43 protein-coding genes and 1 pseudogene are annotated in these 53187 nt (G+C 40.0%); 24 read left to right on the top strand and 20 right to left on the bottom strand.

Annotated elements, in window-relative coordinates; genetic code table 11:
* Positions 1 to 435 precede the first annotated feature (435 nt).
* Entirely contained in the window at positions 436 to 1953 is a 1518-nt protein-coding gene (locus tag OA91_RS23100; protein ID WP_046018961.1) for a fumarate hydratase, read from the bottom strand.
* 244 nt (positions 1954 to 2197) lie between these two features.
* Between OA91_RS23100 and OA91_RS23095 the strand changes: the two genes are divergently transcribed.
* Positions 2198 to 3205: an adenosine kinase gene (locus tag OA91_RS23095; RefSeq protein WP_063340052.1), complete on the top strand. Its 1008-nt coding sequence runs from the start codon at positions 2198 to 2200 to the stop codon at positions 3203 to 3205.
* A gap of 139 nt (positions 3206 to 3344) precedes the next feature.
* Here OA91_RS23095 and OA91_RS23090 read toward each other — a convergent pair whose 3' ends face one another.
* Positions 3345 to 5249 carry a DUF2786 domain-containing protein gene (locus tag OA91_RS23090; RefSeq protein ID WP_063340051.1) on the bottom strand — a complete coding sequence of 635 codons (1905 nt, stop codon included), beginning with the start codon at positions 5247 to 5249 and terminating at the stop codon, positions 3345 to 3347.
* A 32-nt stretch (positions 5250 to 5281) separates the two neighbouring features.
* Positions 5282 to 5728, bottom strand: coding sequence for an HIT domain-containing protein (locus OA91_RS23085; RefSeq protein ID WP_063340050.1), 447 nt, complete (start codon positions 5726 to 5728; stop codon positions 5282 to 5284).
* A gap of 80 nt (positions 5729 to 5808) precedes the next feature.
* On the opposite strand from OA91_RS23085, the gene OA91_RS23080 reads away from it, so the two are divergent.
* From OA91_RS23080 to OA91_RS23060, 5 genes are all read left to right on the top strand, one after another.
* Positions 5809 to 6678, top strand: a complete 870-nt coding sequence (locus OA91_RS23080; protein ID WP_063340049.1) for an SMP-30/gluconolactonase/LRE family protein — start codon at positions 5809 to 5811, stop codon at positions 6676 to 6678.
* 33 nt (positions 6679 to 6711) lie between these two features.
* Positions 6712 to 8439, top strand: coding sequence for a proline--tRNA ligase (locus OA91_RS23075; protein WP_063340048.1), 1728 nt, complete (start codon positions 6712 to 6714; stop codon positions 8437 to 8439).
* A 68-nt stretch (positions 8440 to 8507) separates the two neighbouring features.
* Complete coding sequence (gene arsC, locus OA91_RS23070; RefSeq protein WP_157196993.1) at positions 8508 to 8855, top strand: arsenate reductase (glutaredoxin); 348 nt, start codon at positions 8508 to 8510, stop codon at positions 8853 to 8855.
* Between the two features lie 47 nt (positions 8856 to 8902).
* The gene (gene wrbA / locus OA91_RS23065) at positions 8903 to 9505 is read left to right on the top strand and encodes an NAD(P)H:quinone oxidoreductase (protein WP_046018954.1); all 603 of its coding nucleotides are present in this window, start codon (positions 8903 to 8905) and stop codon (positions 9503 to 9505) included.
* Positions 9506 to 9536: 31 nt separating this feature from the next.
* Positions 9537 to 9944: a DUF2069 domain-containing protein gene (locus OA91_RS23060; RefSeq protein WP_052702330.1), complete on the top strand. Its 408-nt coding sequence runs from the start codon at positions 9537 to 9539 to the stop codon at positions 9942 to 9944.
* Between the two features lie 104 nt (positions 9945 to 10048).
* Here OA91_RS23060 and cysB read toward each other — a convergent pair whose 3' ends face one another.
* Entirely contained in the window at positions 10049 to 11023 is a 975-nt protein-coding gene (gene cysB, locus OA91_RS23055; protein WP_046018953.1) for an HTH-type transcriptional regulator CysB, read from the bottom strand.
* Positions 11024 to 11132: 109 nt separating this feature from the next.
* Here cysB and OA91_RS23050 point away from each other — a divergent pair, with 109 nt between their 5' ends.
* Both OA91_RS23050 and OA91_RS23045 read left to right on the top strand, forming a co-directional pair.
* Complete coding sequence (locus OA91_RS23050; RefSeq protein WP_063340047.1) at positions 11133 to 11897, top strand: sulfite exporter TauE/SafE family protein; 765 nt, start codon at positions 11133 to 11135, stop codon at positions 11895 to 11897.
* A 110-nt stretch (positions 11898 to 12007) separates the two neighbouring features.
* Entirely contained in the window at positions 12008 to 13084 is a 1077-nt protein-coding gene (locus tag OA91_RS23045) for a 3-deoxy-7-phosphoheptulonate synthase (RefSeq protein WP_063340046.1), read from the top strand.
* A 61-nt stretch (positions 13085 to 13145) separates the two neighbouring features.
* On the opposite strand, the gene nfuA is transcribed toward OA91_RS23045, so the two are convergent.
* Positions 13146 to 13727, bottom strand: a complete 582-nt coding sequence (gene nfuA / locus OA91_RS23040) for a Fe-S biogenesis protein NfuA (protein ID WP_063340045.1) — start codon at positions 13725 to 13727, stop codon at positions 13146 to 13148.
* Between the two features lie 274 nt (positions 13728 to 14001).
* On the opposite strand from nfuA, the gene OA91_RS23035 reads away from it, so the two are divergent.
* The 5 genes from OA91_RS23035 (at position 14002) to OA91_RS23015 (ending at position 19119) form a co-directional block, all read left to right on the top strand.
* Entirely contained in the window at positions 14002 to 15663 is a 1662-nt protein-coding gene (locus OA91_RS23035; RefSeq protein WP_063340044.1) for a nitrite/sulfite reductase, read from the top strand.
* Positions 15647 to 16144 carry a DUF934 domain-containing protein gene (locus OA91_RS23030; RefSeq protein ID WP_063340043.1) on the top strand — a complete coding sequence of 166 codons (498 nt, stop codon included), beginning with the start codon at positions 15647 to 15649 and terminating at the stop codon, positions 16142 to 16144. The genes OA91_RS23035 and OA91_RS23030 overlap by 17 nt, the downstream gene beginning before the upstream one ends.
* A gap of 142 nt (positions 16145 to 16286) precedes the next feature.
* Complete coding sequence (locus tag OA91_RS23025) at positions 16287 to 16955, top strand: TIGR04211 family SH3 domain-containing protein (protein WP_063340042.1); 669 nt, start codon at positions 16287 to 16289, stop codon at positions 16953 to 16955.
* Positions 16956 to 16959: 4 nt separating this feature from the next.
* The gene (locus OA91_RS23020; protein WP_046018946.1) at positions 16960 to 18129 is read left to right on the top strand and encodes a cation:proton antiporter; all 1170 of its coding nucleotides are present in this window, start codon (positions 16960 to 16962) and stop codon (positions 18127 to 18129) included.
* Positions 18130 to 18402: 273 nt separating this feature from the next.
* Positions 18403 to 19119: a hypothetical protein gene (locus tag OA91_RS23015; RefSeq protein ID WP_063340041.1), complete on the top strand. Its 717-nt coding sequence runs from the start codon at positions 18403 to 18405 to the stop codon at positions 19117 to 19119.
* A gap of 45 nt (positions 19120 to 19164) precedes the next feature.
* Here the strand turns inward: OA91_RS23015 and OA91_RS23010 are convergent, their stop codons facing one another.
* The 9 genes from OA91_RS23010 to OA91_RS22970 all read right to left on the bottom strand — a co-directional run bounded on the left by OA91_RS23010 (position 19165) and on the right by OA91_RS22970 (position 32344).
* A complete protein-coding gene (locus OA91_RS23010) occupies positions 19165 to 20340 on the bottom strand; it encodes a cytochrome-c peroxidase (protein ID WP_231870448.1) in 1176 nt (391 codons plus the stop codon).
* Between the two features lie 140 nt (positions 20341 to 20480).
* The gene (gene minE, locus OA91_RS23005; protein ID WP_009833334.1) at positions 20481 to 20738 is read right to left on the bottom strand and encodes a cell division topological specificity factor MinE; all 258 of its coding nucleotides are present in this window, start codon (positions 20736 to 20738) and stop codon (positions 20481 to 20483) included.
* Positions 20739 to 20742: 4 nt separating this feature from the next.
* Positions 20743 to 21552: a septum site-determining protein MinD gene (gene minD, locus OA91_RS23000; RefSeq protein ID WP_046018944.1), complete on the bottom strand. Its 810-nt coding sequence runs from the start codon at positions 21550 to 21552 to the stop codon at positions 20743 to 20745.
* A 106-nt stretch (positions 21553 to 21658) separates the two neighbouring features.
* A complete protein-coding gene (minC, locus tag OA91_RS22995) occupies positions 21659 to 22387 on the bottom strand; it encodes a septum site-determining protein MinC (protein WP_046018943.1) in 729 nt (242 codons plus the stop codon).
* 698 nt (positions 22388 to 23085) lie between these two features.
* The gene (locus OA91_RS22990) at positions 23086 to 26805 is read right to left on the bottom strand and encodes an AAA family ATPase (protein WP_063340040.1); all 3720 of its coding nucleotides are present in this window, start codon (positions 26803 to 26805) and stop codon (positions 23086 to 23088) included.
* The gene (sbcD, locus tag OA91_RS22985) at positions 26792 to 28048 is read right to left on the bottom strand and encodes an exonuclease subunit SbcD (protein ID WP_063340039.1); all 1257 of its coding nucleotides are present in this window, start codon (positions 28046 to 28048) and stop codon (positions 26792 to 26794) included. The genes OA91_RS22990 and sbcD overlap by 14 nt, the downstream gene beginning before the upstream one ends.
* Before the next feature lie 243 nt (positions 28049 to 28291).
* Positions 28292 to 29038: a PAS domain-containing protein gene (locus OA91_RS22980; protein ID WP_046018940.1), complete on the bottom strand. Its 747-nt coding sequence runs from the start codon at positions 29036 to 29038 to the stop codon at positions 28292 to 28294.
* A gap of 278 nt (positions 29039 to 29316) precedes the next feature.
* Positions 29317 to 30789 (bottom strand): aminoacyl-histidine dipeptidase, encoded by a 1473-nt coding sequence (locus tag OA91_RS22975; protein ID WP_063340038.1) that lies wholly within the window; start codon positions 30787 to 30789, stop codon positions 29317 to 29319.
* Positions 30790 to 30862: 73 nt separating this feature from the next.
* Positions 30863 to 32344 carry a carboxypeptidase M32 gene (locus OA91_RS22970; protein WP_063340037.1) on the bottom strand — a complete coding sequence of 494 codons (1482 nt, stop codon included), beginning with the start codon at positions 32342 to 32344 and terminating at the stop codon, positions 30863 to 30865.
* A gap of 279 nt (positions 32345 to 32623) precedes the next feature.
* On the opposite strand from OA91_RS22970, the gene OA91_RS22965 reads away from it, so the two are divergent.
* From OA91_RS22965 to OA91_RS22945, 5 genes are all read left to right on the top strand, one after another.
* Positions 32624 to 33388, top strand: a complete 765-nt coding sequence (locus OA91_RS22965) for an NUDIX domain-containing protein (protein WP_197477864.1) — start codon at positions 32624 to 32626, stop codon at positions 33386 to 33388.
* A 337-nt stretch (positions 33389 to 33725) separates the two neighbouring features.
* The gene (locus tag OA91_RS22960; RefSeq protein ID WP_046018937.1) at positions 33726 to 34709 is read left to right on the top strand and encodes a hypothetical protein; all 984 of its coding nucleotides are present in this window, start codon (positions 33726 to 33728) and stop codon (positions 34707 to 34709) included.
* A gap of 2 nt (positions 34710 to 34711) precedes the next feature.
* On the top strand, positions 34712 to 36844 hold the full coding sequence (locus tag OA91_RS22955; protein WP_063340036.1) for an NAD(P)-binding protein: 2133 nt from the start codon (positions 34712 to 34714) through the stop codon (positions 36842 to 36844).
* Between the two features lie 118 nt (positions 36845 to 36962).
* Positions 36963 to 43691: a response regulator gene (locus OA91_RS22950; protein WP_063340035.1), complete on the top strand. Its 6729-nt coding sequence runs from the start codon at positions 36963 to 36965 to the stop codon at positions 43689 to 43691.
* Between the two features lie 106 nt (positions 43692 to 43797).
* Positions 43798 to 44751, top strand: coding sequence for a GGDEF domain-containing protein (locus OA91_RS22945; protein WP_046018934.1), 954 nt, complete (start codon positions 43798 to 43800; stop codon positions 44749 to 44751).
* A gap of 100 nt (positions 44752 to 44851) precedes the next feature.
* Here the strand turns inward: OA91_RS22945 and OA91_RS22940 are convergent, their stop codons facing one another.
* On the bottom strand, positions 44852 to 45238 hold the full coding sequence (locus OA91_RS22940; protein WP_046018933.1) for a hypothetical protein: 387 nt from the start codon (positions 45236 to 45238) through the stop codon (positions 44852 to 44854).
* Positions 45239 to 45361: 123 nt separating this feature from the next.
* Between OA91_RS22940 and OA91_RS22935 the strand changes: the two genes are divergently transcribed.
* Complete coding sequence (locus OA91_RS22935) at positions 45362 to 46195, top strand: AraC family transcriptional regulator (RefSeq protein ID WP_063340033.1); 834 nt, start codon at positions 45362 to 45364, stop codon at positions 46193 to 46195.
* Here OA91_RS22935 and OA91_RS22930 read toward each other — a convergent pair.
* Positions 46170 to 46772: an NADPH-dependent FMN reductase gene (locus OA91_RS22930; protein ID WP_063340032.1), complete on the bottom strand. Its 603-nt coding sequence runs from the start codon at positions 46770 to 46772 to the stop codon at positions 46170 to 46172. The genes OA91_RS22935 and OA91_RS22930 overlap by 26 nt on opposite strands.
* 76 nt (positions 46773 to 46848) lie before the next feature.
* A complete protein-coding gene (locus OA91_RS22925) occupies positions 46849 to 47397 on the bottom strand; it encodes a YgjV family protein (protein ID WP_046018930.1) in 549 nt (182 codons plus the stop codon).
* Between the two features lie 206 nt (positions 47398 to 47603).
* Between OA91_RS22925 and OA91_RS22920 the strand changes: the two genes are divergently transcribed.
* From OA91_RS22920 to OA91_RS22910, 3 genes are all read left to right on the top strand, one after another.
* A complete protein-coding gene (locus OA91_RS22920; RefSeq protein WP_063340031.1) occupies positions 47604 to 48074 on the top strand; it encodes a pyridoxamine 5'-phosphate oxidase family protein in 471 nt (156 codons plus the stop codon).
* A gap of 25 nt (positions 48075 to 48099) precedes the next feature.
* On the top strand, positions 48100 to 48504 hold the full coding sequence (locus OA91_RS22915; protein ID WP_063340030.1) for a GFA family protein: 405 nt from the start codon (positions 48100 to 48102) through the stop codon (positions 48502 to 48504).
* A 193-nt stretch (positions 48505 to 48697) separates the two neighbouring features.
* Positions 48698 to 49174, top strand: a complete 477-nt coding sequence (locus OA91_RS22910; protein WP_046018927.1) for a hypothetical protein — start codon at positions 48698 to 48700, stop codon at positions 49172 to 49174.
* Positions 49175 to 49253: 79 nt separating this feature from the next.
* On the opposite strand, the gene OA91_RS22905 is transcribed toward OA91_RS22910, so the two are convergent.
* On the bottom strand, positions 49254 to 49796 hold the full coding sequence (locus OA91_RS22905; RefSeq protein ID WP_063340029.1) for an RNA methyltransferase: 543 nt from the start codon (positions 49794 to 49796) through the stop codon (positions 49254 to 49256).
* Positions 49797 to 49921: 125 nt separating this feature from the next.
* Positions 49922 to 50665, bottom strand: coding sequence for a DUF1499 domain-containing protein (locus tag OA91_RS22900; RefSeq protein ID WP_063340028.1), 744 nt, complete (start codon positions 50663 to 50665; stop codon positions 49922 to 49924).
* A 182-nt stretch (positions 50666 to 50847) separates the two neighbouring features.
* On the opposite strand from OA91_RS22900, the gene OA91_RS22895 reads away from it, so the two are divergent.
* Positions 50848 to 51792 (top strand): LysR family transcriptional regulator, encoded by a 945-nt coding sequence (locus OA91_RS22895; RefSeq protein ID WP_063340027.1) that lies wholly within the window; start codon positions 50848 to 50850, stop codon positions 51790 to 51792.
* A 106-nt stretch (positions 51793 to 51898) separates the two neighbouring features.
* Here OA91_RS22895 and OA91_RS22890 read toward each other — a convergent pair whose 3' ends face one another.
* A complete protein-coding gene (locus OA91_RS22890) occupies positions 51899 to 52735 on the bottom strand; it encodes a phytanoyl-CoA dioxygenase family protein (protein ID WP_046018924.1) in 837 nt (278 codons plus the stop codon).
* Positions 52736 to 52981: 246 nt separating this feature from the next.
* Between OA91_RS22890 and OA91_RS22885 the strand changes: the two are divergent.
* Positions 52982 to 53187: pseudogene (locus OA91_RS22885) on the top strand (IS3 family transposase); the annotation flags it as partial.

The raw sequence follows: 53187 nt of genomic DNA, 5'->3' as shown, positions 1-53187 counted from the left end.
AATCTGAGCCATGATCAAACTCTTCAGTTTAAAATCATTGCTCACTCAAATCTTTACTGCTGACTTTAAAACTCGATCCAATCTAATGAATCAAACATAAAGCGTTTTAGTATCGACTCTCGTAAGATTTCAAATTTTTTGTAGTTATTCGAACATCAATTGAATAAACAATTAACAACTCGAACAACTTGCTGAAGTCTCTAGCGAGTGCCCACACAAATTATCTGATTAAATTCTTAAAGAGCGTCCTAATTATAGGAGATGCCAACAAGAGCTTGCTGACAGAGGCCGCTACTATACATGAGAAAATGCTATAAGCAAGCCCTTTTAACTTTTTTCTAACATTTTCCCTTAAAAAACGTTTTATTCCCTCTATAAACTAAAAAGGCGTAGCCACATATAAGTAGCTACGCCTTTTAGAACAAGCAGTTAAGACTATTTAATTTCTAATGCCTGAGCTTCGATTTTCGCTTTCCATTCTGCAGGACCTGTAATGTGTACAGAGGTACCTTTAGTGTCTACAGCAACAGTAACCGGCATATCAACAACTTCAAACTCATAAATAGCTTCCATCCCCAATTCTGGGAAGGCAACAACTTCAGCTTTTTGAATTGCTTTTGATACTAGGTAAGCAGCACCACCAACAGCCATAAGGTAAACAGCACCGAACTCTTTAATTGCTTCAATCGCGATTGGTCCACGCTCAGCTTTACCTATCATGCCTAGCAAGCCTGTATCAGCAAGCATGGTATGAGTAAACTTATCCATACGAGTAGAAGTGGTAGGACCAGCAGGACCAACAGCTTCATCACGCACTGGATCAACTGGTCCAACGTAATAGATAAAGCGACCAGTCAGATCAACAGGTAGCTCTTCACCATTTTGGATCATCTCAACCATTTTCTTATGCGCCGCATCACGGCCTGTCAGCATTTTACCGCTTAACAAAATAGTTTCGCCTGGCTGCCATTCTTTCACTGATTCTGGTGTGACATCTTCAAGTTTTACGCGACGAACACTCTCTCCTACTTCCCAAACAATTTCAGGCCAGTCTTCAAGCTTCGGCGGCTCAAGATCAGCAGCACCAGAACCGTCAAGTACAAAGTGAGCGTGACGTGTCGCAGCACAGTTTGGGATCATAGCAACAGGCAAAGAGGCCGCGTGAGTTGGGCAGTCATGGATTTTTACATCCAGTACTGTAGTAAGACCACCTAGACCTTGCGCACCTATACCCAGATCATTTACAGCTTTGAAGATTTCTAAACGCAATTCTTCAGAACGGTTTTGCGGGCCTCTATCCATAAGTTCATGAATATCGATTGGCTCCATTAACGACTCTTTCGCCATTAACATTGCTTTCTCAGCCGTACCACCAATACCTATACCCAGCATACCCGGCGGACACCAACCAGCCCCCATAGTAGGCACTGTCTTTTTAACCCATTCAACAATGCTGTCTGATGGGTTTAACATCGCGAGTTTTGACTTATTCTCAGAACCACCACCTTTTGCTGCCACGTGCACCTCCACAGTGTCACCTGGCACAACTTCCATATGAATAACGGCTGGCGTGTTGTCCTTAGTGTTTTTACGAGCTCCAGCAGGATCAGCAAGAATGGATGCACGTAGAACATTGTCTGGATGAGTGTATGCACGACGCACACCTTCATTAACCATGTCATGAACGCTCATTTCAGATTCCCACTGAACATTCATGCCAATTTTTAAGAAGACTGTCACTATGCCTGTATCTTGGCATAAAGGGCGCTTGCCTTCTGCACACATTCTTGAGTTGATCAAGATTTGCGCCATTGAATCTTTTGCTGCCTGACTTTCTTCACGCTTATAGGCTTCATGAACAGCGTCCACAAAGTCGATTGGGTGGTAATAAGAAATAAATTGTAATGCGTCAGCAACACTTGTAATCAAATCTTGTTCGCGAATAACACTCATGAGCCTCTCCTACCGAGTACCATTTTTGTCGAAGCCGGAATGTTAAAAGAAGCACAGCTTTATGAAAAGCGCTAATGCCATTTATTCACCTAGCTGATGCCAAATAACCCCTATCATTTGTAAAAATGAACACTTTATAGCCGATCACCAAGCTTTTCGTACTTTTTATGCTTTAACATTTGTTTCCTAGGATAACTGACTCTATAATCCGCAACCTTTGTAAAAACTTAGGCTCTTTAAGTACATGAATCATTTTGACCTATACGGTATTGGCAACGCCCTTGTTGACGTAGAAACTCGCGTCACAGATCAATTTTTAAGTGATAACAAGGTTATAAAAGGTTGTATGACCCTAGTAGAAGCAGCTAGGCAAAATGAGTTACTTGATCAACTAAGACAAAAAATTGAACATAAATCCTGTGGTGGATCTCTTGCAAACTCCACCATAGCAACCGCAAATTTTGGCAGTAAATGCTTTTACTCTTGCCAAGTTGCTGACGATGAAATGGGGCGTTTCTTCCATCGGGACTTAATCCATCAAAACATCCAGTCCAACCTAGATAGCACCCCTCTCCCTAAAGGCGATACAGGCACCTGCCTTGCCATGATTACTCCAGACGCAGATAGAACCATGAACACCTTTTTAGGTGTTGGCGGTCTAGTTGGCCCTGATCAAGTAAATTTAGACGTAGCAAAGTCTGCTCGCATCTGTTTTTTAGAAGGCTATCTAATCAGCTCTGAGTACGGTAAAGAAGCACTTCACACCATAGCTAAATCAGCTAGTCAAAGCGGCAACATTTGTGCGCTATCCATGAGCGACCCTATGCTTGTTAAGTATTTTAGGGATGATTTTTTAGCCCTAATCAAAGATGGCGTTAACTTACTCTTCATGAATGAAGATGAAGCTATGGAGTTAACTCAAGCAGAAACACTGACAGGGGCTATTACTTGGCTTAAAAACAACATCAAGCAATTTGTTGTTACTTGTGGTTCAAGAGGCTCTTTAAGTTGGGATGGCGAAACATTATTTGAAACCCCAGTACCAACCATTAATCAACTTGATACCATAGGTGCAGGCGATATGTTCGCGGGCAGCTTTATTCACGCTCTTCTTAAAGACGCAAGCTTTGATACTGCAGCCACAATTGCTTGCTATTGCGCTTCACTCATTGTTGGCCAATATGGCTCTCGCCTTGAGAAGCAAAATCAAGATAAAGCAAATGCTTTTGTGGTAGAAGCACTCAATCGCTAAAAACTACCAAACCTAAATATTTCATTCTACCTTCAGAGCTCTTAGGGCAATTTTAGTAATAGTAAGCCTTTTGCAGCCGGTAGAAATAAGAAAGCCGAGACTCAATCGAGACTCGGCTTTTTAGTTTAATCAGCTTTGATTAGGCTTTATTCTTACTTACCTTTTCCCTCACACCCGTATCACCATGAATAGAAGAAGTTACATACTCTTCCAAAATTGAAGCAGTGAACTTTTCTCGCTCAGTAAGTGAAGGGATTTTTTCAGCTTCCCAATTTAATAGACGTACAAAAACTGAATACTTAGTGATTTTCGTTAGATCAATATCCCTTACACTAATGCCGTGTAATTCCATTAAATGGAAGGCTTGCTCAATACTTTTTTGCGCCTCAAATTGAGAACCAAGACTTGCAGCACCTAAAAGTTTCTCAATTTGCTGCAATGGATTCTCAGTTTTAACAGGCTCTCGCTTCGTTAAAGTAGAAGATAAGAATTTTGAAAGCATCTCTTCTGTATGACTTTCTCTTGCAACAACATCCTCAATAGACGCTGTTTCTCTTTCTAACAGGCGAATAAACAAGCTCTTATTTTTAATATCTGAGAACTCTAAGTCTTTAAGCGTTAATCCCGCTTCTGACATGATAGTAACAACTTTGTCGAACGAATCTTTGCCTTCGCCACTAACAGAAACAGCAAGCGCCAAATGGCAACGTAACTCATGCATAATTCTTGCAGCATGGAAGTCTTGTTTGCGTTTAACATGCTGTTGAAAGTCTGCTTTCACTCTGTCTAAGTCTTGGGTCAGTTCTTCATAACCATGTTGAGCCTCTTGCTCTGAACGTAGACATTCAACTCTAATTTCAGACTTTTGTTTTTCCCAAGCCTCATAGGCTTTGGCTCTCGCCTGAAACGCTCTTTCAATTGCTTCTTCAAAGCTTAATTCTATACGAGCTCGTTCAGCTCTTTCACTAAGCTCTTCTTGCTCAGCATCTAGTCTAGATTGTCTTTTTTCAGCGAGAGACTCTTTAGATAAAACCAGTTGCTTTTCAATAGTATCTATTGATGACTGAATCTCACCTTCATCAAAGTCAGCCAATTGAGCTGCAACTTTTTGCCAATATTCATCTTCCTCAAAAGGAATGGTTGGGTCACTCGCAGCATATTGATCTTTAAGCTGCTTACTGAATATCACCCCTTCACGCCTGAACGCATTGGCCGCATTAATCACATTATCTGTATTCAAAGACGCACTTGAGGTGACATCACTTTCAGCGCTAATCGTCTCTGCTTTCATTGGTTCTGATTCCTTACGTATGTCATGAGGCCCTTCGACTTGTTCATCAATTTCCATGCCTGCATTTTCATCTAATACTTGGTCAGCTTTAATCTCATCATTCTGAACTTCATCTAGCAGACCTTGCTCTGCATTCTTCTTCGCAAGTTCAGCTTGCTCATGCTCCATCTTTAATTTGGCTTGTGCAGCATAACGTTCAATTTCTTGCCTTTCTCTTTCTGCTTGCAACTCTGCCGCAGCTTTTAGCCTTTCTTTTTCGGCTTGCTCTCTAGCTGCTTTCTGAGCTTCTTTTTCTTTTAGCTCAGCCGCTTTTCTCGCTTTCTCAGCATTTAACTTTTCAGCTTTTTTACGTAACTTTTCAGCTTCACGCTCTTCGTTTTCTCTTGCAGCTTCTTTTATCGGGTCATACTCGTGTTCAGAAACATACTCTTCATCAAGTATTGTTCTTGCGCCTGCATAGGTATGTGTTTTATCAACTGGCGCTTCATTAAATTGCTGGCTTGCTGCCGAAGACGCTCTGGCGTATTTAGGGGTATAAGTTGATTGCGTCTTAGCCCCCCATTTCACTTTATTTAAGGTAATCGGGTCACATAAAGCAGATAAAGGCACCTCAGAACGACTAATTGAATTTTGGCGCACAATTGTTTCTGCATGTCTTAACGCCATAGTCGCTTCACTTGGGTTACTAGAAGTAGCAAGATTCAATAGTTTTACAACTTTGGATATAGCTTTTTTTCTTCTTCGTATGCTCATAAATTCTGCCTTATGCACATTGGCAACTTAATTCAAAAATATAATTGACCATCCGTATCTTCAGTCACAACAAGATCATCAGCCAACAACACTCGAATCTTCTGCAAAATATTGGCCAACTCTTTCTTTTTATATGCAAGGGCTGGAAACTTGCCCCATACAGGCTCTGGCCAAGCTTTATCAGAAGTAAAGCGCACTACATGATGCAGGTGTAACTGATGCACTTTATTGCCGATTGCGGCAATATTTAGCTTATCAGGAGAAAATGCGTCATGTAGGTTTTCCGCTAACAGGCAACTTTCGTCCATTAGCATATGCCTATCTGACTCTTCTAATTGATAAATCTCCGTGATTCCAACGCGCTTAGGTACCAGCACAAACCAAGTATAGTTAGCATCATTAATTAAGCGTAACTCACATAAAGGAAACTCCCCTACTTTAACTGAGTCCTTTTTTAATCTTTCATCTAGCTCAAACATACGACTTCCTATTTACAATACGTTTATACATAAGCACTATAGCACCCCATTGAAAATCCACCCAGAATCAAGAGCCTAAGATGACAAATTTACCTTGTGTTATAGATGCTAAAGCTAAACTTGCGGAATGCCCTCGCTGGGACGAGATCAATGAGTGTCTATATTTTGTAGATATCGACTCATTTGAGCTGCATGCCTTTGATACCAAAAACAATCGCCATGATATAAGAAAGTTCGATGAAGCAATCGGGTGTTTCTCGCTAACTAAAGAAGGTGGTTTCATTGCTGCGTTCCGTTCTGGGGTATATACATTTGAAAGCTTTAATGCGGAATTGAAGCCATACTGGTTGGCAGATTACGACCAAGAAACAACACGATTTAACGATGGCCGCTGTGATTTTAACGGACGTTTTTTAGCTGGCACTATGTACTCACCTAAAGATGCCTTTAAAGGTGCTCTACATCAATTCTCAAAAGGTGAAAATAAGGTTCTGGATCAAGCTGCTTGGACATCAAATGGCCTAGCTTTTTCTCCAGATGGAAAAACCATGTATTACTCCGACACACCAAATCACGTGGTTTATCAATTTGACTATGACATGGAAACCGGTGAAGCAAGTAACAAGCGAGACTTTATCCGCTTCCCTCATGGCAATGGCCGTCCTGACGGTGCCGCCGTCGATAGTGAAGGCAATTATTGGTCAGCACTCTACCAAGGACAAAGAATTGTTAAGATTAGTCCTCAAGGTAATATCTTAGAAGAGTACCCTGTCCCTGCAATTTATCCTACAATGGTCGCATTTGGTGGCAAGGATATGAAAACACTCTTTATATCAACTTGTCGCGGTGCCCATTCTGAAGAAGAATTGAAAGATTACCCTCAAGCAGGGGGCATTTTTGCCATGGACGTGACAACACCAGGTCTGATCGAAGCCAGATTTGATCAATAGCATTTAACTTTAACTAAAATAGACGACAGAACAATGCGCGCAAGCAATTATTTATTTTCTACTTTACGTAATCCTCCAACTGATGCAGTTGTAACTAGCCACAAGCTGATGATGCGAGCTGGCATGATTCGCCAAGTTTCTAAAGGTTTGTACACTTGGCTACCAACCGGCTTAAAAGTGTTCCGCAAAGTAGAGAACATTGTCCGTGAAGAAATGCAAAAGGCAGGTGCCTTAGAAATCATCATGCCTGGTGTGCAACCAAAAGAATTATGGGAAGAATCAGGTCGCTGGCAAGAATACGGCCCTGAGCTTCTGCGCATCAAAGACCGTCATGAACGTGATTATTGCCTTGGGCCAACCCACGAAGAAGTAGTAACTGATCTTGTTCGTAATGAGATTAGCAGCTACAAGCAACTGCCTCTTAACCTTTTTCAAATCCAAACTAAGTTCCGTGACGAAGTAAGGCCACGTTTTGGTGTTATGCGCTCCCGTGAGTTCATGATGAAAGATGCTTACTCTTTCCACTCTTCTCCTGAATCATTGCAAACAACCTATGATGTTATGCATGACGCATACTGCAAAGTGTTTGACCGTGTTGGCCTAAACTATCGCCCAGTACGTGCAGATACAGGCAGCATTGGTGGCGCTTTCTCTCATGAGTTCCATGTACTTGCAGAATCTGGTGAAGATGATATTGCATTCAGTGATAGCTCTGATTTCGCAGCAAACATTGAGCTTGCAGAAGCAATCAGTGATAAACAAGCGGCAGACGCACCGACACTTGCGCTGGAAGAGGTCTTAACACCTAATTGCAAAACGATTCAGCAAGTCGCTGACTTCTTATCTTTAGATGTTAAGCAAACTGTTAAAACCATGTTGATTAAAGGTCAAAATGCAGAAGGTGAAAGCAACATCATCGCCTTGGTATTACGTGGCGACCACAACATTAATGAAATTAAAGTGGAAAAAATCGAAGGGGCACTTGTTCCTTTCGAGTTTGCTTCAGAAACTGACATTCTTGCTCAAATTGGCTGCCAACCTGGCTCTATCGGTCCGATTGGTTTAGTTGAAAAAGGCATTCGTGTTATTGCTGACCGCTCTGCAGCTGTTTTATCTGATTTCTGCGCTGGCGCAAACAAAGATGATTATCACGTCACTGGTGTTAACTGGGAACGTGACTTTGGTGAAGTTGAAACGGCTGACATACGTAATGTTGTCGCTGGCGACCCTTCTCCAGATGGTAAGGGCATAATTGAAATTAAGCGCGGAATTGAAGTCGGTCATATTTTCCAACTTGGACAAAAATATGCTGAAGCATTAAATGCCAATGTTCTGGATGAAAACGGCAAAGCACAAACCATGTGGATGGGTTGTTACGGTATCGGTGTTTCTCGCGTTGTAGCGGCTGCGATTGAGCAGAACTTTGATGAAAAAGGCATTCTATGGCCTGATGCCATCGCGCCTTTCCAAGTGTCTATTGTGGCAATGAAATACGAAAAGTCTGAAGCCGTGCGCGAACAGGCAGATCGTATTTATGCAGAACTACAAGCCGCAGGTATCGATGTCATGCTTGACGACCGTAAAGCAAGCCCTGGTGTTAAGTTTGCTGATGCTGAGCTTTTAGGCATCCCACATCGCGTGGTTATTAGCGATAAAGGTTTAGACAAAGGCACAATCGAATACAAGCACAGACGTACAGGTGACAATGATGACCTTGCGCTTGATACGCTTGTTGAGACATTGATTTCTCGCCTAAACTAACTTTCAACTTATTTCTCCCCTTATTTAAGTAATCATTTAAGGGGGGAAATAAATTATAAGGAATGAAGATGACTACTATTTATCACAACCCTCGCTGCTCCAAATCTCGTGAAACATTAGCCCTATTAGAAAGCAACAAAATAGAAGCCGATGTTCGCTTATACCTTGAAGACACACCAAGTGTAGATGAGTTAAAAGTATTATTAACTCAGCTTGATATCACACCAATTCAACTAATGCGCACCAAAGAAGCTATCTATAAAGAAAATAATCTTCACTTAGATTCTGTAACAGATGAAGAGCGCCTAGTTGCTATGACTCAGTTCCCTAAGTTGATCGAGCGCCCAATTGTTATTCACAATGAAAAAGCCAAAATTGGCCGTCCTCCAGAGCAAGTTCTAGAACTTTTTAAATAACAAAACATTAGGTTTACAGCTGATCCACTAGATTAAAAGTAGAGATAATGACGCCCTATATTTTGGTTTTATACTATAGCCGCCACGGCTCGGTTGCAGAAATGGCAAAGCATATTGCTCGCGGTGCCAAGCAACAAACATCACTGGATGTGATGATAAGACAAGTACCTGAAATCTCAGATATTACTCAAGCTGCACAAGAACCGATTCCTGCAGATGGTGCGCCATATTGCAGCCTAGAGGATCTAGCTAACTGCAGCGCTTTAGCCTTAGGTAGCCCGTCATACTTTGGCGGTATTGCCAGCCCTTTAAAATACTTTTTAGACCAAACCTCTATGATATGGATGTCGGGTCAGCTAGCGAACAAACCTGCCAGTGTTTTTACTAGCGCCAGCACAATGCACGGTGGCCAAGAAATGTGCCTACAAGCATTAATGACACCTCTCTTTCACCACGGCATGATAATTCACGGCTTGAGCTATAAAAGCCCAGCGCTTCACAAAACAGCATCTGGTGGCACGCCTTATGGCGCAAGCCATTTTGCTTCGAGCACAGGTTCTTCTACCCTAAGCGAAGAAGAAAGCAAACTTTGTCACGACCAAGGCGAACGTCTTGCCAAGCTATGTAAAGCCCTTTTAAACGAGTCTTAATTCAAGTCTATTTAGTGAGAAACTGATAACAATGGCAAAAAGAGAACATGTCACCTCTACTGAGCGAAAAACTTACAAGGCACTTTGTAAACAGACTAAGCCCTTAATGGTTTTAAACCTATGCGCCTTGATTATAACCATCGCGGTTTGGCACTTGGCTTTAAATAAAATTGAGTTAAACGCCCCTTGGATAGTTCTTACCGTTGCTATTCTACCGCTATTAATGGTGTTTCCAGGTACTCTGTCAGGAAGTTATCGGGGTGCAATCTGGACCTGTTTTGTCACCCTTATCTACTTTGTCGCTGGGGTTTTAAACTGGATCCAAACCCATGCTTGGGCATATGGTATGAGTGAAACACTTTTGTCAGTGATTTTGTTTATCGTTGCACTCATGTATGCAAGGTGGAAAGGCCTTAGCGAGTTACCAATAAGGAACTAGCTAAAAACAGAAGACGGAAAGATGCTTTTTAAAGCTCTGATAAAAGTCGTTCAATAAAAAAGGGTGCTATTGCACCCTTTTTTATCATTCATAAACTGCTTTTGCTATAACCTTGGTAGCTCAATACCTTCAAAAATAGCATCAACTTCGTGGCGACCTACCGCTTCCATTGCAGCCTCAACTCTATCTCGCGTTAGGTGAGGTGCGAAAGATTGAATAAATTCATACATATAACCACGAATAAATGCATTTGAGCGTATACCAATACGTGTACAACTATCTTCAAATAAGTGAGAAGCATCTAACGCCACTAGATCTTCATCTAATTTTTCATCGTAGGCCATAGTTGCCACAATACCGACCCCTAAACCTAATCGAACATAAGTTTTGATGACATCAGAGTCAGCAGCTGTAAACACCACGTTCGGCTCAAGCTCTGCGGCCTGAAAAGCTTGATCTAATTGGGAGCGCCCCGTAAAACCAAATACGTAAGTCACAATAGGATACTCAGCCAAAGTTTCTAGACTTAATTTTTCCTCTTGCGCCAATGGGTGATCTTTTGGTACAACGACAGAGCGATTCCAAGTATAACAAGGCAGCATTACAAGATTACCAAAAAGCTCGAGTGCTTCGGTTGCTATAGCAAAATCCACTACCCCATCATTTGCCATTTCAGCAATTTGCATTGGCGTACCTTGATGCATATGTAGCGTGACATCAGGATAGCCTTCCATAAATTGGTGAATAATACTTGGCAATGCATATCTTGCTTGAGTATGAGTCGTTGCAATATCTAGAGAGCCTTTTCTATCGTCACTAAACTCTTTCGCAACTTTTTTTATGTTCTTGGTTTGATTGAGTATCTCACCTGCTATCTCAATAATTTTTTCACCGGCAGGTGTTACATGAGTCAAATGTTTACCACTTCTAGCAAACACTTCCACACCCAATTCATCTTCAAGCAAACGAATTTGCTTACTCACACCAGGCTGAGAGGTATATAAACTCTGCGCCGTTGCTGAAACATTCAGGTCGTGACGGGCCACTTCCCAGATATATCTAAGCTGCTGTAGTTTCATGTAGAGGCCCTTATTCGAAAAAGAATTAAAAACATAAGAAAATATTACTTTATAGAATAGAGAAAAAGCACTAACGTTGCCAGCTTAAACCACATATAGATGGAAAACGATGGATTTTATTTGGTACATATTAGCGGGTGTTGGCGTTGGTTTCGCTGTTGGCATGACAGGTGTTGGCGGTGGTTCTTTAATGACCCCCCTATTACTCATGTTTGGTTTCCCGCCTAATATCGCTATTGGAACCGATCTAATGTATGCAGGCATAGCCAAAAGTACGGGTGTGGTCATGCATGCAAAACACGGTCACGTGAATTGGAAGATAATGGGAAGCATGGCTGCGGGCAGTATTCCCGCATCATTAGTCACTATATGGGTATTATCTCAGTTTCACGCACCTGAAAATTACCAAACCATTTTAACCAGCTCGCTTGGGGTTATGTTAGTTGCGACTGCCTTTGTCATTATTTTCAAAAAGAAATTAGTTAATCCAAATAAGGCACAAGATTCAAACTCACAAAAAAGCCACACTTATATCTTTTTAAGCGGCATCATTTTAGGCTCATTAGTTACTCTTACATCTGTTGGCGCTGGGGCTCTGGGTACCGCGTTAATGATGATTTTATTTCCTACCATGTCAGCAAGAAACATAGTCGGAACAGATTTAGCCCATGCGGTTCCTCTAACGCTTGTTGCAGGTCTTGGTCATCTCGCTTTAGGCAATGTGGACTATTCTCTTCTTGTCGCACTCTTAATTGGTTCCATCCCTGCTATCTATGTTGGCACTCTCGTTGCCACACGTGTACCAAACAAGGTATTACAACCGGTTCTTGCCAGTGCTTTAATGGGGTTTGGCATAAAATATTTGTTTTTCTGAATGCACAAAGATAAACAATATGTACAATACTAACCCCTTGGATAAAAATCCGAGAGGAAACATAATTAAAAAAGCATAACAAACTAGCAGAATAACGCAGGAAAAGATTAATGAGCGACGCCCGTCTCGAAGATTTAAATGTATCTTCTTTTAAGCCACTGGTAACCCCACAAGCCCTTAAAGAAGAGCTACCAGTGAGCGAAGCCATCCGTGCCACAGTAACTCAAGGCCGTGATGATATTAAAAATATTTTAGATGGTAAGGATCACCGCCTTGCTATCGTGATTGGACCTTGTTCAATCCATGACCCAGAAGCCGCTTTAGATTATGCAAAAAGACTAAAAGCGCTATCTGAGAAGGTCAGCGATACTCTGTATATCGTTATGCGTGTCTATTTTGAAAAACCTCGTACTACTGTTGGCTGGAAAGGTCTTATCAATGACCCTCACCGCAACGATACTTTTGCGATCGAAGAAGGCATGCACATTGCCCGTAAACTATTGCTAGACCTTTCTGAACTAGGCCTACCACTAGCAACCGAAGCACTTGATCCGATTTCACCTCAGTACTACCAAGATCTTATTAGCTGGTCTGCAATTGGTGCACGTACAACTGAGTCTCAAACTCACAGGGAAATGGCAAGTGGCCTTTCTGGCCCTATTGGCTTTAAGAATGGCACAGATGGCTCTATGACAGTTGCGGTAAATGCTATCCAGTCTACAGCTCACTCACATTCTTTCCTTGGTATTGATGAGCAAGGTCAAGTAAGCGTTATTACTACTAAAGGTAATCGTTACGGTCACATGGTTCTTCGTGGAGGTAATGGCAAACCAAACTACGACTCTGTGAATGTTGCATTAACAGAGCAAGCGATGGAAAAAGCCAACATTCCAGCTAATATCATGATTGATTGCTCACACGAGAACTCAAACAAAAAACCTGAGATCCAACCATTAGTCGCTAAAGATGCAACTAAGCAAATTCTAGAGGGTAACAACTCTATTATGGGTCTAATGATTGAGAGTAACATTGGTTGGGGCAACCAAAAGATTAGCGAAAACCTTGCTGATCTTGAATACGGCGTGTCCGTTACTGATGCCTGCATCGACTGGGAGACAACTGAAAAGAGCCTACTTGAAATGGCTGACCAGTTAAGAGATACGCTACCTAAGCGTCCTCGCGGTTAATCCCGTTAAGCATAAAAAAAGGAGGCATCAGCCTCCTTTTTTTATGCTTGCTCATGATTGTTTACATAAAAGCATTATCTGTCACAGTATGATCAGTAGAGTCTTGCACACCATTCAGAGCTGGCACTTTTTCAATCAAAGTTTTTTCAACACCTTCTTTTAGTGTTAAATCGACAGCACTACAGCCTTGGCAACCACCACCAAACTTAAGCACAGCAATGTTACCTTCTTTGACTTCAACCAAACTCACTTCACCACCATGAGAGGCAAGGCCTGGGTTGATATCAGAATAAAGCACATAGTTAATTTGATCTTCTAGTGGGCTATCCGCAGATACTTTCGGCATTTTAGCATTAGGTGCCTTAATGGTAAGCTGACCACCCATTTTCTCTTTTGCGTAATCGACAAAAGCTTCATCTAAAAAGTTTACTGAATTCTTTTCAATCAATACTTTTAGTTTAGGAAGATTCAACACTTCATCTGTATCGACCATTTCTTCAGGTCGGCAATAGGCAAGACAAGTTTCTGCGTAAGGTGTACCTGGTTGCTGAATAAATATGCGAACCGCCATCCCTTCAACGTCTTGCTTCTCTAATAATGAACCCAAGTATTCTTGAGCACTGTCAGTAATCGTAATATTCATATATAACCTTCATAAAATCGGTAAGGCGAATCATAAGGCTATGGTAACTTAAATCACTAAGGCAACGAAAGACCGAGCAGTTAACTAAGGTATTAATTCAATAAAAAAGTCGCATTTATTACACCTTGTGTAAAATCCTAAAAGATAAAAATTTCGACTGATATGCCTTATCAGTAAAACCACTAACCATATGCATAAATATTCGTTTTTTGTATATAGTAATTTTGATAAAGTAGCCGCAAATATTATTTGTCTACTTAGTGGTTGTTCCAACATGTATCAATATGACGCAATAGATCAGCAAATTGTTGAAGAACGCGTAAATCAATTTCGCGATCAAACTCAACGTTTTCTTAATAACGAGCTTCCAGAGGCAGAGTTCCTACCTCTTCGTTTACAAAATGGCCTTTACGTTCAACGTCATGCGCCTATGCTTCGAATCGCTATTCCTTATGGCATGCTGTCTAGTAAGCAAATTCGTAAGCTTGCTGATATCAGTCGCCGTTACGACCGTGGTTATGGCCACTTTAGTACTCGTCAAAACCTTCAATTAAATTGGCCTACTCTTGAATCTGTGCCAGATATCTTGGCAGAACTTGCTGAAGTACAAATGCACGCAGTTCAAACCAGTGGTAACTGTATTCGTAACACCACGACAGACCAATATGCAGGTGTAATTGACGATGAGATCGTTGATCCTCGCCCTTATTGTGAAATGATTCGTCAATGGTCTACTTTCCACCCTGAGTTCGCTTTCTTACCACGTAAATTCAAAATTGCAGTAAACGCAACTGAATCTGCTGATAGAGCGGCAACTCAAGTACATGATATTGGCCTACACATTAAGAAAAATGATGCGGGTGAAATCGGCTTTAAAGTTATTGTTGGTGGTGGTCTTGGCCGTACACCAATGATAGGAACAACGATTTGTGAATTTATGCCTCGTAAAGACATCTTGTCTTACTTGGAAGCGATCCTTAGGGTTTACAACCAACAAGGTAACCGCCTAAATAAATATAAAGCTCGTATCAAAATATTGACTAAAGCATTGGGCATTGATGAGATTCGTGCTCGTGTTGAAGCTGAATGGGAACACTTGAAAGGTCGTGAAAACACAGTACCTGAAGTGGAATTCGAACGCTTACAAAGTTTCTTCACTGAACCTGCGTACAAAGCATTAAGCAATAACCCTAGCTCTCTAACTGAAAAGTTAAGCCAGAGCCCTGGTTTTGCTCGTTGGTATGAGCGCAATACTTTTGCTCACAAGAAAGACGGCTACCGCATTGTCACCCTTACATTGAAGAAAACAGGTATTGCTCCAGGTGATGCTACGTCTGAACAAATGGACCTTGCTGCTGATTTCGCTGATAAATACAGCTTTGGTGAACTAAGAGTGAGCCATGAGCAAAACCTAGTACTTGCGGATGTAGAACAAGAGCAACTAGTAGAATTGTGGGAAGCAGCCAAAGACGCTGGTTTCGCAACACCTACACTAGGCTTGTTAACTGACATGATTTGCTGCCCTGGCGGTGATTTCTGCGCCCTAGCCAATGCAAAATCTATCCCGATTGCTCAACAAATCCAAGAGCGTTTCGATGATCTTGATTATCTATACGATATTGGCGACCTTGATTTGAACATCTCTGGTTGTATGAATGCTTGTGGACACCACCATGTTGGTAACTTAGGCATTCTAGGTGTTGATAAGAAAGGCGAAGAGTTCTACCAAGTTTCGATTGGTGGCGCTTCTGGTCACGATGCCAGCATAGGTAAGATTATCGGACCTTCTTTCTCTGAAGAAGAGATTGGCGGCATCATAGAAAAAATCGTTAGCGTTTATATTGATAACAGAACTGAAGAAGAGAGATTCATCGACACCTACCGTCGTATTGGCATCGCTCCATACAAAGAGGCAGCATATGCAAAAAATAATTAAAGACGGCGTAATCCAAGATTGCGATCTGAACTGGATTCAAGATCAAGAGCAAGCTGTTGAAGCATTAGCTGGCGATCAAAAAGCAAAAGCTATTATCCCACTAAACCTTTGGTTGGATGATGCGCACGATACATCTGGCGTTGCTGGTATTTGGATTGACAGTACAGAAAGCACTGAACCTCTAGCAGGTAAAGACTTGTCTGAACTTGCAGTAATAGGTTTGAACTTTCTAGCTTTTGCTGATGGTCGTTGTTTTAGTTATGCACGCCTACTACGTGAGCGCCTTAACTACCAAGGCGAAGTACGTGCACTTGGTAACTTCATCCCTGATCAACAAGGATATATGTTGCGTGTTGGTTTTAATGGTTTCCAATTCAACGAATCAGTTGATATTGAAAAAGCATTATTACTGCACAAACCTTTTTCCGTTGCGTATCAAGGTGATGTAGTAGATCCAAGACCTGTTTTTGCTCGCCGCTAAGCAAAATAGCAGTAAAATTAGCAAATCTTATTAATTTGCTTAAAGAAAAGGCCCTTCACGGGCCTTTTTCTATTGCGTATTTTGTTTCCCATCATTAAGGTATAAAACACGCTAAAGTTGTTGATTGTTAAAGGGTCTTAACGTGTTTTATAAAAATATCATCACTGCACTATTGGCTATTTTCTTCGCCACATCAGTATATGCTGAAACAGCATATGTATCAGACATTCAATTTGTCTCAGTACGAGAAGGTCAAGACAATAGCACTCGAGCTGTTGAGAGAGGACTTCGTAGTGGTACATCTTTAGAAGTACTTGAACGTGCAAACGGACATACTAGAGTACTTACACCAAAAGGAAATGAGGGCTGGATCGCTGATTATTACCTAACAGGTAAAAAAGTAACCCGTGAGAAAGTCATCGAGCAAGAAGCCCAAATAACAGAACTAATTGAAAGTAAACTTACTATTCAAAAACAGCTTAACCAATCTAGTGCCTTAATCAATCAGTTGAAAAAAGATGTTGCTGGATTAACTTCTGACAAAACATCTCTAGAACAGAAGCTAGCTGATCTAAATGAATTAACACTACAAGCGCAAGAAATCGTAAAAGATAAAGAAGTCATGAGCTTCGAAGTTGATTCTATTATGCAACGCCTGCAGTTCGCTGAAGCTGAGTCATTACGCTTAAAAGACGAACGCCAGTTAAAATGGTTTATAATTGGAGCAGGTACTTTAGTCATTGGTGTGTTGTTTGGTGTTATCGCCCCTTCAATGCGTCGTAAGAAAGCTAACAATGGAGCATGGTCGTAACTAGATGGAAGTTTCCATAGTCCACTCTTTTTTCCTTATCTTTGCTGGTGCAGCTGTTATTGCGACAGTTGCACTTTATACCAGACAACCTCTAATCATTGCTTATATTGCTCTAGGCGCCCTTCTCGGCCCTTACGCGTTTAGCCTCATTGATGAACCCAAGCTAATGGATGAGATGTCTCACATAGGCATCATTTTCTTACTTTTCCTATTGGGCTTGGATATGCAGCCAAGCCACTTGCTCAATATGCTTAAAAAGGCCTCCTGGGTCGCTCTCTTAAGCTCTATTGCCTTTGCAGGTGTTGGTTATTCAATTGCGTTAGCTTTCGGTTACAGCCAAATTGAGTCAAGTATCATAGGCATTGCCATGATGTTCTCAAGCACCATTGTCTGCATCAAATTATTACCTACTACCGTATTACATCACAAACACACAGGTGAGCTAGTTGTTGGTCTGCTGCTGTTACAAGATATTATTGCGATTGCAGTATTATTAGTGCTTTACAGTATCGCTGGTACACAAGAAAGCAGTGCGAGCCAAATACTCATCCCCATCATAGGCCTACCTAGCCTTATTGCACTCGCCTTTTTGTTTGTTAAGTTTGTACTACTTAAACTGATCGCTAAATTTGATCGCTTTCATGAGTTCATCTTTTTAGTATCAATTGGCTGGTGTTTATCTATGGCTGTTGCGGCAGAATACCTAGGCCTTTCTGCCGAAATGGGAGCCTTTATTGGTGGTGTTGCCCTAGCCACAAGCCCAATCTCTCAATATATAGCAACACACTTAAAGCCTTTGAGAGACTTTTTCTTAGTACTCTTCTTCTTCACCATTGGGGCAAGCTTTAATCTTGAGTTGCTAGGCCTTGTGATAGTACCTGCAATTATCTTGGCAGTTACTAGCATGCTGTTAAAGCCAGTCGTATTCAGGTACCTATTAAAAGGTCTGAAGGAAGATGCCTCTACCTCATGGGAAGTAGGCTTTCGACTAGGTCAAGTGAGTGAGTTTTCTTTGTTAATCGCCTACCTATCTGCAAGCATTGGACTTATTGGCATAGAAGCGTCTCATGTTATTCAAGCCACAGCGATTCTCAGTTTTGCTCTCTCAACCTATGTGGTGATATTAAACTACCCCAACCCAATCGCTATCTCTGATAAATTAAGGCGAGATTAAAGCTAATTAAAAATAAAAATGCCAACCGAGTGTTGGTATTTTTTTACCTATTTATCACCTTTCTGTCCAAATACCCCTTCAAGCAAATGTATCGATTTTGTTGAAATTAGCCCAGCTTGTATCAAACCTATGAGACTTTTTAAAATTGATACATCTTGCGACAAATTAGCTCTAGACTGACAAACTTTTGCGACATGCCAATGTTTTACTAATCACATCGAAAAACAACAGGTTTTTCATTTATTAAATTTGAGAAAAACAATGGAGCTAAACATGAAAAAGTATTTTAAAAAGACCACTACTATTGCCCTAATCAGCCTTTGCGGTTTATCTCTAACTGGTCTTGCGACAGCCATGCCAAATGATGGCGATAGAATGATGAAGCACGGTAAGGTTCAACTTGAACGTGAATACACCTTAACTGAAATCAACACCTTGGTTGAAGCAAGACTACTACGAAGCCGTAATGCAGAAACAACCTTAGAAAGTATTGAAAAAACGGCTCAAGGTACCTTCTTAGTTACCCTAAGTGGAGCAGAGGAAGGAGAAAAGAACATTGAGCTAAATAAATATGGGTTACCTGTCGATGCACCCTTCCTAGGCTTATTTTCTAAGCACGCAGGCAAAGGCGGTAAAAAAGGCAAAGGTCAATGTAACAAGGGTGAGCGTGGCTATAACAAACATTTCGGCAAACAGGATGATATGAGCCCAGAGCGCCAAGAAAGAATGGCAGAGAAGGCAGAAAGAAGACAAGAGAAGCGTGAAGCATACATCGAAAAGCACGCACTAACGCTTGAAGAAATGACCACTCTTGCTGAAGCTAGACTAATTCCCCTGAATAACGAGAATTTAAAATTAGGTGAAGTTACTAGCAATGAAGAAGGTGGCTACACAGTTACTATTTTAAGTGCTAATAATGATTTGGTAAGCCGTGTAAAACTAAATGAAGCGGGGTTTCCTGAACTTAAAATGAAACATCACAAAGGTTAATATTTGAACAAAATTAAAAAGCCCCATTCGGGGCTTTTTTCATTTTTAATTCAGCTGAGATTCGTATCTTGCATCCGTCAATGTTTTAAGGAATGCAACTAAGGCGTCAACTCTTTCATCTGGTAAAGCAGGACCATCAGTCAACTCAGTTGCTAGGTTTATCCCAACTTCTGGTTGCCCCCATAACTCACCTGTTTCAGGGTTCTCTGTACGTGTGACATTGTTATATTTATCATAAAACAGAACCACAGTTTTTAAATCTTGAAATACACCATTGTGCATATAAGGCCCAGTCACTGCGACATTACGCAAACTTGGCACTTTAAACTTACCTTTTTCTGACTCAAAACTGGCTTCTGGGTTATTGAACAAGCCAAAATCTGTTGCTGTCACACCGTTGATCGCTCTTAAAGCTTTATTTTCTGGCACTCCAATATTGTGATAACTAAAATCGGTAAAACTTTCTGTCGCATAAAATGGCGAAGAACTTAGCTGATGACATTGATTACAATTGGTAAACTGCTCTGAGAAAAATAGCGTTCTTCCTAACTCTTCCTGATCCGTAAATGCCACTTCACCGCGAAGATATTTGTCATACTTTGAATCAAACGGCATAAACAATTCAGTTTGCTCGAATGCCATAATAGAATCACTCATGGCTTTATAAGCTTGTTTACTGTCCGTCAGCACCTCAGCTCCGAACAAGTGTGAGAACAGTTTTTGATAAGTAGCATTTTCATTGATGCGAGTTAGCACTTGATCCTCAGATAACATTGCCATCTCACCTGGGTTTAACGGTGGCCCAGCAGCTTGATCTGCTAAAGTTGAAGCTCTGCCATCATGGAATTGACCACCAATATATTTACCTTCTTTATTCTTTGAGAACAAAGGACTTAGTGCAGCATAAGCAGCGGTTGGCGCATTACGATCACCAATGGATACATTATCAGAGCCAAGAGAAGCCATACCAAAAACACCATTATCCCTATCATCAATAAAGCCTTTTGCAGGATTATGGCAGGTAGCGCAGGACTGGTTACGGTTAAGCGACAAGTTCACATCAAAGTAAAGTTGCCCACCTAATTTTGCCATGGGGTCATCCATAGCAAGAGGTAAGCTCGACTTCTTCTTTGTATCAAGCACACTAGTGGTTTCATCAACTGACTGACAAGCTGTCAGAGCAAAACCAGATAAACACAATAACCAAGCAAATTTGCGCACACTTCACCTTTTTTCTAAACAAATTTTGTTTTAACTTCTTACAAATAGTAACACAAATAGTAAGCATTATCGTTTTGATAAAAGTCAAAAAAAAGCAGCATTTTCATGCTGCTTTTTTAAAGGCTTAAATAACTGAAGTGTTAAGCTTGATCTGGAAGTGTCACATTCAGCTCCAATACTGAGCAATCCTCAATATTTTCTAACTGTATTTGAACATCATCCGAACCAATATTGACGTATTTGCGGATCACCTCAATAATTTCTTTCTGCATCTGAGGTAGGTAATCCGGCTGCTGCCTTTTACCACGTTCGTGGGCAACGATAATTTGTAAACGCTCTTTCGCTACAGACGCTGATGTAGGCTCATTCTTACTTTTAAAATAATCAAAAATACCCACTCAACTAACCCCCAAGTAATCGTTTAAAAAAGCCTTTTTTAGGCACTTCCAAAAAGCGTAACGGGCGATCTTCGCCTAATAATCTGTGAACGGCATCATCATATGCCAGACCAGCTTCTGATTCAGTATCCAAAATAACAGGTGTCCCTTGGTTTGAAGCTTTTAATACAGCTTCAGACTCAGGAATCACGCCTAAAAGAGGAATAGCCAGAATCTCTTCTACGTCAGCAACGCCTAACATTTCACCTTGCTCTACACGCTCTGGATGGTAGCGTGTTAATAGCAAGTGCTCTTCGATAGGGTCCATACCTTGTTCTGCACGGCGAGATTTGCTTTGCAGAATACCTAGAATACGGTCTGAATCTCGAACAGAGGAGACTTCTGGGTTAGTTACAACAATGGCAATGTCTGCGAAATAAAGGGCCATTTGCGCCCCTCTTTCAATACCCGCCGGTGAATCACAAACGATGTAGTCGTAAGTCTTACCTAATTCGTTTAAGACTTGCTGAACACCTTCTTGTGACAAAGCATCTTTATCACGAGTTTGTGACGCAGGTAATATAGATAAATTTTTTGTACGTTTATCTTTAATCAGAGCCTGAGTCAGTGTCGCTTCGCCATTAATTACATTCACAAAGTCATAAACAACACGTCGTTCACAGCCCATGATTAAATCTAGGTTTCGCAAACCTACATCAAAATCAATAATGACAGTTTTATGGCCGTTTAGAGCCAAGCCAGTGCCAATGGCAGCACTTGACGTGGTCTTCCCTACCCCGCCTTTACCTGACGTTACCACAATAATTTTTGCCAATTTTTTTCTCCCAAACGCAATTTTTATGCGTATTTATCATTTTTTATAATTTAGAGTGTCAAACCATACATATGAATAGCCGCGGCATTAACCTAACTTGAGCAGACTAAAAAGCGACAACATCTAAATTTTCATCATTCAACAAAACTTGAGCAGATTCCTTCCACAAAATTTTCTGTAGCGCATCACTCAGGATAAAATTACCCGCGATTGATACTAACTCGGCTTCCATACTACGACAAAAGATGCGCGCATTACTATCACCCTTAACACCCGCTAAGGCTCGACCTCTCAAAGCACCATAAACATGGATGCTACCATCAGCCAGCACTTCAGCACCTGGACTAACAGAAGATAGTATAATTAAATCCCCTTCTGCGTATACCTGCTGCCCTGAACGTATCGGCTTACTGATAATTTTTGAGCTTTGCGCAACTCTCTTTTCTTCAACGACAGTTTTAATCACGACATCAGGGTTAGCTTTATCTTGATTAACATTATTCTCTAATCTGGTCGCTCGAGTTTTTGATGCAGGCAACAGAGGTAAACTTACCTCATCTTGCCAAGCAGGTTTATTCGTCTCGTGTGAACGCCAGCCAATAGGGCTTAAACCTAGGTTTTTTAAATGTAGCAAAAGACGATTAAATTCGTCTAGATTAATCACTTGATCCAGTTTTGACAGATCAATAATAACAGGGGCCATCTGAAAAAAGTTAGGCGCTTGCTCTACTTTATTTTCAATTGCAGCGATAAGCGACATTTCATCAAAATGGCTTATCTCTAACAAAATAGTGGTCACAACACTTCCTTTGAACTGGAAGTTTGACTCTGACATACGTGTGTCCTTATAAATGGTGTTGAAGCGCTCTTTCGCCACACTTATTTTAACAAGCTCAAAATTTAAAGAAAGCTAGAAACAGGGATTCGCACCCAAGAAATACCTTTCTACAACAAAAGTTAATTCTTTTCGGCCAACTTGTAATTTTTTACTGAAATGTTTTTTTCAAATGTACACAAAACTTCGCAGCAATGAGGTACTTACTAACCTGCAAAAAAGCATCTGATAACCATCTTTACACGTTAAAGCTTTTGAAACATAAAAAAATAAAAAAGAAGCTAGACAAGGAGTTAAAGCACTGAAAAGTAAAATGAAATCACACTTATTCAGAGAGTTATTGTATTGTTTCTGGGGACAACTTCTCCCTAATATTAGGGAAACTGCGATTCAATCACCTCTTCTCAGTCTTCTCAGAAAAAGTATCAATCAAGGCGTCACTTTGCCGCTTTTTCTGATAAGAGCTGTAGGCACCTTTCGAAAAGGGACAACACAGGGTGACGCTTTTTCTGAAATGCCGTTTAGGTATTCTTCAAAGACCCGCAGGGCGTGGCCTAAAAGCCCTACCTTTAAGTTGAGGATCTTATCAATAGAATCACTATTAAGTTGCGCTCCTCGCCATAAATCTAGTTGCTTTTATCCACACGCTGAGGCGGGAGGACTTATTCGCAGCTTCCCTAGAGTGAAGTTCAGGTTATTTAAATGGCATAAGCCTTGTCGAGTTGGCTAATCCCAAGCCCAGGCAATTTAGATAATTTTATTTGCACAGGAATACGCTCCTTTAATGCTTCAACATGGCTAATTATGCCGATCATTTTACCTGCTGCATTAAGAAGCTCTAAAGCATCAAGTGCAATATCTAAGGTTTCACTATCCAAAGTACCAAAACCTTCATCCAAGAAAAGAGAATCAATACTCGTTTTATGAGACACCAAATCAGATAAAGCGAGGGCAAGCGCTAAGCTGACTAAAAATGACTCTCCACCAGATAAAGTACGTGTGTCCCTTTCACTATCTGCTTGCCAAGTATCTAATACAATAAGTTCTAGTTTATCGCCAACTTTACGCTTTAACTGATACCTATCATGTAGCAAAGCAAGCCTTTGATTTGCTAAATATAGAAGGTTATCTAAGGTAAGACTTTGGGCAAACTTCCTAAATTTAGCCCCATCAGCCGCGCCAATCAACTGCTGCAACTGAGTCATCAAGGCCATATCATCTCTAGCTTTAGCCAATTTTTTAAGATTTGATTGATACTTAGTTTGAGCCTCATCATGCGCTTTAAGCTGCATTTGAATTTGCCCAAAACTTTGATGCTCTTGGCTGTGCTGCGCTGATAATTCAATAATCGTTTCTTGCAAAGATTTTATCTGATTGGCCAAGTCTTCTTCTTTAAATGCGAGAACTAAATCAAGGTTAAAACCTGTATTTTCAGGCAAGGCATCTTGGTGCTTTTTCATTTCACCTTGTACTTGCTGTAATCTATCTTGTGCTTGTGCTTTTTCTTCTTCGAGACGTTTTCTCTCACGCGTTAAGCGCTCAATTTTATCATCATCTAAACACAGAGCTTGCCAACTCGCTTCGCCTTCAAAACCCGCCTCAGATAGCTTTTGCTGCCATACACCTTGAGCCTTTATCTTATTTTCACGTAAAAGCAACAGGCTGCTTTCTTGTGCTAACACACCTCCTTCTAGGGATTGAATGTCAGCACTATTGTCTAATACCTTTTGTTGAGCGGCCTTAAGCTCTTTATCAGATAAGGTAAGAGCGAGTTTAGTTGCCTCTCTTTTTTGCTCTAAACTGTGATCACCCAAATGATTCACTAACTCAGTTTGAATCAAAGCCAGCTCTTTTTGGTGAGTCTCTAAAACTAAATTTAATTCATGACTTTTTTGTTGTAACTGCTGCAACTGCTCTTGGCTAGCTGCAAGCTTAGCATTTTGATTAATTTCTTGCTGCTTCAAAGCCTCTTGTCTTGCTTGCGCATCTTGCCAAGTAAGCAACCTATGTTTAAGTTGTTCAAATGCTTGATTCAGTTCTTGAAACTCATAAGGTCTGTCTAGGTGAGGCTGTAACTCTTGCAACAACTGAGTTTGTTTATCACGAAAAAGATTAATCTCAGCGCGATTCTCTTTGCTAATTTCATCGATACGAGCATTCATCGCAAGCAAAGATTGAGCATCAAAGCCTTGCTGTTGTATGAGTTTTTCCAGTGTTTGTTTTGCGGCTTGGGCCTGCTGTCGAGCGTTATCAACATTTTGCATTAGAAGAGTGAGCTGATTTCGTATTACGTCATTTTGAGCTTGTAACGTTTGAGACTCAGCCTGAATAGCTTGCCAGGCCATGAGATCAGAAATTGCAGGCCACACCTTATCATTAGGTAAACTTAAGTCATTCGAACCTTGCTTAATTTGATCAATAACAGACTTTTGTTCTAACAGGTTTGCCTCTTGCTGGCTAATCAAAACCTCTAATGTTTGTCGCTGAGATTTTAACTCACGTCCCTCACTTTCAAGCTGATTGACCTTAGCTAACTGAGTGTCATACTGAGCAAGCGTTTGTTGATTAACACTAGGTTGATGCCCGTGAGCATAGGGGTGTTCTAAAGCACCACATAAAACACAGGCTTCATTATCCACCAACTCTGCTCTTAAGACCTCCAACTGCTGAATTCGCTCTTCTTTCTTTGCTAACAATTCGAGAGTCTCTAAATGGGCTTTTGCTTCTTGAAAAGCTTGTCGCTTAAGTACTAGCTGTTGATCTAAGTGATCTTTTTCCCCCTGATCTTCTGCTTTTTGCTGCTCGAATCGCAATAATTGTCCTTGAGCATAATCATAGTTTTGCACTATTTGCCAGGCCTGCTGAATCGAAGGCGCGGCTTGCAGAGATTGACGATCCACCTCTAACCAAGCATTAGCTTCCATTCCAGAAGTAAGATTTAGAATATCGTTTTCAGCGTTAAGTAAGACATTATCTAAATGAGCTAAGCTAGCATTTTCATGCTCAACTTTAGTTTGATTATCTTGCTGTCGTTGCACTAACTCAGTTTTATCAAGTTGGAGTTTATCCTTTAGTTCGTTAGCTTGATGTAACGAATTTTGTTGCCCTAACAAGTATTGCCATTGCTGCTGCCAAGCTGCCAATTCATTATTTATCAACTCATTTTGCGGTGACTGACTTAAGCTTATTTGAAGTGCTTGCATCTCCTGAGTGAGGTGCGTCAATTGCTTAACATCTGCCTGTCTTTGTAAGTCTAACTTTTGACTTTGTGCGTTAGTTTCTTTTAAGTCTAAAGCTGTTTTAGACAGCAATGCATCTTGCTTATTTTTTTCACTTAAAAGTGGACTAATGACCTGAATATCTAATTGATGAAAGTTTTCTGATTCAGTCTCACACAAGGTATGTTTAGCTATAGCGCTGGACTCTGTTTTAACTAGGCTATCTTTTGCTTCTTTTAATCTGGTAAGTTCGACTTGGTTTACTTTTAGCTTTTCTACCGCATCTCTTTCAGCTGTTGACGTATGCTGTTTTTGCTCATAAAACTGACGGATAACTTTGGCACTTAACGCCGATTCAAGAGACATCAAACTTGGTTTAAAGCTTTCCCAGGCGCTATCACTTGTCCCTAACATTAGACCCAAATCAGCTTGTTTGAGACTTAAACTTTGCCAAACTTTGAACCAATTCAATTGGCTTTCGTGACTTTCTTTTTGTAACTTTAAAGTGGCTTCACGTTCAGCAAATTCTGCTTCTTTCTTTCTTAAATTTGCGAGTGTTTCTTCATCTAAACTTTCGTATTCGTCCAACTGCTGCTCTTGTAAAAGCAGCTCTTGGCGTTGCCGCTTATGCTCCTCAAACACATATTTAGAAATATCCCCGTAGACTTCTGTTCCCGTAAGCTCTTCTAATAATTCTGCTCTGGCGTTTGCTTCTGCATTTAGAAAAGCCGAAAAGCCACCTTGAGCAAGTAGCATGGATTTAGTAAATCGAGCAAAATCCAAACCAGTGATTTGAGCCATTAACGTCAATTTTTCATTTACTTTAGTTGTCAGTACTTCACCTGAGGCAAGACAAAGCTCAACATTAACCGGCTGTAATTTACCGTCACTTCTCTCACGGGCACGCCTTTGGCTCCAAAAAGCGCGATAGCGAACTGATTTAACTTCAAATTCAACTTCTGCTAAACATTCAGCTGTGTGACGTGTCATGACTTCATTATGTGAAGGGCTCACCTTAAGACGAGGTGTCTCATGAAACAGAGCAAGACAGATGGCATCCAATAAACTGGTTTTTCCGGCGCCTGTGGCCCCCACTATGGCAAAAACACCAGCATCGCTAAAAGGCGATTGGGTAAAATCCAACTTCCACTCCCCTTTCAAGGAGTTAATATTTTTTAATCTAAGACTACAGATTTTCATCTTCTAACGCCTCTTGAGAAGCAAGCATGGCTTGATATTGCTGCTTAAATAAATGAGTTAGTTGGACTTTATCTTCGTCTATTCCAGCACTGTCTACACAAAGTTCAAACACTTCAGTCACGGACAGTTCTGCCAAGTTTTCTTTACTACCCTGTGGCATAGATTGCACCTGGGTTTTTAACTGTCGCTTAACTCTTAATAACTCGATCTCCAAACCTTCTAATGCCATTTGCAGCTGTCGATATAAGTCAGATACATATTCATCTGACACTAAAGTCACTTCCGCCCACAAAGTTGGCATTTCTCCTTGAGACTGATCTAAATTGGCATGAGCCTGTTTTAATTCAGATACCACCTGACTAAGCTCACCATTCGTACTAAAAAGAGCCTGAAAACTTGGAATTTCTAAAGTCTGTATCACAGGTTCTGTATGACTCTGCGAATAATCCACCAGCACCATACTTTTATTACGTGCCAACTCATCAAAACTTAATGCGATAGGTGAACCCGAATAGCGGACATGGTCAAGACCGGATACTTTTTGTGGTCTATGTATATGACCTAACGCCAAATAGGAAAACGGAGGAAAATAATCCATCGGAAAGGATTCTAATGTGCCCACATAAATTTCACGTACAGATTCAGAAATACTTGCCCCAAGTGTCGTTAGATGGCCAGAGCCCAATATCGGCACTCCCCCTAACATTTGAGACTGAGCTTGCGCGGCTTGATACACATCTTGATAAAAATCTTTAATTTGTTCTGCTAATAAACCTTGTTTACGACGCTCATCAAGGCCAGCTTCACTCTGAAAAATATCACGAGGGCGAATATAAGGCACAGCACACATTAACGCAGCGACATCTGAACTGCCTTTTTTGTACAGCTTGATAACGTGTTCATCTGGCTGTTGTGGGTCAGCCGCTGCAACAACATAAGTTGTTAGCTCTGCCAGTAAGGTTTTTGACTCGTTAAGCATACTCACAGAGTCATGATTGCCAGCAACAATGACAAGCTGACACTCACGCTTATGTAAGCCTAAAACTAACTGATTATAGAGCTCTCGAGCATAACTTGGAGGCGATCCCGTATCAAAAATATCCCCAGCAATAAGAACAACATCTATGTTTTGTTCTTCGACACACTCAAATAACCAATTGATAAGTGCACTATGCTCATTTTTTCGACTTTTACCCATAAAGAACTGACCAAGATGCCAGTCAGATGTATGTAGAATTTTCATCAAGCTATCGCATGTTTAGTGGAAGGTGCAGAGTAACGAATAGCAGAGCTTATTGCAGCATAAAATAAAAAAAGTGATAAAAACCAGTATGCTATCTCAGCAATTAAACAGCCTTAATGAGCAAAGCTTTGATTTAGGATAAAAAGAGTGAAGATGAATGACTCATTCAAGAAATGCAGTTAGAGAAGCGGCGAATATGCCTTTACGTCTCTGCTTGCGGATAAAATGCCTTAAATATAAAGACTAATTCATAGCGGATGATTGAGGGCCACCAAAGTCTGCCGCATTCACCACAGAGGAACTCACACGAACAACAAATAACCGAGAGTTTTTGTTCTCTAATTGCTGAATGGTTGTACTACAGCTTATTTTCATTCCGCGCCTGTTTTGGCCTAAGGTTTTAATGGGCCGCTTTAGTAAGTTTGGGCCATTAGCCGTAATTTCTGTATTCCAACCTTTCTCATAAATATTGGTTAATACATCAAGCAAAGGTAGCTCAACAGGGCTTTTTTCTAACGCGAAGCTTTTGTCATAGCCAAACAAACGCTCTGCTTCTGCGTTAAATTCGATAATTTTTGCATCTTGATCAAGAATAATCAGCGGAGCATCTAATCCACCTAATACTGCATTTAAAATGCCTTCTGTTTCTTGCTCTTGATTCTTTTGTTGCTCAATAATTTTTTGATACTTTCTCAACTCTGTATGAGAGGCTTTATAGGCAGCAATTAAACTTTGCATATAAACAAATAAACTTGAGTTTGAATGGCTAAGGTTCGGTAGTACCGACCTGACTTTCTGCTCTATTTCCCTATCTTGCCAAAGTCTAGAAACAAACATAGCTAAAAGAATAACTAGGCTAGTTACCAATACAAAGATAATTAAAGATAAGTTAGAGGCATATTCTGGTAATAACCAAACCTCAACTAAATAGGCAATAATACAGCCAGCTATCCCACCAAATAAAAGGGGCTGGGCCGAGCCTTGTAACATATTTTACCCCCTCGTAAGAATCTAAGAATGATTAATACTAAGTTATAAACTGAGCTTATCGCTCTTCTAAAATATCAACTTTAGCAGCCCAACTTTGGCTGTAATGTGTCGAATTGTTGTATTTATGCGAGGGAAATAAGTGTTTTGCAGTGAATTGTGTAAAAAATATAGACTTGAAAACCTATCTCATTGAGATAGCTAAAAAATAAAAAGTCACATAAAAAAGGCCTAAGCAATGTACTTAGGCCTTAGAACCCGCTAATTCGATTAAATAGCCGTTACTTATTAGGCACTTGTGCCAAAACGCTAACAAGTAAACGCCAAAAGTCATTAACAGAGTCTATCTCAAGGCGTTCATCAGGAGAGTGAGCGCCACGAATGTTAGGCCCAAAAGATACCATTTCCATTCCCTGATATTTCGCGCCAATAATGCCGCACTCTAAACCTGCATGTATCACTTTTACATTTGCTTCATAGCCCATAATATCTTTATGAACCTGAAGGAAATGAGCTAAAAGCCCAGCACTTGGATCAGGCCTCCAACCAGGGTAATCATTTTCTAGGCTTACATTCGCACCAATTTGTTCAAATACAGCTTGAGCAACACGGGCCAGATCAAAAACAGCCTCATCAATTAGAGAACGGACAAGCAAGCAAGCACTAAAAGCAAACTTATCTTGTTCTAATTTCAGGTCTATTACTCCAAAGTTACAGGAAGTTTCTGTTACACCTTCAAGCTCGGTACTCATTCTATTAACCCCGTGAGGGGCAGAAATAAGCGCGTTGATAATGGCTTTCTGCTCAGCTTGATTCATCACAAACTTAGGCGTCTCAATTTCAACCAAATTTAAATTTAACTTAGTTTCAATAGCAGCAAACTCAAGCTGCATTTGCTGCTCTACCTGCTTAACTAATGCTTTTACTTGCTCGACATTATCAGGTGCAACACAAACACTCGCAACGGCTTCACGGGCAATGGCATTACGCAATGTGCCACCATTAAAACCTGCAATAGAAATCAAATTGGCATCATTCAGTTTAACAAGCAACTTGCTAAGCAATACGTTTGCGCTGGCTCTGCCCTTATGGATATCCAGACCTGAGTGGCCACCCTTAAGGCCTTTCACACTCAACTCAAACGCATGATCATCAGAGCTAGTAGCTTGTGCATTAAAGGTTTGATCAATATTAATATCAACGCCACCAGCACAGCCGATATACACATCGCCTCTGTCTTCAGAGTCAAGGTTTAACAAAAGGCGACCTTCTAGAATCCCTTCTTCTAATTCTAATGCCCCTCTTAAACTCGTCTCTTCTTCTATGGTAAATAGTGCTTCGATTGGTCCATGCTGAATATCATTGGCTTCTAGAACAGCTAAGGCAGCAGCAACACCAATACCGTTATCTGCACCTAAGGTAGTATTTTTTGCTGTTACCCAACCCTCTACAATGTGAGTTGCTATTGGATCTTTAACGAAGTCATGCTCAACCCCTGCATTCTTTTGCGCCACCATATCCAGATGTCCTTGCAAGACAACTGTCGCCTTACCTTCCATGCCTGGGCTCGCATTTTTACGGATAATTAAGTTACCACAAGGGTCAACATAAGTTTCTAACCCTCTTGCATGGGACCATTCGATTAAATTATTACGCAACTGCGCTTCGTGAAATGAAGGTCTTGGTGTATCGCATAATGTACGAAAGTGTTTCCAAACAATTTTTGGTTCTAATTCTTCTAAATATTGATTCATTATTTAATTCTTCTTATTAAGTAAATAAATTGGTCGATAACTTTTCAGGTTATTTGTATATAAACAAGCGTCTTTAGTCAGCCAAATAACGAGAGACAAGGTGCTCTCTAAAGTATTCTGGGTTTAGGCTCTCGCCTGTTGCTCTTATCACAAGCTCATCTGTGCTATAGAAACTTGCTTGCGACCAGATGTTTTTTTCTAGCCAATCTTGTATTGGGCTAATCTCTCCCTTAGCAATCAAGGCATCAACATCCATTTCTTTACGGATACTTGCCATAAACTGTGCCGCGTACATAGCACCTAAGGTATAGCTTGGGAAATAACCAAAAGAGCCATCGGTCCAATGGATATCTTGCATACAACCATCGGTTAATTCGCCCTCCGTAGATACCCCAAGATATTCCTGCATTTTTTGGTTCCACAGAGCAGGAATGTCATCAACCTCAATCAGACCTTCTACTAAGTCTCTCTCAATCTCATATCTTAAAATGACGTGGGCTGGGTATGTCACTTCATCAGCATCTACACGAATATAATCTGCCTTAACCCAGTGATATAAGGTTTCTAGGTTTTCAAGATCCATACCCTCACCTGTACCTAGGTGTGACTGAATTTGAGGGTGAACATAACCTAAAAAGGCTTTACTACGCGCTATTTGCATTTCCATAAAAAGTGACTGACTTTCATGTATCCCCATAGAACGCGCTTCACCAACAGGTAAATGAACCCAATCTCTAGGTAAACCTTGCTCATATTTTGCGTGACCCGTCTCATGAATAATCCCCATCAAAGATTGGGTAAAGTCTTCTTCACTATAACGAGTTGTAATGCGCACATCTTCGGGTACACCACCACAAAACGGATGAGAGCTTACATCTAACCTGCCACGGGTAAAGTCAAACTTTAATAAAGACATAATGTCTAGACCTAAGGCTTTCTGAGAGGCTTCACTAAAAGGGCCAGCAGGTGTTACTAAGGTTTTAGCATTTTGCTTTTCGATAACTGCACGAGTTAATTCAGGTAACCAAGATTTAACTTGGTTAAAAATTTCATCAAGTTTTACTTTGCTCATGCCAGGCTCATAGAGATCAAGCAAAGCATCATATTTCGATAGGCCTGTTGCTTCTGACCTAAGAGCCGCTTCTTCACGAGTAAGCTCAAGCACTGGTTTCAGGTTTTCTGCAAAGCCATCCCAGTCAGCTTCTTTTCTTTGTGTTCGCCAAGCATGTTCGCATTTAGCACCTGCTAATGATTTTTTTTCGACTAGATCAGCAGGTAAACAGTTTTCAGCTTGCCATGTGGCTTTCATTTCACGTAAAGACGCCTTTTCTTCAAAGCTTAAGCTTGATTCATCAACTTGTTCGAAAGCGTCTTTTAGAGCAGGGTTAACCAGAATGTTATGGGTGAGTAGTGATAATTCAGCCATTGCATTAGCCCTAGCTTGATTACCATTTTCGGGCATCATAGCCGCCGCATCCCAGCCTGTGATAGAACTCAAATGATTAAAATGATGTAGACGAGTAAACTCTTTCACTAAAAACTGATAATGCTTCATGAGCTTTCCTATTTTGATGTGGGAGTGATTTGCTAAACGTATTAAAACAAGCAAATAAGAATTGTTAATGCTTGCGCCAAGATTAAAACAAAGCAAATAAGTGGCGCAATCGAATTTCAGACTGGACTCATACGAAAAACGTATGCACTATAAAAATTCTTTATAAAATCTAAAGAAGATCAGAAAAAACATGGATATACGGATACTTTATGTTTTTATAATTAAAGTATCTTTGGCCCTTTATTCCCGATTCTATTTTGCCATTGCGCGAGGTTAACCTTGTCTCTAATAACGCCTTACTTTGAATACCAATATGATGATTTTAACGGTATTACCATTAACACTTTGAATACGGTTTCCTCTACCCAAGGTTTTAAAACGGCACTCACGAACCTCATCGAACAAGCACAGGCAGATTCAAGACAGCTTATTTGGGTAAGTATTCCTCTCAGTCATGCAGCTTATATACCTGTCACTACTGAATTAGGATTCGAATTTCATAACTGTTTAACGGATGAAATCACCCTCACCTTAACCCTAAAAGAGCAGGTATATGTTCCCTTTATACCCAGCTATACCATAGGTGCAGGTGCCATTGTCATTAATGACAAACAAGAAGTCTTAGTCATTAAAGAACGTATTGAAAAAGGATCTGCCTATAAATTACCGGGTGGCCATGTGGAACTGACTGAGAAAATTTCTGAAGCCATTGTTAGAGAGGTATATGAAGAAACTGGCGTTAAAGCTAAATTCACCAGTGTTCTAGGCTTAACCACTAAGCACCCTTATCGCTTTGGAAAATCAAACATGTACTTCATTTGTAAACTTAAGCCGTTAACAGAAGACATTGATATTCAAGATACACATGAAATTGAAGACGCAAAATGGGTGCGAATAGAAGATTATATTCAAGATGAGACCCATCACGCGTTTAACCGATACATGGTTAAACAATTAGCAAATAAAACCGGACTTGAATATCTAGATGTCAATAAAGAAGGCGATCGTCACCCCAAGTTAGAAACTTTTTTTAGCTCCTTATAAAAGCACTTCATCCTAAATCAGCTTCTTTTAGCCTCTTTTAAACAGCCACCGATTTAGCGGTAGAAATAGCATTTTCAATGTGATTTCACCGCTTTTCTAGATACTAAGCCTAGGAAGCTTCGCACGTCCTCCCCAGAATACAAACAATATAAAACTCTCTCACGGCTGCTTTTTTACTGCACGAAATTTATATTTTTGAAATATTGGTTCAATTTTCACTCAATATCTGCGATAACTAATTTAGTTAAAAAGCAAATTATACCCAAGGAAGTGGTGAATTGATTCAAGGCTTCCTATCAATGAGTTAATCAATTTTTAATGCAGGAGCACTGAATAGATGGAAAACGCACCAAGTTTTATTCCGACTTCTTTAGGTTTACCTATCGCTCAATCCCCCTTCCAGTTTAATGGCGCCAAGCTATCCATTTTTTTCTTAGAATGTGAAGATGAAGCTTTGCAAAACCAACTGGATACCAATATCAATCAGGTATCTAACGGCGAACATAACTATAAAACCTTATCCATTAACAATAAGAGTGTATTGTTGATGATAATGGCTGATATGAGCTTTGTTGCCAGTGACCAATCAGGCACCCCTTACGGCACTATTGCTTATCCAGAATGTTCATTTTGGATTCCAGCATTTGATACCAAGACATTAGAACCTGGGTTATTTTTACCCTTGTTGCTACTAGACAATGGAACAGCGATTGCTTCAGGTCGAGAAATGTACGGCTTTGAAAAACAGCAGGCCCAGTTCCAATTTTTAAACGACACGGGCGAATTTGATGTAAAACAGCCAAGTTTTACTGCTTTACCCTATTCCTTCAAAACCCTATCGGCTCAAACAAAAGGACAATTTAATCCCTTATTTACTTTAAGTGGTTCACATCACAAGCATGATACAGAATCACTAATCGACCATAGCCTGTTTTCAAGCGAGCTGGGTAAGCACCTCTTCGATCAGCCTTTTAAAGTCTCTGATTCTCAGCACACAATATCCTTTGAAGACTTCTTAAAGGTCAATCTGCCTTGTGTCTTTTTAAAGCAATTTCCGTCAATTCAAGATGGTTCAATTGCCTGCTTTCAAAAGATAGCTCACGCTCCTTTCACCTTAGATTCAATAAACGGTGGCGGACTCTACTGGCAGTTACTTCCTCCTTCGATAACTAAATTTCAACTACAGATTTTTCCAGTTGAAAGTCACCCGATTGTTGAGCAATTTGGCCTGATGGCAACACAACAATCAGATGGCAGCTATGTAATGGAAACAAAAGGTTTTTGGGTAGATATTGATTTCACTCTTCAGCTAGGAGCATAACAATGGGTAAGCAAAAGATTGCAGTGTTAGGTGGTGGCATAGGTTCTTTGACAACAGTATACGGCATTACCAGCAAACCAAATTGGCAAGATGATTATGACATTACGGTTTATCAAGAAGGTTGGCGTTTAGGCGGAAAATGCGCCAGTAGTCGCAACCCTGATGTTGCCAATCGTATAGAAGAACATGGATTACACATCTTCTTTGGTTTTTATGACAACGCCATAAGAATGATGCGTACAGCCTACGAGGAATTAGAAAGACCTGCGACAGCACCTCTAGCTAGTTTTGATACCGCCTTTAAACCCCATAGCTTTATAGCAGTACAAGAATACATTGATGAAAAATGGGTTGATTGGCCTATCTTCTTCCCGACCAATGACCAAATACCAGGTGTTGATGCTAACTTTAAAGAAGACAGTGTCGATACACCTCTAGGTATGATTTCTTGGTTAATTAAGGAGCTGATCTCTCAACTAAAAAGCAATGAAGAACTACAACAACCCCATGCAAAAACAGAAGAAAGCCCATTAGATTCGGTGAAAGATTTTATCAGTGATTTAAATCCTTTCCACCACGGTATTCTTGATGTTGTTAGCTCCCTAGAAAGTATTGATAAGCACATAGAAGAAGCCCTAAAAGGTGATTTAGACAAAATTGAGTCTATAACGGAAACTTTAGAGAGTATTTTAGCTGGAGGGATTGCCTTACTTGAACAACTGTTTGGCCCAACGTTCGGTACAGTCACCAGTATTAGGCAAACCTTACTTGCCGTAGAATTTGGCCTTTACGTCATAAAAGGCATCATCACCAATCCTCTTTTATTGCTTAACTGGGATGCCATTGATCACCTTGATTTCAGAGAGTGGATGAGCAATAACGGCGCACCTGAAAGAGTGACTTGCTCAGCGATCACACGTTCTTTTTATGACCTTTACCTTGCCTATCCACAAGGTAATACGGAAAACTCCTTATGTGGCGGTAACGTTTCAGCAGGCACCTTGTTACATGCCTACTTTCTTGCATGTGGCCAATATAAAGGGGCTATTTTCTGGAAGATGCAGGCAGGTATGGGAGAAACAGTTATTGTTCCTTTATGCCAAGCATTGCAAAAGCGCGGCGTGAAATTTGAATTTTTTAGTCGTGTAACCAATTTAGGCTTATCTTCTGATAAAACACAAATCGACAATATTGACATTCAAGTTCAGGCTACGTTAAAAGATCCGGGCGCAGGCTACTACCCATTTATTACAGTGAAAGATCTCGACTGCTGGCCAACTAATCCAAATTATGATCAATTGGTTCAAGGTGACGAACTTAAGGAAATGCACGTTAATTTGGAGTCACCTTGGAGCACTTGGCAAGGCGTGGGAACGAAAACCCTCACATTAGGCCAAGATTTTGACAAAGTTGTTCTTGGTATCTCTGTTGGTGCCCTACCTTATATCACCCCAGAGCTTATGACAGCCAGTGATCAATGGAATAAGATGGTTAGCACGGTTCAATCTTCTCAAACCCAAGCAATGCAACTTTGGCTGAAACCAAACCTAGAGCAAACAGGTTGGAAGATGGCCAGTGTTGTTATGGATGGCTATCAAGACCCTTTCAACACATGGGCAGATATGAGCCAAACCATAGATAAAGAGACTTGGCCGCAAAATCACCTCCCCTTCTCAATTGCCTATTTCTGTAATAACTTTATAGATGCGGACCCAATACCACCATTCTCAGACCATGGCTTCCCTGAAAGAGAGTCATTAAGAGTTAAGAATAATGCGATTAAATGGCTGAACGAGAATACTGGCTATATTTGGCCAAACATCTCAAATGGTGCAGGCTTAGATTGGGAACAACTGGTTGACCTTCACGATAGACAAGGAGAAGCACGTTTTGATGGTCAGTTTTGGCATGCAGCGATTAACCCAAGTGAGCGTTATGTGTTATCCGTTGCCGGAACGAATAAGCACAGAATCACGCCAGATGGCAGTGCTTTCAGTAACTTATATTTAACCGGTGATTGGGTTGATAATGGCTTCCTAAATATTGGCTGTGTTGAATCCACAGCGGTTGCAGGGCTAAAAGCATCTCAGGCAATCAGTGGTTACCCTGAACGTATATTCTATGTAAAAGGTTAATAAACTCGGTAAGCGTCTCCTAATCAATATTAGAAGGCGCTTATTTTTCAGCTATATTGAAATATGTTTAAGGTAGATACCTTAGAGAGAGAAGATTAATTGAATAGAGGAAAAGGATTTGCTTGATTATATAATTCAATCAACCGTCATAAATAAACAGTCTAAAGTGTTTTCGCTTGCCAAAGATAAGGATCAAGAACAGGTCCTAATCAAGTATGCGAAGCTAGAGGCAGAGGATGAATCTCATTCCGGTGAAATTGAATTCGAATATAATTTAAATGCAAAACTCAACTCTAGCTGGTTAATGCCCCTTAAAAAGCTGGTCTATGCAGAGCCTGACCATAACCCTGTCATTTGTTATGGGGTAAGAAATGGCGACCTATTATCCAATCTCATTAAACATTTTGAACTAGACCTAAGTGAGAAGCTTCGTATTGCTGTCATGATGGCGCAGGCAGTACATGAACTTCATAAAAACCACATACTAATTCGTAACCTTAGCCCAGAGAGTTTCTGGCTAAGCCAAGATAGAAATACCCTATATATTGCAGACCTGTCCTTAGCAACACCGTTAAAAAGTGGTGAAGTAATGGGCGCAAGTACCCCCAAGCTTGGCCATATTGCTTATGTTTCGCCGGAGCAGACTGGCCGATCTAATTTACCTATCGATAACCGAAGTGATCTTTATTCTTTAGGCGCCAGCCTTTATGAGCTCTTTAGTGGTAGACAGATTTTTAATTGTGAAAAATTAGACTTGTTAGAAATCATTCACTGTCACCTTACCCAAAAACCTCAAGATCTGGCTAGCTTAGTCTCCCCCATTCCAAGCATGTTGAATAATATTATTAATTGCTTGTTAGAGAAGTCTCCTAAACTTCGTTATCAAAGTAGCTTTGGCTTAGTCAAAGATTTACAACGTTGCTACCAGTCTTATAAAAATAATTTAGAGACGCGAGACTTTGCCATTTGTGAGCAAGATACCCCTGAACGATTACATATCAGCCATAAGCTCTATGGCCGTGATCATGAAACGAAACAGCTTATCAATCAGTTCGAAGCAGTCATTCAAGGTTCCAGTTCACTCTCCTTAATTACGGGGTTTTCTGGCATTGGTAAATCATCTCTAGTCAATGAGCTGCAACAACCCATTATCTCTCGTAAAGGCTTGTTCAGCAGTGGTAAGTGCGATCAATTTAACCACAAAAAACCTTATACGGTTTTTGTTCAAGCCTTTCGTCGTCTAGTCAGACAGCTGTCGGGGTTAGACGCAAAAAGCAAAGCTTTCTGGCAGCAACATTTATCTCAAGAGTTAGGCGAAAATGCGGGTGTTATTTACGAAATTATCCCAGAACTTGCCATATTATTTGAACGCGATATTGAAGCTGCTGCACCTTTAGGTGTGAGTGAGTCAGAAATACGCTTTCAGATTACCTTTAATAAATTTGTCCATGCCTTTTCCAATACCCAACATAGCTTAGTGATATTTTTAGATGATCTCCAATGGGCTGATTTCTCTTCACTTAGACTGATCGAAGAATTATTAAAGCAACAAGGCTCTTTGATGATCATTGGTGCATATCGTGACAATGAAGTAGATGAGTCTCACGCGCTACACAGCACCCAAAGACGCATTGAAAACAATGGTAATCAAATATGCAGATTAGAACTGAAACCCTTAACAGCCAGCAATGTACAGGCCTTAATTGCAGACACCCTTTGGTTACAGCCTGAAGAGGTCGAAAGCCTGACACAATTGTGCATAGATACAACACAAGGTAACCCCTTCTTTGTTAACCAATTTCTGTTAGAGCTCTACGAGCAATACCATATTTATTATGATTTTGACTTAGGTAAATGGCAGTGGAATATCAAAAACATCAAGAACTTGAAGGTTAACAATAACATTGTTGATTTGATGGTTAACAAGTTGAATCAATTTAGCCGAGAGTCTCTTTATACGATCCAGCATGCAGCTAACCTAGGTAATCAGTTTTCCTTAAAAGACCTGCATATGGTATCTGGGCAAACGGTAATCCAAGCCTATGAAAATCTTTGGCCCATGATAGAAAATGGCCTTATCCTGCCTCTTAATGAGAGTTATCGTTTTGGTACTGATGAGCGACTTTTGATTAAAGCTGAGTTTTGCTTCTTACATGACAGGGTACAACAAGCGGCCTATCAATTTATCGACGAGGAATCCATCCCTCTATTCAAGCTTGATGTGGGCCTAAAATTATACCAATCATCTTCTGATACTCAGCTTGAGCAAAAGTTATTTGATATTGTTGAGCAATTAAATGCCGGAATAGAGTTTGCTTTAGAGTCTGACAAGCGTCTTATTTTACAGCTCAATTACCAAGCAGCAGAAAAAGCAAAACGCTCATCGGCCTATTCTTTAGCCCAATCTCTGTTAAAAGAAGCCCTCACACTTACTCATTTAGCCAATGATCAACAACACTTGAATTTATTACTTTCTCTTGCAGAAGTAAGTTATATGGTGGGAGATTTTGAACCCGCTGAAGCGCTTTATGCAAAAGCGCTAACGCTTGCTAACACCCCATTAGAAAAAATTCGCGTGTTCACAGTCCAAATGGCCCAATATCAAGTACAAGGCCGTTTTCATGAAGCAATAGAATTACAAAAACAAGGTCTGTCCTTATTGGGTGTTAATATCCCAGACGATGATGAACTCATTGCCGCTGAATTTATGGCTGGGTTTGAGCGTATAAAAGCCCTTACTCAAGGTAAAAATATTGCAGAACTGATTAATCAATCAGAAATCACAGATGTAGAGCAAGAAGCCATTCTCCAACTCTTATGGGGTATGTGGTACGCCAGTTATCTAGCGGGGGCCATTCCCCTCAATGTACTTAGCTCTATCATAATGACAGAGATTTCCTTAACTAAAGGCCATACGGACATTTCTGCTTTTGCTTATGTTAACTATGCCCTTGCTATCACAGCGGTTCACGGACGTTATGATATAGGGAATGAATTTGGGCAGTTAGCAGTTGCCCTGTCGGATAAGCGTCCAAATAAATTAATGCGAGCCAGTGTTTATTTCCTCTATGCGACTTTCACTCAACATTGGAATAAAAACCTGCATCACTCAGTAAATTATTTTGACAATAGTTTTGACTGGGCTTTGCAATATGGGGATTTAGCGACGGTTGGCTATATCTGTGCAGTACGAGGCAGTGACACATTAGCCCGAGGGGATGATTTAGCCCAAACCCATGCCTCTCTACTCCAAGATATCGCACTACTTAAAAAGCACAAGCAAACAGATATGATAGATTGCATCACGGTTGGTGCTTTGCAATCTGTGAAAGGGTTGCTCGGTCTCACACATAAAGCAGTCAGTTTTAATGATGAAAGTTTTAACGAATCGGACTTCTTAAAAAACTACCAAGAAGCCCCCCTACATCTAGCCTATTTTTATAATGCAAAAATTCGTCATAGCTATCTTATGCAGGATACAGAAGAAAACCAACTGCATAACGCTGCACAACTAGAAACCGTCGTCACCTATGTTTCTGGGCAAAATAAAATAGCAGAAGCAAGTTTTTATACAGCACTTATCTTAATTAAATACGCTGATAAATCTAACTTAGAGACTTGCCAAAATTTAGCTAAAGCAAAAACAATTTTAGAAAGTTATACACTTTGGGCAGATAACTGTGCGATTAACTTCAACCATAAAAAACGCCTTTTAGACGCTGAGATTGCCCGTATTTCAGGTGATGATGCTACAGCGCAAGAATCCTATGCCGATGCGATTGAAGAAGCGAATCAGCATGGGTTTATTCATATGTGCGCTCTTACCAATGAATGCTTTGCTCTTTATTGGAAAGATAAAGGCAAACAGCAAGTTGCAAAAAGTCTTATTCAAACAGCCCATAAGGCCTACCTAAAATGGGGAGCCGTCGCTAAAGCGAAATTAATACGAAGTACTTGGCCAAATATCAAGTTTGACATTCCAAATGAGACTGGCCATATCAGCCTGATGGACCATGTGGATCTACAAAGTTTACTCAAGGTAAACCAAATCATTTCCAGTGAAATCCAACTTAATAGCCTAGTAGAAAACTTGATGCGAATTCTGCTGCAAAATGCAGGGGCTGATAATGGCTGCTTTATTCGTGTTGAGGAGAAAGAACTTTGGTTAGAAGCTAGGGGAACCGTTAACAACATTCAGGTTATGTCTGACCGACTCCTGACCAATTACTCAAATCACACGGATATTCCTTTAAGCATTATCAAGCAAGTGGAAAATTCACTTGAGATTGTATTGGTGAATCAAGCGGCCGAAGATGATGAGTATGGCAATGATACTTATTTTGCTAGCCATAACCCTAGTTCAAGCCTATGTATTCCAATTACTAACCAAGCCAAGCTTGTCGCTATCGTATATTTAGAAAACAAAAATATTGAACACGCCTTTAGTGATAAACAAATTACCTTACTTAAAGCCATAGCAGCTCAAGCTGCTGTATCCCTCTCCAATGCGTACTTATATAGCACCTTAGAAAAACGCATAAATGAAAGAACAAAAGAGCTCAATGAAGCACGACTAAGTGCTGTTAAAGCCAATCAGTCTAAATCAAATTTCTTGGCCAATATGAGCCATGAAATCAGAACCCCAATGAATGGGGTCATTGGTTTAAGCCAGCTCTTGCTCAAAACTAAGCTAGATGGGAAACAGAAGAACTATGCTAAAAAAACACTAGAGTCCGCTAATTCCTTATTAACCATTATTAATGACATTCTCGATTTCTCTAAAATCGAAGTCGGTAAAATGACACTTGAGTCTGAGCCCTTCAACCTTGAGCAAGTCATCAGAAGAGTCACAACAATTTGTGAGTTAAAAGCCCATAATAAGGATTTAGAGCTTATCGTCGATATTGACTCTGAAGTGCCTTATCAACTTGTTGGCGATGCCCTTAGGTTAGAGCAAATTTTACTTAATCTTACTAGTAATGCAGTGAAATTCACCAAGTCAGGCCATGTCATAATTCGGGTAAAACTCACGAATGAAACACTCGATTCTAACTTGGCTCATTTAAAAATTGATGTGGAAGATACTGGGATAGGTATAAGCGAACAACAAGCCAATCTCTTGTTTGAATCCTTCACGCAAGCGAATGATTCCATCACTAGAGAGTTTGGCGGTACTGGCTTAGGTCTCGCCATTTCCAAGCAATTAGTCGAACTGATGCAAGGCAGCATTTCAGTTAAAAGCCAACCCAATATTGGTTCGACCTTCTCATTAAACTTAAATCTAGAATGCACGGATCAAATTGTTAAACCTCAAAATAAGAGTATTTATCATGATCTAAACATTTTGGTTGTGGATGATAACCCGATTTCTCAACAGGTCATCTCACGCATGCTAGATCATCTCAATATCAGCTGTATCTTAGCTGATGATGGCTACGAAGCAGTTAAGCAAGTACAAGAGTCAGCCGAAGCAAACGATCTTTTCGATATGGTTATCATGGACTGGAAAATGCCAAATATGGATGGCATTGAAGCATCAAGAATCATTAAACAAGAGCTTGAGCTTAATACCCCACCTCAGATTCTCATGTTGTCAGCTTATGATAAAGACGAGGTGAAAAAACTAAGTTCTCCTATTACGGTCGATCATTTTTTAGAAAAGCCTGTCAGTCAATCCACTTTGATGGAAACCATAAGCGAAGTACTGGGTATGTGTGCTCAAACACATTTATCCCATGAAGTTAACGTTAGCCCAGAGCATAAAAAATATAACTTTAGCCATTGTCAGATTTTATTAGTGGAAGATAATGAAATTAACCGACATGTGGCCTTAGAAGTTTTAGCAGAAACAGGTATCGCCGTAGATGTTGCGTTAAATGGGCAGGAGGCAATTAACCTAGTTTCAGTCAATGATTACCAGCTTATTCTGATGGATGTACAAATGCCCATTATGGATGGCCTAAGTGCGACAAAGAAAATTAGACAATTTAAAACTCAAAATCAGCTACCTATTATTGCAATGACAGCCCATGCCATGCCTTCTGAAAAAGAAAAAAGCTTAGCAGCAGGGATGAATGATCATCTGACTAAACCGATTAATCCACATACCCTCTTTGAAACTCTCAACGCAATTCTACCCAAAGCTGGCGAGCAAAGCTCAACTCAGGCTCAAGTTCAAGTGCCTATCGCGGGTGTTGAAGCTGGTATGGATACCATTACAGCATTACGTAAAATTAAAGATTTAGATGTGGAAAGAGCGCTAGAAAGCTTACAAGGAAAAGAAAACCTCTATTTGGATATTACGCGAAATTTCCATAACCAATATCAAGGCTACAAAGCCAGTATTGAAACCTTGAAACAAGAAAATAATACAGATGGTTTTTACCGCTATATACATTCTCTTAAGTCTAACTCAGCCTACATAGGTGCCTTTGACTTATCTGAGCTAGCTAAAAACATGGAGAATGCAATTTCTGAAGGACGTTTTATTGATACAGCCTTAAGCCCTTTGGTTAAAAGCTTAAAACACATTTTTGAGCAACTAGATCAGATATTACAAGTGCCTGAGGTAAGCTGTGAGGTAAGCAACTCAAGCTTTAATAAACAAGAGGTCATCGACAAAATTAACGAACTTATCCCATTAATCGCTGATGCTGACGCTAGCTCAGAAGATGTCTGCCATAGTCTAATGGAGCTTTGTTTAGGTACAAAATACTACGATTCATGTAAAGCAATAGCCGCACTACTTGATAACATAGAATACCAAACAGCTTTAGAGCTAATTAAAAGTTTAAACTCAGATTTAACACAAGAGGAAAATAAAGAGGAAGGTGTTTATGATGGTTGAGCAGTAAAAAAAAATTAGCTAGAAAATAAAATAAATATAAAGAAGGTGCAAAGTTAATCTGAAAAATGGGATTAACATATAAAAAAAGACACTAAGGAAGATGTCTATGACAATTGAAAAGCAAACAGTGCTTATTGTAGATGACGATGTTAATAGCCGTAAGATGTTACGTGAACAGCTTAAATCTATGGCAAAAATTATTTTAGCGAAGAATGGAATTCAAGCGATAGAACTGGCTAAACAGCACCTGCCCACATTAATTTTACTCGATGTCATGATGCCCATCATGAATGGTTTTTCAGTACTCGAACAATTAAAACAATCTGAAGAAACTCAGCATATTAATGTCATTTTTATTACCGCACTCGACTCCCATGTAGATGAAGCTTATGGCCTTAAGTTAGGCGCTTGTGACTATATACATAAGCCTTATCATTATGAAATTGTGAATGCCAGGGTTAGCACTCATCTTGAATTAGCAAAACAACGTAAACTATTGGAAGATCTAGCCCACTATGACAGCCTAACCATGATACCTAATCGTCGTTTTATGGAAGAACATCTCACCCAAGAAAGGGCAAAGGCGGTACAAGCCAAGCATCCTCTATGTATAGCTATGATAGATGTGGATTTTTTCAAAAGTTATAATGATAACTATGGTCACAGAGCTGGCGATATCGTGTTGAAAAAGGTGGCTCGGCACATCAAGCACACTCTAACCAGAGAGTCTGATTTTGTTTGTCGCTATGGCGGAGAAGAGTTTTGCATTATTCTTCCCAACACTGAAATCTCTCTAGCAGAAGATATTTTAGAAGCTTGCCGCTTAGAGGTTCAGAACCTTGCAATTGAACATAGTTTTAGTGAGATTTTTCCTGTTGTTACCGTGAGTATTGGCGCATGTGTTATCACACCAAGAGATCAAGATTCTTTAGAGAGCATTTTAGTTAAAGCAGATGATTGCCTTTATGAGTCTAAAAACTCAGGTCGCAATCAAGTTACCATTCAAGCCTTTAATAGCAATTTAGAAGAACCCTCAGCACAAGCTTTACCCGAACTTTAAACGGCTAATAAAGGGAGTAAAGGGAGTAAAGGGAGTAAAGGGAATAAAGTATGCTTTCTTATTCCCTTTACCTTCGAAGTTACCAAGTTGTTAGATTGGGTTATTTAGCTTTTGCTTGTTTAAACAAAAGCGTTTTTTCATGACCCGTGATAGCTGGTCCAGCAAGGGCACTAAGGCTTAACTTACCTAACATTATGAGCAAAGCTGCTGCAAGCGAATCTAAGAAAACACCAATATAGGTACCGATTACCCCATATGCTTCTGGCATATTGTGCATTGCTGCAAGGGTATAACTTCCTGTTAAATAATGAAGTACTAACGCAACCCAGAAACCAAAACAGTAAGGACAACGCCATGCTTGATATAAATAAGCAAGTGGTGCCGGCAACCTTTCAATTAAATAATTAAACCAAGTCCCCCAATCAGGCAACTTTTCCCAAATCAAAATGTAGAGACTCAGCCCCACTAACACAATACTAAAATCCATCACCACTCCTCTTAGAATATCGGCTTAATGTCTTAACAATCGAATTATCCCATTGAAATTTGGGCTATATAATTGATAAAACTGTGGGATAATCGGCTTATTATCTGATTCATGAGAAAGACTATGCATCCAATTCAAGCCTTTCAAGTTAAGCACCATAAAATCAAAACCTTGTCTCATGAAGAGCACAGTTCTCAGACTGAACACATCTTGATGCTGGTGAACAAAGGCAAACTCAGTATGAAGTACCAAAACCAAGTTGAGTTAAGCGAAAACATGCTTACCCTCATACCGCCTGGTGTGTCTCATACTCTGGTGGCAGGTGAAGATTTAGATATATGGTGGATGGGGTTTTGTCCAAGCTGTTTAACACTGGATTTTGATGCGAGCTTGTTACAAACCTTTCGTCAAATACGTCTTGGAGCCTTACCTGTGTTTCAGGTTAGTAAGGACAGAGCGCTCTTTATCAATCGTATGTTTGAAGAACTAGACCAGCTGCATGTTAATAATGAAGTCGATATTGAAGTAATTCAAAAAAGCCTCATCACTCTAATCTTGCATGAAGTCAATAAAGCCAGTAAGCCATTTGAAACAAGGGCTAACCAGACCGATATTAAGGTCAGTAATGCATTAGATTTTATTCAGCAGCACTATCTCACACCCATCTCATTAAAAGATGTGGCTAAGGCTATTCATTGCAGTCCTTCCCATCTAGCATATTTAGTGAAACTACATACAGGGTATACAGTGGGTCAATGGATTCTTAATAGCCGTTTAACTCAAGCCTGCTCTCGCCTCATCCATTCAGACCAAGACATAAATCACCTTGTTGAAGAGTTAGGCTGGCATGATGTTACACACTTTATTAGGCAGTTTAAAAAGGCCTATGGCGTTACCCCTGCTGCATGGCGTAAGCAGCAAAAAAATCATTTTAATCAGACTGATTCAGCGCTTTAATATAAAGACCAAGCTTGTTGTCCAATTGACCAACTAGATCAGATGTAATTAGGTCTGCAGTAGAGCGAATCTGGCTTCCTAATAAAGGCAAGCATAAACTTGCTTCTTGAATCACACGTCCTGACATAGTGGTAACAATTTCTGTTAAAGCATCTTGAGCATGATGTGCTCTTGTAGAAGTGTTAATGAGCATTAAAGGCATATTGACAAAGGATTCACCACTTACCAGCCAGTCCAATGTATTTTTTATCAACCCTGTAACACCATGGGCATACTCTGGGCTGGCAATAATGAGTCCATCAGCCTGCGCCATCGCATGCATCAAATGGCTCAATGCCGCTAAGCTTTTTTCCTCAGTTTGCAACGAACTAAGATCCCCGGCCTTAAAAGCCAGCTCTAAGTCAGGGTTAAAAAAAGGCAAATTACCAAGTTCATCAAAGATATGAATCTCTATTTCATTTTGAAATAGAGTGTTAGCTCTAAGTTGAAGCGCTTCCAGCGCCATTCTATTAAAAGATTGTTTACGCAAACTGCCACAGAATGCGAGCAAGCGAAGAGGTGAACTTAACTGATCCATCAACTAACGTCCTTTCTAGTGTTTTAACAAGGGAAGCTACAAATAAGTTCCCCCGCCTCAGCAGGTGGAATTAATCCTAGGTTCCCAAGGCTTTTGCTGGCCTAATATAATGGCGATAATAACCAATCAGGTTGCTTGAAATAAACAAAAGTTCCATCACAACGGCAGCCGGTGACCCCACCATATAATTGTGAACTAGCCAAAAACTGGTGCCAACTATCATTAACTGACGCAACACTTTATCCGATTCGCAAAAGCTTGCACGTGTTTGAAATAAAGTACCGATACAACTAATCACACTAATCAGGCCCGCAAAGGTAAAGGCCGTTGCAGTCACTGAGCATGCAGAGAAAAACCACATCATTTTTTTAGAGGTGGTCACAATACTGGAGAGATAACGCAAGGTAGCAATACTCATCAAAATAGAGGCGGTCCATTGCTCTAACAAAATAAAATGCGTTGTAATGAGCAAGCCTGCCGCAAATAAACAAGCAACTATCTTATGCCTTTCTTTAAATTGAAATGAGCAAAAATCAAAAACAATAGCGATACCAATCAAACACTGAGATAAAAAGAACGGTTCAAGTAAATTGATTTCAGTAAAACGAGTTAAAACACTTTCCATTTACGCCTCAGATATATCCATAAAGAAGCAAGAGTTTAAGCTAAAACTCTTGCTCAGTCTCATCAAACAGTATCGTTTTATAGGTTGATGGATTAAATAATCCAAACAAAATAAACAAGTTAGCTTCTTGCTATAAATTCCTAAATCGAACATTCTGTAGTCAGTTTTATTCCATATTCAGGTTTTATGATATAGAAGGTTTAAACATGCTAACAGAAGAAGTATTAACCTCCATTGAAGAAAGTGTTCTTTGTTGGCTTGCCACTGTTGATGTTCATGGTAATCCCAACGTGTCCCCCAAAGAGATGTTCGTCGCTTATGGAAAAGGCCATCAGAAAACTCACATATTAATTGCCAATATCGCCTCCCCTAACAGTGTCGCTAACATTCGAGCAAATTCAGCTGTGTGCTTGAGCTTTGTCCACGTATTCAAACAAAAGGGGTATAAGCTACAAGGACAAGCACGTATTCTTAATAAGGATGATGATAGTTTTGCTGAAAAGCACCAAAGCTTGTACGCCCTAACTGGCGATGACTTTCCGTTTCAGCGTATTATTGAAATAGAAGTATTAAAGGTAAACCCAATTCTAGCCCCTAGATACAAGCTTTTCCCTGATACCACAGAAGCAGATCAAGTCGCATCGGCACTAGATACTTATGACGTTAAACCCAAATAAAATTTAACAGGTTAAGGAGAACAAGATGAGCATAACTCAATACCCAGTTTCAGGAAGTTGCCAATGTGGACAAGTAACCTTCTCTCTATTAGCAGCGCCAAAGATGGTGATAGCCTGCCAAAAACTCGCAACGAGCGCTTTTAGCATTACAGCTGTGATGGATAGAGAAAGTCTTGATATTCAAGGTGAACTAGCTGACTGGGGAAGAATGGCTGACAGTGGCAATGAAAATAACGCCAAGTTTTGTCCATCTTGTGGTAATCGTATTTATCATTTTGACCCTAAAACACCTGATATCATCAAGTTCAAAGGCGCTTCAAGTTTGGATGATACCAGTATGTTAAACCCGACAGTGCACGTTTGGATAAGTGAAAAACAAGCTTGGTTCGATATTCCAGAAGGCGCGACGACATACGATAAACAGCCTTAATTAAAAGAGCTGAACAAGATAATTTTGTATAAAGTTATTTTTTTAATTTATTAATTAAACTTTTATATAAATCAATTGTCATAACTTTGTCAGTTTTTTATATAAAAATGACACTTTAAATAATTGCACAAATCACAGTAACCACTAAGCTAAAGCCTAATAAAGGCAAATTGATTAAACAGGAAATCAACCTATGTTGAAGCAATACATTACTTCGAAAAACCTTTTTTCATTGTTCATTATGTTCGTATTTATTCAATCATTGTTTTTTAAATTTAGTGGATCTTATGAAACCCAATATATTTTTGGTGCATTAGGTGACTGGTCTGGGCTTGCGTGGTTTGGCACTTATGGTGGTTATATTATTGGCACAGCAGAACTTATCGCCTCAATATTATTGGTAACACGTTTACATGCTATTGGCGCTTTAATGGCTGTAGGTATCATGACAGGCGCAATTTTCTTCCATTTAGCAACACCGCTTGGGGTTGTACAACCTGCATTTAATGCTGCTGGTGAAGTAATCGGAAGTGATTCAGGTACGCTGTTTATTATGGCTTGTTTAGTTTGGGTAAGCGGTGTGATGTTGGTACTAAAAGACTTAAAAGATCCTTCAAGCCTATTAGCTGATTTGATGGCTAAACTGGGTATCTTAAAAAAGGCTGATTAATAAAATAATCATTATTTAAGAAGAATAAAGAAGCCCAATTCATTTCCCCGTGATTGGGCTTTTTTATTGCCTTGAAATCTTACTTTCGTTTATGAGAAAGTCTCTTCACTTTCACATTATTGTTCCTATCTCGGCTTTTAAGTATCAGCTCGTCTCCTGCATTAGCTTTATTCGATTTAGCTAGTCTGTCATATAAAAGTACATTTACGCTTGCAGCAAGGTTCATACAGCCGACAGTAGGTACAAATACTACGTGATCTGCTTTATCAATGACCTCTTGGCTAATGGTGTTATCTTCTGGGCCAAAAATATAAATCGCTTTATCAGGATGTTCAAATGCAGGTAGAGGTGTTGCACCTTTAACAAGGTCTACACACACAATTTTAGTATCCTTATCAATACTAGCCGTTAAGCACTCTTGCCCAAGGCTTTCTACATTTTGAAGAGGAATATCAATACGTACTTTTTTCGTATCTGTCGTTAACTTAGCCGCTCTGTCGTAACGACGCCCTGTATAAAGTACTTGGTCCACTTCATAGCAACCTGCTGCACGCATTACAGAGCCAACATTAGAGGTACTCTTGGGGTTAGTCAGACCAATACAGACAAATTCAGTTTTCATTATTAGCTAGAACTCAGAAATAGGGATTAAAACGAGCTCATCATATAGAAAACTAAACGAGAAATCAGCCTTACACTTGGAGCGAGTATGCATACTCCACTATTCAATTTCTGACTTCTAATGTCTTATTTCTCAGCAAATTCTTGAATGAAGCTTCTAATACGTTCGGCATTCTTGCCTTTATCATCTTTGCCTAAACGTGAATGAGAGCGAATATCTAATACGCTACCTGTTTTATTCGCTTGTATACGAATAACAATATCGTCCTTAAACCCAAAGAAAAAGCTAGTTGCAACGGCTTCTATTTTACCTAGAGCCTCATCTGCCGAAATAATTTCCCAGCCAGCTTCTCGCACTAATGTTAAAGCTTGGTCGAAAGCAGCTAACTGAGTAAGTTCTGTATTAAGAGGCTTAATATCTGGATAAAACTCTGTTTGAATTTTGGCATGATCAGAAGAGAAATCTAAACTGTTACTCGATAAGGGTCTAATATCGATTACAGCCTCATAGCTAGGTGGATTTTGGATATCTGTTGATATGTCGTTTATTGGAGGAATCTGGGTGCCATTTTCTGTCATGGCAGCATCAGGCAGTTTGTTTAGCCAAATACCGACAATAGGTACAAACAACAAAAACGTCGCTAAACCTGTTTTAATTCGAGTTTCAGACTCACTAATAAAAATAATGATAGCTACAGCTAATACTGCTACAGCAGATTGAAAAGTACTTTCTAACATATCGTTAGCAACACGAAAGTTAAATGCGCCAAACCTGACACCAAATATCGCTAATAGAGCGCAAAAGATACAAATAATACTGGCAATTAAAACCAGCTTAGACCAAACCTTTGAACCCTCTGGAAACGACATACTCTCCCCTAAATAAGCGACTAACATTATAATTTTTTTATATCTTGGCAGCAGAATATATAGCATCCACCACTAAAATCATATGTTATTCAATAGTCTGGAAGCATAAGAGGGAGTTTTTCTATTTTCCTAAATGGAATACTATTAGATTAGTTTTTCCATTTTTTCATAGCGAGCTAAACATGGACATGTCGCAATTATCACGGGTTAATATTAATTTATTAGTTACCCTACAAACATTGCTGAAAGAAAGAAGTGCATCAGCCGCAGCGAATAGTATGAATTTAAGCCAGTCTTCTGTAAGTAAAAACCTTGCTCAGCTTAGACACCTTTTTAATGACCCACTTTTTCATCGTGGACCCCACGGCTTAATACCCACTCAGCTTACTTTAGAAATAGAACCTAAATTAACCCAAGCCTTATTCGCCCTAGACAACCTCTTTGCGCCAGATGAGTTTAATCTTGAACAGCACAGGGGAAAACTTAAAATGTCTATGCCTGAGAGTGCCTTTGAGTTTTTACTCGCTCCCATTATTACTGAGCTAACTAATGAAGCGCCACATATCCAATTAGATACTTGGTTTAAGGACACACTTAGTTTAGAGCACCTCAATCAAGGATTAGTAGACTTTGTCATCCTACCCCAAGACTTAGGACAAGCCGCCAAGATTGGCAATCAACTTATGACTCATGAATTATATCGTGACGAACTAGTCTGCTTATTAAGAAGTGATCACCCTCTACTTAGCCCTGCTTCTATTATTTGGGACCAAGATGCTTATTTGGCCTGTCGTCATATTCATGTGAGGGATAATGAGCTTGGTGCGCCAGTATTTGATCAAACCTTGGCGGAGCGTGGCTTGCAAAGAAACATTGCCGTTCAAGTGCCAGATTTTCATAGTGCCAGCGCGCTTTGTGCGAATTCTGATTTGGTTTTTACCACATCAACAAATTGGGCCGACTATATTTGCAACAAGCTTGAACTCACTTGTTTACCTATGCCTTGTGCCACACTACCCGTTGTTTACTCACTCATTTGGCACCAAAGAAGTGAATCAGATCCAGCTCACCTATGGTTTAAAGATAAATTAATTAAGACAGGAAAAGCACGCCAACTAAAAAAATAAAAAGGCCACTCAATAAATGAGCAGCCTTTTAGGGAATTTGATTTACCTAGATAGTGAATGAGCTAAATCGGCCAACATTTAACTAGACCTAATTAACCAGACCTACTTAACTAGCAAAGCCCTTCAACGGCAAGGTTTTAGCGTGGAGCCAGTTTTCATTAGCGTATTCAGTTGTGCCATCAGTAACATGTAAAGTATACGCCTGACGAGATTTACTCGAACGGTTGGGCGCACTATAGTGAGGTAGCTTACCTTGAAACACGACCAGACTACCTGCTTTCACTTCGACAGGAACTCCGGTATCAATTGGCCATGGCGTATCATCTAAAGGCAGCATATTTGTATTGCTCCCTTCACGGTTAAAACGCTCTCTTAATGGCCCATTATGGCCTTTTGGCTCAACCCAAAGACAACCATTTTCTAAAGTGGCGTCTTCCATTGCAAACCAATAAGTCACAACACTTTGAGGCGTGGTAAAGAAGAAAGTCGCATCTTGATGCCAGTTTACTTCGCCACCTATTTTAGGTTGCTTATAAATATACATAGACTGGCGAATTTGTGGTGCTGCTAAGCCAATATCCTTGGCGATATCACCTAAGACTTTTTGATGGCTAAAACGATTAAAAACGGGATCAAGCTCATGAAGGGCATGACCGATCTTATTGATACACAGGGATCTGTCTTGAACAAACTCACCTTTTTCGTCAAAAGCTTCTTCTTCAAAAAAACAGCTCATGGTTTCTGCAGAATCTAAGAAAAAGTCGTTACCGCTTCTGTCATTATCCTTAGTACTAAAAGTATGGGATCTGTCTTCGTCATGCCAATCATTCACAATTTTAGCCGCCTGAGCTTTCACTTTTTCTAGTTCATCTAGCTCAAATACTTGATCAAGCACAAGGAAACCTTGTTCGTGATATTGATTAATTTGTTCATCATTCAACATAGCTAAGCCCTTTTACGCTTCCTAAAGATCACAATAATTTATGCCTTTACTTTACGAACAAAAGCTATGTTCTAAAAGAGAAAATAGTGAATAAACTATTTTCCAATTTGGAATATCACTTAACACTTAAGGAAACTACGATTAAGCCACCCATAAAAAAAGAGCGCCTAGGCGCTCTTTTTTACTAAATACCTGTCCCGTCCTGAATAAGGTTGTCACTTTCTAATTCATCATTTGGAGAGTGTTATGCAATCAACATCTAAGCGTACTCAGCGCGACTATTCACTCGCTTTTAAATTATCGATTGTCGATCAGGTAGAAAAATGCGAATTAACTTATAAACAAGCTCAAGATAAGTACGGCATTCAAGGTTGCTCTACTGTTTTAGTTTGGCTTCGTAAGCATGGCAAGCTAGATTGGTCTTTAGGGACTCCCCCTTTTTTTCTAAAAGG

The sequence above is a fragment of the Marinomonas sp. SBI8L genome (assembly GCF_001624705.1).
Taxonomy (GTDB): Bacteria; Pseudomonadota; Gammaproteobacteria; order Pseudomonadales; family Marinomonadaceae; genus Marinomonas.
Note: the sequence above shows the minus strand (reverse complement) of the source record. Positions and strands in the feature narration are given on the sequence as shown.

Bases quoted from the DNA above. Each gene is read 5' to 3' on its own strand.
- OA91_RS23100 (WP_046018961.1), bottom strand. From the start codon at position 1,953: ATGAGTGTTATTCGCGAACAAGATTTGATTACAAGTGTTGCTGACGCA.
- OA91_RS23095 (WP_063340052.1), top strand. From the start codon at position 2,198: ATGAATCATTTTGACCTATACGGTATTGGCAACGCCCTTGTTGACGTA.
- OA91_RS23090 (WP_063340051.1), bottom strand. From the start codon at position 5,249: ATGAGCATACGAAGAAGAAAAAAAGCTATATCCAAAGTTGTAAAACTA.
- OA91_RS23085 (WP_063340050.1), bottom strand. From the start codon at position 5,728: ATGTTTGAGCTAGATGAAAGATTAAAAAAGGACTCAGTTAAAGTAGGG.
- OA91_RS23080 (WP_063340049.1), top strand. From the start codon at position 5,809: ATGACAAATTTACCTTGTGTTATAGATGCTAAAGCTAAACTTGCGGAA.
- OA91_RS23075 (WP_063340048.1), top strand. From the start codon at position 6,712: ATGCGCGCAAGCAATTATTTATTTTCTACTTTACGTAATCCTCCAACT.
- arsC (WP_157196993.1), top strand. From the start codon at position 8,508: ATGACTACTATTTATCACAACCCTCGCTGCTCCAAATCTCGTGAAACA.
- wrbA (WP_046018954.1), top strand. From the start codon at position 8,903: ATGACGCCCTATATTTTGGTTTTATACTATAGCCGCCACGGCTCGGTT.
- OA91_RS23060 (WP_052702330.1), top strand. From the start codon at position 9,537: ATGGCAAAAAGAGAACATGTCACCTCTACTGAGCGAAAAACTTACAAG.
- cysB (WP_046018953.1), bottom strand. From the start codon at position 11,023: ATGAAACTACAGCAGCTTAGATATATCTGGGAAGTGGCCCGTCACGAC.
- OA91_RS23050 (WP_063340047.1), top strand. From the start codon at position 11,133: ATGGATTTTATTTGGTACATATTAGCGGGTGTTGGCGTTGGTTTCGCT.
- OA91_RS23045 (WP_063340046.1), top strand. From the start codon at position 12,008: ATGAGCGACGCCCGTCTCGAAGATTTAAATGTATCTTCTTTTAAGCCA.
- nfuA (WP_063340045.1), bottom strand. From the start codon at position 13,727: ATGAATATTACGATTACTGACAGTGCTCAAGAATACTTGGGTTCATTA.
- OA91_RS23035 (WP_063340044.1), top strand. From the start codon at position 14,002: ATGTATCAATATGACGCAATAGATCAGCAAATTGTTGAAGAACGCGTA.
- OA91_RS23030 (WP_063340043.1), top strand. From the start codon at position 15,647: ATGCAAAAAATAATTAAAGACGGCGTAATCCAAGATTGCGATCTGAAC.
- OA91_RS23020 (WP_046018946.1), top strand. From the start codon at position 16,960: ATGGAAGTTTCCATAGTCCACTCTTTTTTCCTTATCTTTGCTGGTGCA.
- OA91_RS23015 (WP_063340041.1), top strand. From the start codon at position 18,403: ATGAAAAAGTATTTTAAAAAGACCACTACTATTGCCCTAATCAGCCTT.
- minC (WP_046018943.1), bottom strand. From the start codon at position 22,387: ATGTCAGAGTCAAACTTCCAGTTCAAAGGAAGTGTTGTGACCACTATT.
- OA91_RS22990 (WP_063340040.1), bottom strand. From the start codon at position 26,805: ATGAAAATCTGTAGTCTTAGATTAAAAAATATTAACTCCTTGAAAGGG.
- sbcD (WP_063340039.1), bottom strand. From the start codon at position 28,048: ATGAAAATTCTACATACATCTGACTGGCATCTTGGTCAGTTCTTTATG.
- OA91_RS22980 (WP_046018940.1), bottom strand. From the start codon at position 29,038: ATGTTACAAGGCTCGGCCCAGCCCCTTTTATTTGGTGGGATAGCTGGC.
- OA91_RS22975 (WP_063340038.1), bottom strand. From the start codon at position 30,789: ATGAATCAATATTTAGAAGAATTAGAACCAAAAATTGTTTGGAAACAC.
- OA91_RS22970 (WP_063340037.1), bottom strand. From the start codon at position 32,344: ATGAAGCATTATCAGTTTTTAGTGAAAGAGTTTACTCGTCTACATCAT.
- OA91_RS22960 (WP_046018937.1), top strand. From the start codon at position 33,726: ATGGAAAACGCACCAAGTTTTATTCCGACTTCTTTAGGTTTACCTATC.
- OA91_RS22955 (WP_063340036.1), top strand. From the start codon at position 34,712: ATGGGTAAGCAAAAGATTGCAGTGTTAGGTGGTGGCATAGGTTCTTTG.
- OA91_RS22945 (WP_046018934.1), top strand. From the start codon at position 43,798: ATGACAATTGAAAAGCAAACAGTGCTTATTGTAGATGACGATGTTAAT.
- OA91_RS22940 (WP_046018933.1), bottom strand. From the start codon at position 45,238: ATGGATTTTAGTATTGTGTTAGTGGGGCTGAGTCTCTACATTTTGATT.
- OA91_RS22935 (WP_063340033.1), top strand. From the start codon at position 45,362: ATGCATCCAATTCAAGCCTTTCAAGTTAAGCACCATAAAATCAAAACC.
- OA91_RS22930 (WP_063340032.1), bottom strand. From the start codon at position 46,772: ATGGATCAGTTAAGTTCACCTCTTCGCTTGCTCGCATTCTGTGGCAGT.
- OA91_RS22925 (WP_046018930.1), bottom strand. From the start codon at position 47,397: ATGGAAAGTGTTTTAACTCGTTTTACTGAAATCAATTTACTTGAACCG.
- OA91_RS22920 (WP_063340031.1), top strand. From the start codon at position 47,604: ATGCTAACAGAAGAAGTATTAACCTCCATTGAAGAAAGTGTTCTTTGT.
- OA91_RS22915 (WP_063340030.1), top strand. From the start codon at position 48,100: ATGAGCATAACTCAATACCCAGTTTCAGGAAGTTGCCAATGTGGACAA.
- OA91_RS22910 (WP_046018927.1), top strand. From the start codon at position 48,698: ATGTTGAAGCAATACATTACTTCGAAAAACCTTTTTTCATTGTTCATT.
- OA91_RS22905 (WP_063340029.1), bottom strand. From the start codon at position 49,796: ATGAAAACTGAATTTGTCTGTATTGGTCTGACTAACCCCAAGAGTACC.
- OA91_RS22900 (WP_063340028.1), bottom strand. From the start codon at position 50,665: ATGTCGTTTCCAGAGGGTTCAAAGGTTTGGTCTAAGCTGGTTTTAATT.
- OA91_RS22895 (WP_063340027.1), top strand. From the start codon at position 50,848: ATGGACATGTCGCAATTATCACGGGTTAATATTAATTTATTAGTTACC.
- OA91_RS22890 (WP_046018924.1), bottom strand. From the start codon at position 52,735: ATGTTGAATGATGAACAAATTAATCAATATCACGAACAAGGTTTCCTT.